The organism is Nocardioides oceani, assembly GCF_030412965.1.
Lineage (GTDB): Bacteria > Actinomycetota > Actinomycetes > Propionibacteriales > Nocardioidaceae > Nocardioides > Nocardioides oceani.
Genome location: NZ_JAUHJQ010000007.1, coordinates 168,928 through 212,929, shown reverse-complemented (window position 1 = coordinate 212,929; position 44,002 = coordinate 168,928). Strand labels below are relative to the sequence as shown.

Here is a 44,002-nt window from a genome sequence, read left to right as displayed (position 1 = left end):
TCTCCATCCCCGAGCTGCACGGCGCGATGCTGCACAAGATGCTGCTCGCCTTCGCCGCCCCGAAGCACCAAGCCGCCACCAAGGACGCAGCCGAAGAGCCCGAGGTCGAACGGCGCCCCTCGCCGGAACGGATGGGCGACGCCCTCTGCGAGCTGCTCGAGCGCCTCCCGGCCGACAAGCTGCCGCAGCTCGGCGGACTCAACGCCACCGTCGTGGTCACCATGGACCTCGACTCCCTCCTGGGCGGCCTCGCGCCCGGCGTGCTCGACGACGGTGGAGTCATCTCCGCCGCCACCGCCCGCCGGCTGGCGTGCGAAGCCGGACTCGTCCCCGCTGTGCTTGGCTCGAACTCCGAGCTGCTCGACCTCGGCCGACGGTCCCGACTGTTCTCCGGTGCGCAACGCCGCGGGCTCAACGTGACTCAGCCGACCTGCACCGCCGACGGGTGCGACTGGCCGGCCCACCTCTGCCACGCCCACCACGACCAGCCCTGGTCACACGGCGGCACGACCGACTTCGGCAACGCCCGCAACCTCTGCCCCCGCCACCACGCACGCATCCACGACCCCGCCTACGAGACCACCCACCTGCCCGGCGGCAAGGTCGCCTTCCACATGCGGACATAGACCGCTGGCCGGTTTCGAGACGCGCGCCAGCGCGCCCTCCTCAACCAGCTGGAGCCCGGTCTTCTCACAGACGTCCTTCGACCACCGCCACCACAGCGGTCGACCCCCGCCTGCCCGCAACCCGAACAGCAACCGCGACCAAGCACCTCGACCACAGCGGCGCGCAACCACGCCTTTCTCAAACCCTCCTTGCACCGCACCGCCCGACGGCCCGACGACCACCCCCGAGGACCTGCGCACCTCACCGGGTCGCGACGACGCTCGCCAAGGCTCCCTGCTCGACCAGCGAATCAGGCCCCTCGCACCTCACCGGGTCTCGACGACGCTCGCCAAGGCTCCCTGCTCGACCAGCGAATCAGGCCCTGCCCGCCTCACCGGGTCTCGACGACGCTCGCCAAGGCTCCCTGCTCGACCAGCAAGTCAGGCCCCCCGCACCTCACCGGGTCTCGACGACGCTCGCCAAGGCTCCCTGCTCGACCAGCAAGTCAGGCCCTGCCCGCCTCACCGGGTCTCGACGACGCTCGCCAAGGCTCCCTGCTCGACCAGCAAGTCAGGCCCTGCCCGCCTCACCGGGTCTCGACGACGCTCGCCAAGGCTCCCTGCTCGACCAGCAAGTCAGGCCCCCCGCACCTCACCGGGTCTCGACGACGCTCGCCAAGGCTCGCTGCTCGACCAGCAAGTCAGGCCCCTCGCACCCCACCGGGTCTCGACCACGCTCGCCAAGGCTCGCTGCTCGACCAGCAGAGGGTCGGCCGGTCGGCGGGCTAATTGCTCGGCCAGGAAGTGCCGGTCTCAGTCAGGGCGTGCCGACCGCCCGGCGCAGGGCGGCGCGGGCGGAGGCGCGGAAGCGGGCCGTGCCGGGTGCGGAGTCGGCGTGGTCGACGTCGGCGGCGTGGTACATCCCGGGCTCGACGTGGACGTCGCAGGCGACGCCGGCGGCGCGGAGGCGGGCGGCGTACTCAAGGTCCTCGTCGTGGAACAGGTCCAGGTCGCCGACGCCGATCCACGCGGGCGGCAGGTCGGCGAGGTCGACGCGGCGAGCGGGCACGGCGTACGCCGGGAGCCCGGTGCCGTCCTCGGCGGGCGGGCGGCCGAGGAAGGAGGTCCAGGCGAACCGGTTCGACGCCGGCGTCCACAGGAAGCGGCCGCGGCCGCCGTGCTCGGTGCACAGCACGGTGCGGTCGTCGAGCATCGGGTAGACGAGGAGCTGGAAGGCGACCGGCAGGCCCTCGTCGGTCGCGCGCTGCGCCAGCGACGCCGCCAGCAGCCCACCGGCGCTCGCCCCGCCGACGGCGATCCGCTCCGGGTCCACGCCGAGCTCCACGGCGTGCTCGTGCAGCCAGGCCAGCGCGGCGGCGCAGTCGTCGAGCGGGGCGGGGAAGGGGTGCTCGGGGGCGAGGCGGTACTCGACGCTCACGACGACGACGCCGACGTCGCGGGCCAGCTCGCTGCACAGCCGGTCGTCCTGGGCGGCGGTGCCCATGATCGTGCCTCCGCCGTGGATCCACACCAGCGCGCCGCTCGGCTCGGGCCGGCCGCTGGTGGGCACGTGCACCCGCACCGACCCGCCCTCGGGCAGCTCGTGCACGCCGACCGCGACGCCGTCGACCGGCTGGGTCGCGGCGCCGTACACGCGCCGGGCGACACGCAGGAGGGTGGGGTTCGCGATCGCGACGGGCGCCCACAGCATCGGCGTGCGCATGGTCCTCGGCACCTCGCGGACCGCCCGCGCACGGCCGAGGACGGCGCCGACGGCGGCAGCGCCGACGGTGATGGGGGCGAGCGGGAGCAGGCGAGGGCGCAGCGTCACCCGGACGACGCTAGCGGCCGAGTCAGGAGCGGGCGACGGCCAGGCGGCCCTTGAGCAGCGGCACCGCGGGGTGGGCCGTGCCGTCGAGGCGGGCCAGGCAGGTCTCGAGCACGTCGGCGTCGTACGGCGCCAGCTCGCTGTACCGCACGACCGCATCGGGCTGCGGGTCGGCGAGGAGCGCCTCGCGCAGCGCGACGGCGACGTACTCGGCCAGGTCGTGGAGCGCGGGGCTGTTCGTGCCGGGCAGCAGGTCGCCGCGGTAGGCGTCGACCGCGGCCGCCACCTCGCCGCGGCGCAGCAGCGCGAGGACGTGCTCGACGTCGGTGGCGACCGGCATGAGCAGCCGGTAGGGACGCGAGGAGAGCTGGCCACCGAGCGCCGCGCGCAGGTGGGAGACCTCCGCCTTGAGCGTGGAGAAGGTGACCGCCTGGTCGCCGTAGACCAGTGCGTGCAGCTGCTCGAGCGAGAGCCCCTCGGGGTGCATCGCCAGTAGGGCCAGGACCTCGGTCTGCCGGCGGTTGAGCAGCAGCCGCTGCCCGTCGAGACGGGTCTCGGCGGTGCCGAGCAGCGTCATCACGAGCCCGGGGTCGCGCGTCTCCTCCAGGGCGCCGTGCATGCGCGAGCGCGGCATCGCGGTCTCGATCAGCCGCGCCATCACCCGCGCGGTGGCCAGCCCGATCGGGTGCGTGCGCTCCCAGGTCGTGGAGAGGTCGATGACGCCGAGCTGCGCGCCGGTGACCGGGTCGTGCACCGGCGCCGCCCAGCAGACCCAGTTGTGCACGATCGGCGCGTAGTGCTCGGCGCTGAAGACCATCGACGGCGTCCCCAGCCGGTTGGCCAGGTCGAGCGCGTTGGTGCCGACGGAGCGGTCGTCCCACCGGCCGCCGGGCACGAAGTTCACCGACTCGGCCTTGCGGCGCATCACGCGCCCGCCGTACGTCCACAGGATGCGGGTGTCGGGGTCGGTGACGGCGACGACGAGGTCGCCGTCCTCGGCGGTACGCCGCAGCTCGGCCTCGACGCGCTCGACGGCGACCTGCAGCGGGGAGTCGCGCCAGCGGCCGGCGGTCTCGCCCTCGTCGGCCAGCGGCGCCTCGGTCACGTCCGTGCCGACCGCGGTGGAGCGGCTCCAGCTGCTCAGGATCTCCGGGCGCACGGCACCGGGGGCGTCGCCGTGCTCGACGAACGACGTCCAGGCACGGACCGCCTCGCGTCGGCGGTCCTCGAGCTCCCCCACCGTCATGCGCGGGACCGTAGCACCGAACAGGTGACCGGGGTCACACGCTCAGCTGAACTCTCAGGAACTCCACGGTCCGCCGCATCGAGTCACCGAAGCGCGGCCCGAAGGCGTGTCCCTCCCCCTCGTAGACCTCCAGCTCCGCGTCTGCTCCGGCCTCGCGCAGCAGCCGGTGCGTCTCCCGCGACCAGGCGATCGGGCAGGTGTCGTCGGCGGTCCCGTGCAGGACCAGCACCGGCTCGGTGACGCGGTCGAAGTACGTGCGGGACGACAGGTCGCGGTAGAAGCGCGGGTTCTCCCGTGGGGTCCCGAACCGGTCGTAGTAGGCCGCGAGCTCCTCGGGCCGGTTCGGCTCGGTGAACTGCCGGATGTTGTCGACGAACCGCGAGCTCACCGACGCGAAGACCACCGCCGCGTCGACCAGTCCCGGCTCGGCGACCAGCGCGTTGAGCGTGACGCCGCCGCCCATCGAGCGGCCGAGCATCGCGAGCCGGTCGCCGTCGACGTACGGCTCGCGCTCGAGCGCCCGCACCGCGCCGATCGCGTCGCGGGTGTAGGCCAGCCGGCTCTCGCGGTCGACGTCGCCGACCGGGTCGGAGCCGGCGTGGCCGCGGTAGTCGGTGTGCAGGACCACGAAGCCGGCCGCCGCCAGCCACTCCTGCTCGCGCGACAGCCCGCGGCCGAGGGTGTAGATCGCAGGGTCGATGTACCCGTGGTTGAGCACGACCGCCGGGAACGGTCCGCGGCCGCGCGGCACGAGCAGCTCACCGGAGACGGTCGCGCCGTCGACGGTGTACGTCACCGCCCAGCTGCGCCAGCGGTCGGTCGCCGCCAGGGTCGCGGTCCGCCGCAGCCGGCCGCCCTCGACGTCCTCGCGCATCAGCGCCGGCAGGGAGACCCGGTGCCGGACCGGCGGAAGCGCCTGCGGGTCGGCGCTCGTGCCGCCCGACGACGGTGCGCTCGACGACGGTGCGCTCGACGACGGCTCGGTCGGGGAGGGCACCGGCGTCGCGGGCGGGGTGGTCTCGGTCGGGCCACCCGCGGGGTCGTGCACCGGCTCGTCGCTGCACGCGGCGAGTGGCACCGACAGCGCGGCCACCGCGACGAGCGCGACGAGCCTCCTCACCGGTGGATCCGCCCCTCGGTGCGCGCGAGCGGCTCACCCGACCCGCCCCACCGCCCGGCGATGATCTCCGCGGCGATGCTGACCGCGGTCTCCTCGGGCGTCCGCGCGCCGAGGTCGAGGCCGATCGGGCTGCGCAGCCGGCCCAGCTCCGCCTCGGTCACCCCGGCCTCCCGCAGCCGCTCGAGCCGGTCGTCGTGGGTCCGCCGGGAGCCCATCGCCCCGATGTAGGCGACCTCCGGCAGCCGCAGCGCGACCTCGAGCAGCGGCACGTCGAACTTCGGGTCGTGGGTGAGCACCGTGACCACCGTCCGGCCGTCGACGCGGCCGGCCTGCTGCTCGGCCCGCAGGTACCGGTGCGGCCAGTCCACGACGACCTCGTCGGCGTCGGGGAACCGCGTCGCCGTCGCGAAGACCGGCCGCGCGTCGCACACCGTCACGTGGTAGCCGAGGAACGCCCCCACCCGCGCCACCGCCGCCGCGAAGTCGATCGCCCCGAAGACGAGCATCCGCGGCTTCGGCGCGAACGCCCACACGAAGACCCGCATCCCCTCGCCGCGCCGCTCGCCGTCCGGCCCGTACGTCAGCACCCCGCTGGTCCCCGCCGCGAGCAGCCCGAGAGCGTCGTCACGAACCGCGTCGTCGGCTCGCGCGGACCCCAGCGAGCCGCTCGCCGGCCCGTCCGGCCGCAGCAGCACGCGCCGGCCGAGCCGGCCGGCGTCGGGGTGCTCGATGACGGTCGCGACCGCCACGGGCCGGCCCGCCTCGAGGTCGGCGGCGACCTCGGCCAGCTCGGGGAACGTCGCCCGCGACACCTTCTCGACGTACACGTCGAGGATCCCGCCGCAGGTCAGCCCGACCGCGAAGGCGTCGTCGTCGGAGACGCCGTACCGCTCGAGCACCGGCTCGCCGGACCCGACGACCGACTGCGCCAGGTCGTAGACCGCGCCCTCGACGCAGCCGCCGGAGACCGAGCCGACCGCCGTGCCGTCCGGGCCGACCAGCATGGAGGCGCCCGGCGGGCGCGGGGCCGAGCGGAAGGTCGCGACGACCGTGCCGACCCCGACCTCCTCGCCGGCCTCCCACCACGCCATCAGCTCCGGCAGGACCTCACGCACGGGCGACCACCTCCACGACCTCGGCGTACGTCGCCAGCGAGTGCCCGGCGACGAAGTCGTCGACGTGCGGCAGCACCGCGACGACCCCTTGCTGCACCGGCTCGTAGCCGGCCTTCCCCCGGTGCGGGTTGACCCAGACCAGGCGGTGCGCGACGCGGGAGAGGCGCTCGGCCTGCTCGGCCAGCAGCGCGGTGTCGCCGCGCTCCCACCCGTCGCTGAAGACGACCACGACCGCGCCGCGGGCCATGCCGCGGCGGCCCCAGCGGATGAGGAACGACTGCAGGTTCTCCCCCAGCCGCGTGCCGCCCGACCAGTCCGGCACGGTCTCGCCGGCGGCGACGAGCGCCCGCTCGGGGTCGCGCACGCGCAGCGCACGGGTCAGGTGGGTGAGCCGGGTGCCCAGGGTGAAGGTCTCCACCGAGCCCGGCGCGGCCTGGGTGAACCGGTGCGCCAGCCGCAGCAGCGCGTCGGCGTACCCGCTCATCGAGCCGGACACGTCGACCAGCAGCACGACCCTCCGCGGCCGGGTCGCCCGCCGGCGGTGGACGACCTCGGCCGGCTCCCCCATCCGGCGCAGGCTCGCGCGCAGGGTGCGGGCGGCGTCGACGTCGCCGCGGTGCCACGACCGCTGCCGGGCGCTGCGCCGGTGCGGCGCACGCGGGCGCACGGTCGCGAACAGCGCGGTGAGCCGCGCCCGCTCGGCCGGCGAGAGCGCGGCCACGTCACGGTGACGCAGCACCTCGGTGTCGCTGGCCATCGCGCGGACCACGTCGGCGTCGTCCTCGGGACCCTCGCCGGCGCCCGCGGCGTCGCTCAGCGGGAGGGCGGCGTACGTCGTCGTGGTCGGCGCCGCGGGCCGCGGGCGCGGCAGGCCGGTGCGGTGGTCGAACCACGCCGCGAAGACCTGGTCGTGCCGCGCCAGGTCGTCCGGGCCGGCGCAGAGCGTGGCGCGGCCGGCGGCGCGGGTGCCGTCCTCGGCGGGGCCGAGCAGCGCGACGGCCGCGAGGTACTGCTGGGCGCGGTCCTGGGTGACCGCGACCCCGGCCGCCCGCAGCGCGCGGGTGAACCCGAGCAGCACCTCGTCGGCGTCGTGGACGGCCGCCGTCCCGGCCGTCCCGGTCCTCGCGGTCGTCACGGGGCGAGCACCCGGTCCAGCGCGGCGCGCACACGCTCGCCGTCCTCGCGGTACTTCACCAGCGCGCCCAGGCTCGCGGCCGCCGTCGCGAGGTCCAGCTCGGTGGCGCCGAGGTGGTGCAGCGCGCGGGCCCAGTCGAGGGTCTCCGCGACACCGGGCGGCTTGACCAGGCCGGTGTCGGCGCGCAGCCGCTGCACGAGCTCGACGACCTGCCGGGTCAGCGCCTCCGAGACCTCTGGCGCCCGCGACCGCACGATCGCCACCTCCCGCTCCAGCGCCGGGTGGTCGATCCAGTGGTAGAGGCAGCGCCGCTTGAGCGCGTCGTGCAGCTCGCGGGTGCGGTTGGAGGTCAGCACCACGACCGGCGGGGTCGCGGCGCGCACGGTGCCGAGCTCGGGGATCGTCACCTGGTACGTCGACAGCACCTCGAGCAGGAACGCCTCGAACTCGTCGTCGGCGCGGTCCACCTCGTCGACCAGGAGCACCGCCGGGCTCTGCTGCAGCGCCGCCAGGACCGGGCGCGCGAGCAGGAACCGCTCGTCGTACAGGCTCTTCTCGGCCTCCGCCACACCGCCGACCCCGGCGGCCGTCCCGCCGGCCGCCTCGAGCGCCCGCAGGTGCAGCACCTGGCGCGGGAAGTCCCAGTCGTAGAGCGCCTGCGTCGCGTCGATGCCCTCGTAGCACTGCAGCCGCACCAGCGGCAGCCCGAGCGCCTCGGCGACCGCCTCGGCCAGCGCGGTCTTGCCGGTGCCCGGCTCGCCCTCGAGCAGCAGGGGCCGGCCCATCCGGAGGGCCAGGAACGTGACGGTCGCGAGCTCGGGGTCGCAGAGGTAGCCGGTCGCGCCGAGCCGGCGGGCGACGTCACCGGGCTCCAGCGCGTCCGTCGTCCCGGCTGTCATGCCCCGAGGCTACGGCCCCGGTTGTTGGGCGCCGGTTGGTCCACCGCCGCCGCCCCAGGAGCCGATCCACGCGGCTGGTTCACTGGTGGACGTGGACGACATGGGTGCCCGGCTCGAGCGGTCGATCCTCGACCTGCTCGCGCAGCGCGACGAGGGGAAGACGATCTGCCCCTCCGACGCCGCCCGCGCGGTCGGGACCGCCGACGGGTGGCGCGACCTGATGGAGCCGGCGCGACAGGCGGCTCAGCGGCTCGTCGAGGCCGGCGAGGTCGAGGTGACCCAGCGCGGCGAGGTCGTCGACCTGCCCACCGCCCGCGGGCCGGTGCGGATCAGACGAGCCGCTCCGCGCTCTCGATGAACGTCCGGCCGACCGTCGCCGCACCGAACGACGTGACGTGGAGCCCGGTCGAGACCCGCTCGAGGAAGCCCCACTCCCAGATCGCGGTGCGGTCCAGCCCGGTGCGGTCGGCCAGCAGGTCGGCGTACCGGCCGAGCACCTGCGGCGCGTCGGGGCCGCGCAGCCGGCCCGTCCACTCCCGCAGGGTGACGCCGAGGTCGTAGGCCGGGTCGGCCCGGAAGCCGTCGGGGTCCACGAGCACGAAGCCGGCCGGGCCGCCGGTCCTGCCCTGCCGCAGGCGCAGCACGTTGGCCGGGTGCGGGTCGCCGTGCACCACCACGCAGCGGTCCGGGTCGTGCGCGGCGGCCCGCCGCCCGGCGCAGTCGAGCGCATGGGCGCGCACCCGCGGCGCCAGCGGCCGGCCGAGCCGGTCGTCGAGCTCGACCACGAGCCGCGCGAGCGTGCTGGCCTTGTCCTCACCGGGGAGCACCTCCGGGGCGGCGGCCAGCGGGACGTGCCAGGCCTCGCGGAGCGTGTCGGCGAGGACGGCCAGCGTGCGCTCGGGCTCCCACGCGAGCCGCTCCAGCGACGGGCCCAGCGCCTCGAGCAGCAGCGCGCGGCTGGCCGGGTCGTGGTCGTGGAGCAGGACGTACCCCCGGCCCGCGGCCGCGCCGAGCGTCCGCGGCTCGTCGGCCGGGTCGGGGTCGGGCACGGGCACCTTCACCACGCGCGGCTCACCGGCCGCGGTCGTCGCGCCGACGACGTACGACGCGCTGCCGCCGGGCAGCGGGCGGCCCCAGGTGAGCCCCCATCGCTCGGCCAACCCGTCCAGCACGCGCGGCAGGTCCGCGACCCACGCCGCGCCGGCATCGCCGAGCGAGGCGACCCGCGCGCGGGTCAGCGGCTGGAGGCGGATGCTCACCGGGCGTCGACGTCCTGGCCGGTCGCCAGGTCGCCGCACTCCACGAGCACCACCTCGTGGCTCGCGAGGTAGCCCTTGGCCCCGCGGTCGCCGCCGGTCTCGGCCAGCACCCCGGCCCAGTGGTCGCGCCCGAGCAGCACCGGGTGGCCGGGCACGCCGGCGTACGCCGCGCGGGCCAGCGACCCCGCTGCGGCGTGCCGGCCGACCCGCGCCACCACCTCCGGCACCAGGTCCGGCAGGTCGACCAGGGTCACCACCACCGCCTCCGCGGCCGGGTCGGCCGCGGCGAGCCCGGCCCGGAGCGAGGCCGACATGCCGTCCGCCCAGTCCTGCGCCACGACGTACGCCGTGCGAGGCGGCAGCAGGGCGAGCGCGTCGTCGGCGCGGGCGCCGAGGACGGCCGTCACCCGGTCGCAACCGCCCGCGCGCAGCACGTGCACGGCGCGGGCCAGCCAGTCGTCGACGAGCGCCTTGGGGGTGCCCATCCGGCGGCCCGCGCCGGCCGCGAGCACGATCCCGTGGAGCACGCTCAGCCGCCGAACGCCTCGGCGTAGAGCGTCTGCAGCTCGCCAGTCGCCGGGCCGCTGAAGCCGCAGACCGTCACCCGGCCGTCGGTGGCCGAGACGAGGTACTGCTCGCCGTCGCGGAAGTCGACCGCGCCCACGAGCAGCTGCATCTGCTCGGCCGGGGACTCGACCCGGACCTCGTCGGCCTCGGTGCCGGCGTACTGCTCGTCGACCGCCAGCACGACCGTGTCGTCGGCGACCTCCTCGACCGTGCCGAGGAAGGCCACCTCCTGCCCGGCCAGGACGTCGGCGGTCGGGACCATGCAACGAGCCTCCTGCGCGGCCGGCGCGGCCAGGGTGAGCACCGCGGGGGCGTCGGTCCCGCCCCCGCCGGCGGTCGGGGTCCGCTCGCCGTCACCGTCGCCGGTGGTCGTCACCGCGACGGCCACGCCGCCCAGGACGAGCACCGCCGCGGCCGCGGCGATCCAGGCGAACGGGGCGCGGCGGGGGGTGCGGCCGCTGGTCTCGGTCTCGGTCTCGGTCTCGTGGTCGGTGCTGCTCATCGTCGCCTCCAGGAGTCGGGCCACCCGGTCGGGGTCGGCGGGGGCGAGGGAGGCGGCCGGGTCCACGGCACGCAGCCGCTCGCGCAGCCGCGGGTCGTCGTCGAGCTGCCCGTCGAACGGCTCGCTCATGACCTGCTCCTCCCTCTCGACCCCTCATGTCCGGCAGGCGACCCGATCTTTCGCAGCTCCTCGCGGAGCCTCCCGCGGGCGCGGTGCAGCCGGATGCTGACCGCGTTGGGGGTCAGCCCGAGCACGGCCGCGATCTCCGAGGGGCCCAGCTGCTCCCAGGCCCACAGCCGCAGCAGCTCGGCGTCCTCGGCGCGCAGGGCGGCGAGCGCCTCGTCGAGGGGCACGTCGACCTCCGGCTCGTCGGCGGTGACCGCGGCGGGCGGGTCGAGGGCGGCCACCCTGCCGGCGACCCGACGCTGCCGGCGGGCGCTGCGCTCGGCGTTCGCGAGGGCGTGGCGTGCCACGGCGTACGCCCACGGCAGCGGCTCCTCGGGCACCTCCTCGAGCCGGCGCCAGCAGACGAGGAGGGTCTCGGAGAGGACGTCGTCGGCCGTGGCGGGGTCGGTACGTCGCGCCAGGTAGCGCCGCAGCGGCTCGACCAGCCCCGCCGCCAGCGCCTCGAACCGCGCCCTCCGGTCCTGCTCGTCGCCCGCCACGGTTCCACCCTCGCACGGCCCGAGGACGACAGCAGGGCCCCCGCCGGAACGGGGGCCCTGCTGGTGGTGCGGGGTGACGCGGGAGCTGGTGCTCCTGATCAGTCGATCAGAAGTCCATGCCGCCCATGCCGCCGGTCGGGTCGCCACCCATGGGGGCGGCCTTCTCCGGCTTGTCGGCGACGACGGCCTCGGTGGTGAGGAACAGGGCCGCGATGGACGCCGCGTTCTGCAGCGCCGACCGGGTGACCTTGGCCGGGTCGATGATGCCCTCGGCGATCATGTCGACGTACTCGCCGTTCGCGGCGTTGAGGCCCTGGCCGGCGGGCAGGTTGGCGACCTTCTCCGCCACGACGCCGCCCTCGAGGCCGGCGTTGATCGCGATCTGCTTGAGCGGGGCCGAGGTGGCGACGCGGACGATGTTGACGCCCGTGGCCTCGTCACCGGTCAGGTCGAGCTTGTCGAACGCCGTGGCCGAGGCCTGGACGAGCGCCACGCCACCGCCGGCGACGATGCCCTCCTCGACGGCCGCCTTCGCGTTGCGGACGGCGTCCTCGATGCGGTGCTTGCGCTCCTTGAGCTCGACCTCGGTGGCCGCGCCGACCTTGATCACCGCGACACCGCCGGCCAGCTTGGCCAGGCGCTCCTGCAGCTTCTCGCGGTCGTAGTCGGAGTCCGACTTCTCGATCTCGGCACGGATCTGGTTGACGCGACCGGCGATCTGGTCGGCGTCGCCCGAGCCCTCGACGATGGTGGTCTCGTCCTTGGTGATGACGACCTTGCGGGCCTGGCCGAGCAGCTCGATCCCGGTGGTGTCGAGCTTGAGGCCGACCTCCTCGGAGATGACCTGGCCGCCGGTGAGGATCGCGATGTCCTGCAGCATGGCCTTGCGGCGGTCGCCGAAGCCCGGGGCCTTGACGGCGACGGACTTGAAGGTGCCGCGGATCTTGTTGACGACCAGGGTCGACAGCGCCTCGCCGTCGACGTCCTCGGCGAGGATGACGAGCGGCTTGCCCGACTGCATGACCTTCTCGAGGATCGGCAGCAGGTCCTTGACGTTCGAGATCTTCTGGTTCGCGATGAGGATGTAGGGGTCCTCGAGGACCGTCTCCATCCGCTCGGGGTCGGTCACGAAGTACGCCGAGATGTAGCCCTTGTCGAAGCGCATGCCCTCGGTGAGCTCGAGGTCGATGCCGAAGGTGTTCGACTCCTCGACCGTGATCACGCCCTCCTTGCCGACCTTGTCCATCGCCTCGGCGATGGCGTCGCCGACGGTGGTGTCGCCACCGGCGGAGATGGTGGCCGTGGCCGCGATCTGCTCGCGGGTCTCGACCTCCTTGGCCATGCTGTGGAGCTGCTCGGACACGGCCTCGACGGCCGCCTCGATGCCGCGCTTGAGACCCATCGGGTTCGCGCCGGCCGCGACGTTGCGCAGACCCTCGCGGACCATCGCCTGGGCCAGGACGGTCGCCGTCGTCGTGCCGTCACCGGCGACGTCGTCGGTCTTCTTCGCGACCTCCTTGACCAGCTCGGCGCCGATCTTCTCGTAGGGGTCCTCGAGCTCGATCTCCTTGGCGATGCTCACACCGTCGTTGGTGATCGTGGGGGCGCCCCACTTCTTCTCGAGGACGACGTTGCGACCCTTGGGGCCGAGCGTGACCTTGACGGCGTCGGCGAGCGTGTTCATGCCACGCTCGAGGCCGCGCCGGGCCTCCTCGTTGAATGCAATCAGCTTGGGCATGTTCCTGCGGTTCCTCACGCTGGAAGTTGCGGACCCGGCTCGATGGGCTGCCCGCGACGGACGGTCCTGCGGACCCGGCGAACCCTTTCTCGCCGGCGCGAACGGACCTCAGCTGGCACCGATCCGGTTGTCACTCTCATGGCGAGAGTGCCAAGTCCATGTTTAGCACTCGCCCCAGGCGAGTGCAAGAAGAGTCAGGAGCCCCGGAGGACGGAGACGACGAGGTCCGCGAACGGCCCGGCCAGGTCCGGGGCGAGGTCGAGGTAGAGCCCCGGCTCGATCAGCTCCAGCTCGCCGACCGCCCAGCCGTCGTCGAGAAGCACCAGGTCGACCCGGGCGTACGCCGGCGGCGCGCCCAGTCGGCGGGCGGCCGCGGCCACGGCCGCCCGGGCGACCTCCGCGCGGGCCGGGTCGACGGCGACGGCGACCGAGCTGCCGCCGTACAGCTCGTGCACGCGGACCTCCCCGCCGGACGGCCGCTTGTCGACCTGCACGACCACCTCGCCGCCGAGCACCCACATCGACGACTCCCCGACGGTGCGCACCGACTCGACCAGCGGCTGCACCACCCACGGCCCGGCGACGAGCCCCTCGAGCCGCGGGTCGTCGGTGGACTCCGCCACGACCACCCCGACCCCTCCGGCACCGGTCCGGGGCTTCACGACCACGGTGCCCCACCGGTCCAGCGCGGCAGCCAGCCCGGCGACCAGCCCGCGGTCCTCGAGCAGCGCGGTCGGGACGACCGGCACGTCCTCGGCGAGCTCGAGCAGGTAGGCCTTGTCCGCGTTCCACCCGACCACCCGGGAGCCCGGCAGCAGCCGGGTGCCGGCCTCGACCGCGCACACCCAGCCGAGGAACTCGGCGTACCGCCGCTGGTAGTCCCACGTCGAGCGCACCACCACCAGGTCCGCCGCCGCCCAGTCGACCTCGGGGTCGTCCCAGACGGCCCACTGCGCGTCGACCCCGCGCTCCCCCAGCGCCGCGACGAGCAGGTCGCCACCGGCCTCGCCGTCGGGGAGCAGCCCGAACGTCGCGAGGAGGACGCGCGTCACCGGCCGGTGAGGCGCTTGAGCCGCGCCGGCACGGCGACGACCGCACGGCCGGCGCGCCAGGTGGTGCTCGCGCGCACCTCGGCCAGCTCGCGCTGGAGCCGGCGCGCTCGGCGCTCGGCCGCGGTCGCCCGCGCCTCGGCCTCGGCCGCGCGGCGCTCGGCCCGGCGGGCCCGTCGCTCGGCGCGCTCGAGGTCGGCGGCGACCGCCGCGTGCATCTGCTTGGTGGCCTTGGCCCCGAACCGCCGGGCCGCCTTCAGCTCGGTCTCGAGACGGCGCAGGCCGGCGTCGGCGGCGTTCTCGGCGGCGGGCTGCTGGTCCTGGCCGCTCACGACTTCCTCCAGAACACGCCGGCCCAGTCGATCGTCTCGATCGGGTCGGTGATGCCGCGTGCGTCACGGAAGTCGTGGATCGCCTGGGCGCAGGCCGGCACCGCGCCGTAGTCGTCGACGATGACGTACCCGCCCGGCGAGACCTTGTCGTAGAGCGCGTCGAGGGCGTCCATCGTCGAGGAGTACATGTCGCCGTCGAGGCGCAGCACCGCCAGCCGCTCGATCGGCGCCGTCGGGAGCGTGTCGCTGAACCAGCCCTTCAGGAAGCGGACCTGGCCGTCGAGGAGGTCGTAGCGGCGGAAGTTCTCCTTGACCTGGTCGACCGAGATCGCCAGCTCGTCGCGCGTGTGGTGCTGGTCGCCGGCGTCGGCCTCGAACCGGCCGTCGGGCGCGGGCAGGCCCTCGAAGGAGTCCGCGACCCACACCGACCGCTGGGTGTCGCCGTGCGCCTTGAGCACCGCGCGCATGTAGATGCAGGAGCCGCCGCGCCACGCGCCGGTCTCGATGAGGTCACCGGGTACGCCGTCGGCCAGGACGCTCTCGACGCAGGCCCGGACGTTGGCCAGCCGCTTCATCCCGATCATCGTCTCGGCGTCGGCGGGCCAGTCACGGCCCTCCTCGCGCCGGCCGGCGTCGAACTCGCCCGCCTCGACCATGCGGACGTCGCGGCCCTTCATCGCCCTGCGGACGAGGTCCCACAGGTAGGACTCGTAGGAGCGCGACGGCAGCTTCACCGTCACGTTGCGTCCCTCGAACCCGTAGCGGGTCAGCATCTTGGCCATCAGGTCGAGGTAGAGGTCGGCCGCCGGGTTGGTCACGGCGCCGACCCTAGGCGACGAACCGGTGCGGGGTCCGCGGCCCGCCCGGGTCGTGGGCGTGTCGGCTCAGCCGCCCGCGACCGCCGGGATGACCGAGACCTGGGTGCCGTCGGGCGTGGGCGTGGCCAGGTCGTCGAGGAAGCGGACGTCGTCGTTGCCGACGTACACGTTGACGAACCGGCGCAGCGCGCCGTTGTCGTCGAGGATCCGGCCCTTGATCCCGGCGTAGCTGGCGTCGAGGTCGTCGAGGACCTCGGCCAGCGTGCCGCCGGAGGCGGTCACCTCGGACTCGCCGCCGGTGTAGGTGCGCAGGATGGTGGGGATGCGGACGGAGACGCTCAACTCAGGGCTCCTGGGTTCTCGGGCGGGTCAGGCCAGGCCGGTGGCGGCGAAGGCGGCGTACGACGGGGCGATGGTCGCGGCGGGGCCGACCGCGCCGGAGACCGCGTCGAGGGTCTTGAGGCCGTGGCCGGTGTTGATGACCACGGTCTCGAGCTCGGGGTCGAGCTGGCCGGACTCGACGAGCTTCTTCAGCACGCCGACCGTGGTGCCGCCGGCGGTCTCGGTGAAGATGCCCTCGGTGCGGGCCAGCAGCACGATCGCCTCGCGGACCTCGTCGTCGGTGATGTCCTCGACCGCGCCGCCGGTCTGCCGGCACACGTCGAGGACGTAGATGCCGTCGGCGGGGTTGCCGATCGCGAGGCTCTTGGCGATGGTGTCGGGCTTGACCGGGCGGATCGCGTCGACGCCGGCCTTGTAGGCCACCGAGACCGGCGAGCAGCCGGCCGCCTGCGCGCCGTACACCTTGTAGGGCTTGTCCTCGACCAGGCCGAGCGTGATCAGCTCCTGGAAGGCCTTGTGCACCTTGGTCAGCTGCGAGCCGCTCGCGACGGGGATCACGATCTGGTCGGGCAGCCGCCAGCCGAGCTGCTCGGCGATTTCGTAGCCCAGCGTCTTGGAGCCCTCGGCGTAGAAGGGGCGGACGTTGACGTTGACGAACGCCCAGCCCTCCTCCTCGCCGGCGATCTCCGAGGCGAGCTTGTTGACGTCGTCGTAGTTGCCCTCGACGGCGACCAGGGAGTCGGTGAAGACCGCGGAGTTGACCTGCTTGGGCTGCTCGAGGTTGCTCGGGATGAACACGACGGTCTTGATGCCGGCGCGGGCGCCCGCCGCGGCGACCGCGTTGGCGAGGTTGCCGGTGCTCGGACAGGCGAAGACCTTGCTGTGGAACTCCCGCGCCGCGCTCAGCGCGCAGGCGACGACCCGGTCCTTGAAGGAGTTGGTCGGGTTGGTGGAGTCGTCCTTGACCCACAGCTTGGTCAGGCCCAGCTCGGCGGCGAGGTTCCTGGCCTCGAGCAGGCGGGTGAAGCCCGGCTCGGTGTTGGGGCTGGTCTCGATGTCGGTCGGGACCGGCAGCAGCGCCTTGTAGCGCCAGATGTTGCGCGGGCCGGCCTCGATCTCCTCGCGGGTGACCTGAGGGAAGTCGTAGGCGACCTCCAGCGGCCCGAAGCACTCGCTGCACGCGTAGTGCGGGCCCAGCTCGACCTCGTTGCCGCACTCGCGGCAGACGAGGGCCCGGGCGTTCCCGAACGCGCCCTCGCGGATCCGGGACTTCTCGACAACGGCAGCGCTCATGACCGACCTCCTTCTCATCTTCCCCGGGTCACGACGGTCGTGCCGGGCGGAATTGGCACCGTTACCGACGACCGACCCGGGAGTACCGGGGGCGGAGGCGCGTTGGCGGTTGCCGGGACTTCACAGGGCCGTTCCCTCTGTCCCTCTGGATGAGCTGTCGTGAAGACTACGTCGCCGCATCCCACTCCGTGAAACCGGGTCCCGCGATGTGGACTCCTCGCTCGCCCGGTGGACCGCCACGGGGCCGACTCGACCGGCCCCAGGTGACGACTCGGCGGAGACGGGTCAGCGGGCGGCGCGGGCGTCGGCGGCGAGGCGACGCAGCAGCTCGAGGACGCCCTCGGGGCCGTGGACGACGACGTCGGCGCGCTCGACGAGGGCGCTGACCTCGTCGGAGGCCGAGCAGACCAGCAGGGTCGGCAGGCCGTCCTTGCCGAGGGCGGCGACGGCGTCGAAGGCCTCGAGGTCGCCCAGGTCGTCACCGGCGAAGAGGAACGCACCGGCCCCGACCTCGGCCACGAGCGCGTCGACCGCCTTGCCCTTGTCCATGCCGGGCGCCCGGACCTCGATCACGTTGCGGCCGGGCTCGAGCACCAGGCCGTTGCGGCCGGCGAGGTCGCGCAGCACGGGCAGGAGGCGCTCGAAGGCACCCTCGGGGTCGGGCAGCCGGCGGGTGTGGACGGCGTGCGCCAGACCCTTGTGCTCGACCCAGGCGTCGGCCGCGCCGGCCCCGCGCAGCGCCCGCGGGAGGTCGCGGAGGAACGTCGCGAGCCCGTGGGGCGGCCGCGGGGAGACGATGCGGCGGCGGGTGGAGGACCAGCGCTCGTTGCCGTACTGGCCGAAGAGGTACAGCTCCTTGCCGGCGTCACCGATCGCGTTGCCGACCTCCTCGAGGCCCCCGAGGTCGAGGGCCTGCCGGGCCGGGCGGCCGGTGACGACCGCGACGGCGGCCACGACCTCGGCGAGGTCGACCAGCACCTCGGGTGCGTCCGGGTGGATGTGCGCCTGGGTGGGGTCGTCGACGATCGGCGAGAGGGTGCCGTCGAAGTCGAGGCCGACGACGGCCCGGTCCGCGGCGCGCACCAGCGCGGCGTACCGGCGCTCCCCCTCGGGCGAGGTGAACTCCATGTCCCCCAGGTTCCCAGACGCGGGCGACGCCCGCACGTGGCGCCGCTCACGGAGCAGCGCCGCAGGGGCGGCGCTGCGGGTCAGTCCAGCGGGCCGGTGAGGATGACGGTCAGCCGGTCGAGCCGCATGGGGTCGACGGCCGGCATCGTGCGGTCGACGCCCAGGTCGAGGGCGAGCAGCTTCGCGGCACGCTCGAGGCGCGGCGGGAAGTAGACGGTGGAGGCCGGGATGGTGCCCACCCAGTTGTCGGAGCCCACGACCTGCCAGCCTGCCTGGCCGGCCTGGTCGGAGACGGTGCCGGCGAGACCGGTGATGCCGGAGTTGTTGTAGACCTCGACGTACACCTCGGAGCGCTGCACCGGCGGCTTGGCCGGCTTCGGCTTCTTCGTCGGCTCGGCCGCGGTGGTGGTCGGCGCGGCCGTCGGCGTCTCCTTCGCCGAGATCGTCGTGATCTCCCGCTCGGTGGGCTCGCCGCCGCGCGTGGCGACGAAGGCGATGCCGGCCATCGCGACGGCGATGATGCTGAGCATCACCACCGGCGAGGGGAAGACGAAGCCGCGCTGGTCGCGGTGACGGGCGGTGCGCGGGGCGGCCACGGCGCTCAGACCTCGAAGCCGAGACGGCGGGCCGAGCGCTGGCGCTGGCGCTGCGAGCGGAGGCGACGCAGGCGGCGGACCAGCAGCGGGTCGGCCTCGAGCGCCTCGGGACGGTCGATGAGGGCGTTGAGGACCTGGTAGTAGCGGGTCGAGCTCATGTCGAACTTCTCGCGGACCGCGGTCTCCTTCGCGCCGGCGTACTTCCACCACTGGCGCTCGAACTCGAGGATCTCTCGGTCGCGGTCGCTCAGGGTCGGCGTGGCCCCGGCCTCGTGGCCGTCGAGGGCGTTCGCGGCGTCCATGCGCAGTCTCCCGGGAGCTGGTGTGGCGATAGGTGTCCGGACGCAACTGTAGGCGACGAACCACACCGGTGTCATTCGGCTCGCCAGGTCCGTCCAGGGGTGTTGTGGGAGTCTCTCCGGCGTGACCGAGCCCGCCACCGCACCCACCCGTTGGGGCATCCTCGCCACCGGCAAGATCGCCCACACCTTCGCCCGCGACCTCGCGCTCGTGCCGGACGCCGAGCTGGTCGCGGTCGGGTCCCGCCGCCCCGAGGCCGCCGAGGCGTTCGCCGGGGAGCACGGCGGTCGTCCGCACGGCTCCTACGAGGAGCTCGTCGCGGACCCCGAGGTCGAGGTGGTGTACGTCGCCAGCCCGCACGCCCTGCACCTCGAGCACGCGCGCCTGGCGTTCGAGGCCGGCAAGCACGTCCTGTGCGAGAAGCCGCTGACGCTGACCACCGCCGACGCCGAGGCGATGGTCCGGCTGGCGCGCGAGCACGACCGGTTCCTCATGGAGGCGATGTGGACCGCGTGCCACCCGCTGGTCCGGGCCGTGGCCGAGCAGGTCCGCTCGGGGCGGTTCGGCACGCCCCGCCACCTGCACGCCGAGCTCGGCTTCCGCGTCGACGCCGGGCCCGACGACCGGATGCTCGACCCGGCGCTCGGCGCGAGCGCCCTGCTGGACATGGGGATCTACCCGCTGACCTTCGCCCACCTCGTGCTCGGTGAGGCCGAGCAGCTGACCGGCACCGCAGCGCTCTCCGACCGCGGCATCGACCTCGACGTCGCCGTCAGCGGCCGCTACCCCGGCGGCGCGCTCGCCACCATGACCGCCTCGATGACGTCGTGGTCCTCGCGGGCCGCCGCGATCGCGACCGACCTCGGGCGGATCGACGTCCCCGACTTCCACCACCCGACCACCGCGACGTTCACGCCGTACGCCGACGGCAGCACCAACGACGAGGACGTGCGCCGCGAGCCGGTCGAGATCGTCGCGGACGACCCGGTCGTCGGGCGCGGCTACGGCAACGAGATCGCCGAGGTCGGCCGCTGCCTGCGGGCCGGCCTGCGCGAGAGCCCGTGGGTGCCCCACGAGCAGACGCTGACGCTCATGCGGCAGATGGACGCGGTGCGCGCGCAGGTCGGGGTGGCGTTCGGCTGAGGCCCACCTCGACGCCGCCGGCTCACCCGGCGGAGCGCAGGTAGCTGACGACGGCGGCCACGCGGCGGTGGGCGGCGCCGTCGTCGGGGGCGAGACCGAGCTTGGCGAAGATCCGCTGGGTGTGCTTCTCGACCGCGCCGAGCGTGACCACCATCGCCTCGGCGATCGCGCTGTTGGAGCGGCCCTCGGCCATCAGTGCGAGGACCTCGTGCTCGCGCGGGGTGAGCGCCGCGAGCGGGTCGCGGCGCGCGCCCATGAGCCGGCGCACCACCTGCGGGTCGAGGGCCGTGCCGCCGCGCGCGACGGTGTCGAGCGCGGCGGTGAAGTCGTCGAGGTCGGCGACCCGGTCCTTGAGCAGGTAGCCCACCCCGCCCTCGCCGGCGGCCAGCAGGTCGGTGGCGTAGGCGACCTCGACGTACTGCGAGAGCACCAGCAGCCGTGCGTCGGGCCAGGACCGCCGCACCTCGACCGCGGCCCGCAGCCCTTCGTCGGTGTGCGTGGGCGGCATCCGCACGTCGACGATCCCGACGTCGGGCCGGTGCTCGAGCGCGGCCGCGACGAACGACGGTCCGTCCGCGACGGAGGCCACCACCTCGTGCCCGGCCTCGGCGAGGAGCAGCTGCAGACCCTCGCGCAGGAGGAACGAGTCGTCCGCGACCACGATCCGCATCCCGGCGCTCACCGGCCCGTCGGGACGAGCGCCGAGACCACGGTGGGGCCGCCGACGGGCGACTCCAGGCCGAGCGTGCCGTCGACGGCGAGCAGCCGCTGGCCGAGCCCGGCGAGGCCGTGCCCCTTGGCCTCGTGCGCGCCGCCGGTGCCGTCGTCCTCGACCCGGACCAGGACCGCGTCGCCGACCTCGCGCACCTGCACCCGCGCCGAGGTCGCGCCGCTGTGCTTCGCGACGTTGGTCAGCGCCTCGCTGACCACGAAGTACGTCGTGGTCTCGACGTGCGGCGGCAGCCCCTCGGGGACGTCGATCTCGGCGGCCACGGGTACCGCGCTGCGGGCGGCGAGGTCCTCCAGCGCCACCTGCAGCCCGCGGTCGACCAGCAGCGGCGGGGCGATGCCGCGGGAGAGCGACCGCAGCTCCTCGACGGTCTCGCCGACCTGGGCCAGCGCCTCCTCGAGGGTCGCGGCGGCCCGGGTCGGGTCCGACTCGAGCTGGCGCCGGGCGCGCCCGAGGTCCATGCCGAGGCGGACCATCCGCTGCTGCGGGCCGTCGTGGATGTCGCGCTCGAGCCGCCGCAGGGACTCCGCCTCCGCGCGGCGGGCGGCGCTGCGACCGGTCTCCACGCGACGTACCTCCTGCTGGAGCTCGGCGCGGCTGCTCAGCAGGCCCCACGCCAGGCTGCTGTGCAGCCAGGCCACGAGGCGGACGACGAACGGCAGGGTCACCAGCGCGACCAGCCCGAGCGCGGCGTTGAGCAGGGACTCCGCGACCGCGCCGGACCCCAGGCCGAGCAGCTCGGCGAGCCCGCCGTCGTCCTCGCCGTCGGGCAGCCACACCTGCCAGAACCAGTACGTCGCGCCGGTGAGCACCGCCGCCCACCAGGCCACCGTGACCGCGAAGGCCACCGTGCCGGTCACCAAGCCGACCACGCACCAGACGAGGTCGAGCCACGACTGCGGGTCACGCAGCGGCGTCAGCGTGCGGCGCAGCAGGCCGTCGCCCTCGCGGGGGCAGAGGTACGACGGGCTCGGGGCCTCGCGGCCGAGCATCGAGCGCATCCGGAGCCGCTCGAACCGGGCGAACCCGCGGGCGACCATCGCGGCCAGGGCGAGCACCAGCACGCCGTACACCAGGACCAGCAGGCCCGCGCCGAGGCTCAGCAGCACGACCGTCAGCACGAACGCCGGGAGCGCGACGAGGAAGGCCGACAGGGCGTAGCCGCTGTCGAGCAGCGTGCGGCGCACCGCGCCGGCGGGGATCGGTCTGGGGCTCATCACGGCGGTCGAGGTCATGGCTCCACCCTGGTCGGGCGGAGGGGCGGGCACGATCCTGCCAGCACGACGACCGGGGTGGGGCCAGCCCGACACCCGCGGCTCCCCTTCGGCCCCGCCCGGGCGCCGCCGCGGGCCGGACGCTCCGTGTGCCGCCGGTGCGGGTTGGGCACTCCCCTAGGGTGAGCACCGTGTCTGCCGACCTCGTGATCGTGGCCAACCGACTGCCGGTCGACCGGGTGGAGCAGGCGGACGGGACGCCGGGCTGGCGGACCTCCCCGGGCGGTCTGGTGACCGCGATCGAGCCGGTGATGCGGGCCAACGACGGCACCTGGATCGGGTGGCCGGGCGGCACCGACGCCGACCTCGAGCCGTTCGAGGCCGACGGCATGAAGCTGGTGCCGATGTCGATGACGCCCGAGGAGATCGAGGGCCACTACGAGGGCTTCTCCAACGCCACCCTGTGGCCGCTGTACCACGACCTCGTCGCCAAGCCGGAGTTCCACCGCGAGTGGTGGGACTCCTACGTCGCGGTCAACCGCCGCTTCGCCGAGAAGGCCGCCGAGCTCGCGTCCGAGGGCGCGACGGTGTGGGTGCACGACTACCAGATGCAGCTGGTCCCGCAGATGCTCCGCGAGCTGCGGCCGGACCTGCGCATCGGCTTCTACCTGCACATCCCGTTCCCGCCGGCCGAGCTCTTCCAGCAGCTCCCGTGGCGCCGCCAGCTGCTCGAGGGGCTGCTGGGCGCGGACATGGTCGGCTTCCAGCTCCCCGGCGGCGCGCAGAACTTCGTGCGCCTGGTCCGCCAGCGCGTCGGCCACAAGACCCACCGCGACCTGGTCTACCTCCCCGACGGCCGCACCGTCCGCGCCGCGGCGTTCCCGATCTCGATCGACGCCGCCGGCTTCGAGGAGATGGCCCGCTCCGAGCCCGTCGCCGCGCGCGCCGCCGAGATCCGCGAGGCGCTCGGCAACCCGCGCAAGGTGTTCCTCGGCATCGACCGGCTCGACTACACCAAGGGCATCTACGCCCGGCTGCGCGCCTTCGCCGAGCTCATCGAGGACGGGCACTTCGACGTCGAGGACGCCGTGTTCGTCCAGGTCGCGGTGCCCTCGCGCGAGCAGGTCGAGCAGTACCGCATCCTCCGCGACGAGATCGACCGCCTCGTCGGCCGGATCAACGGCGACCTCGGCCGGATCGGCCGCCCGGCGATCAGCTACCTCCACTCCTCCTACCCGCGCGAGGAGATGGCCGCGCTCTACCGCTCGGCCGACGTCATGGTCGTCACCCCGTACCGCGACGGCATGAACCTCGTGGCCAAGGAGTACGTCGCCTGCCGCTTCGAGGACACCGGCGCGCTGGTCCTCTCGGAGTTCGCGGGCGCGGCCGACGAGCTGCGCCAGGCGTGGCTGGTCAACCCCTACGACATCAACGGCATGAAGTCGGCCCTGCTCGAGGCCTACCGCGCCGACGACCGGGAGACCCGCCGCCGGATGAAGGCGATGCGCAAGACCGTCACGCAGAACGACGTCGCCGCCTGGGCCGACGCGTTCATGGCCGACCTCGCCGAGGTGCCCGGCTCCCACGGCAAGGCCGTCCGGCCCGCGAAGCGGTCCTAGGGCGGTCCGGGGACTGGGCCCGGCCTGCAGGAGTCCCCGGTCAACCGGGGACCCCTGCACATATCGGGGCAGATCTCCCCTGAGAAGTGCAGGACTCCCCCGAGATGTGACCGGGCGGGCGGCCCCGCCGGCTCAGCCCGGCAGCAACCCGGCGGCGGCGAGCCCGTCGAGGAGCGGCCGCGGGTCGGGCCGCTCGTCGGTGCCCTGCAGCACGACGGTGTCGGCGCCGGCGTCGCGGACCTCGGCGACCCGGTCGGCGACGCGGGCCGCCAGGTCCGGCGCAGCGGGGTCGAGCTCGGTGTAGACGGTGACGACGGCCCGGCCGGGACGGCCCGAGGCCGACCGGCCCTCGTCGACCACCGCCCGCGCGCGGCGGACCGTGTCGGGGTCGCTGCCGGTGTGGTCGATGAGCACGCCGTCGGCCACCTCGCCGGCCAGCCGGATCGTCTTCGGGCCGCGGGCGCCGACGAGCAGCGGCGGCCGCTCGGCCGGGGGCTGGTCGAGCGCGACGCCGTCGAGGGCGACGTACCGCCCGGACACGTCGAGCCGCCGTCCGTCGAGCAGGTCGCGGACCGCCTCGGTGTGCTCGCGCAGCAGCGTCATCGGGGAGTCGACGCCCGCCCCGACCTGCGCCATCCAGTCGAGCACCCCGTGGCCGAGCACCGGCACGACCCGGCCGGGGAAGAGGCGCGCCAGCGTCGCGAGCTCCATCGCGACCACGGCGGGGTTGCGCAACGGCACCGGCAGCAGGCCGATGCCGACCCGCAGCCGCTCGGACCAGGCCAGCGCGGCGGCCGCCGCGGTCGGGCCGCCCTGGAGGAAGCAGTCCTCCCACAGCCACAGCTCGGGCACGCCCGCCTCGTCGGCGGCGCGCACCACCCCCGGGAGCTCCTCGGGCGGCAGCTGGGGACGGAAGACGATGCCGGTGCTCACGCCGGTCAGCGTGCCACGGCGGGGTGCGGGTCGTCGGGCAACCGGCCGAGCACCAGGTCCTCGACGGTGCTCGCCAGCTCCGGGCTCGGCAGCCCCCAGCCGGGCTCGTAGCCGTACGCCTCGCGCAGCGTCACCGCCGATCGGGTCCCGTCCACGAGGTCCACGTCGTCGGGACCGATGAGCGCCGGGTGGACGACGCCGACGGCCTCGGCGACCTTGAGCAGGTCGCGCCGCAACGACCTGACGTACGTCGCCGCGCGCACCGACTTCAGCTCCGGGTCCAGCCCGCGGGTCAGCCACGGGTCCTGTGTCGCGACGCCGGTCGGACAGGTGTCGGCGTGGCACTTCTGCGCCTGGATGCACCCGATGGCGAGCATCGCCTCGCGGCCGACGTGGATGCCGTCCAGACCGAGGGCGAGGGCGACCACCGCGTTCTCGGTGAGCCCGAGCTTGCCGCCGCCGAGGAAGGCGACCTCGTCCTGCATCCCCGCGCGCGCGAACCGCTTGTAGACCTCGGTGAACCCGATCCGGAACGGGTAGGCGACCGAGTCGGAGAACACCAGCGGCGCCGCGCCCGTGCCGCCCTCGCCGCCGTCGATGTTGACGAAGTCGACCCCGCGGTCGCGGGCGGTCATCAGCGTGACGAGCTCGTCCCAGAACGTCAGGTCGCCGACCGCGGACTTGATGCCGACCGGCAGGCCGGTCTCGGCGGCGAGCAGCTCGACGAAGTCGAGCATCGAGTCGGTGTCGGAGAACGCCGTGTGCCGGCTCGGCGAGGCGCAGTCCCTGCCCTCGGGGATGCCACGGATCTCGGCGATCTGGGGGCTCACCTTGGCGCCCGGCAGCATCCCCCCGAGCCCGGGCTTGGCGCCCTGCGAGAGCTTGATCTCCAGCGCGCGGACCGGCGCGGAGGCGACCAGGTCCTGGAGCCGGGCCAGGTCGAACCGGCCCTCGGCGTCGCGGCACCCGAAGTACGCCGTGCCGATCTGGAAGACCAGGTCCCCGCCGTTGCGGTGGTACGGCGAGAGCCCGCCCTCGCCGGTGTTCTGCAGGCAGCCGGCCATCTCCGCGCCGCGGTTGAGCGCCTCCACGGCGTTGCCGGAGAGCGACCCGAAGCTCATGCCCGAGATGTTGACGATCGAGCCGGGACGGAACGCCTTGGCGCGGTCCCGCGGCCCGCCCAGCACCTTGCCCATCGGCAGCCGGACGCCCTCCTCGGCGTGCGGCGCCGTCGCGGCGCCCGGGCCGGCGAAGGTCCGGTGCTTGACCACGGGGTAGCCGGTGCTGCGCTCGACGTCGTTGTCGGTGCCGAACCCGACGTAGGTGTTCTCGCCCTTGGAGGAGGCGTAGACCCAGCGGCGCTGGTCGCGCGAGAACGGGCGCTCCTCGTCGTTCGAGGTCACGATGTACTGCCGCAGCTCGGGACCGAACCGCTCCAGCGTGAAGCGCAGGTGCCCGACCACGGGGAAGTTGCGCAGGATGGCGTGCTTGCGCTGCGTGAGGTCGTGGGCGGCGACCGCCCCGAGGGCGGCGGCACCGGCGGCGGCGATCTTGGTCCAGCTCATGTCCTGTGCGGTACCCGCATCGCCCGGGTACGTTGCCGCCCATGGACCTCGTCCCCAAGCCCGACCAGGTCGTCTCGGCGGCCGGCAACGTGGCGCACAAGGTGCTCTACGGCGGGCTGGCGGACCTCCGCCCGATGCCGCGGACCCTCATCGACGAGGGGATGATGCGCGAGCTGTACCACTACCGGCCCCGCGCGACCGTCCGCGAGCAGGGCGACCCGGTGCTGCTGGTGACCCCGCTCGCGGCGCCCGCGATCTGCTTCGACCTGCGGCGCGGCTGCTCGCTGGTCGAGCACCTGCTCTCCACCGGCCGGCCGACGTACCTCGTGGAGTACGGACAGGTGTCCTTCCGCGACCGCTCGCTGGGCATGGAGCACTGGGTCGAGGACGTCGTGCCCGCCGCGATCCGGGAGGTCTCGCGGCACGCCGGCGGGCGGCCGGTCCACGTGGTCGGGTGGTCGCTGGGCGGGATCTTCACGCTGCTCGCCGCAGCCGTCGACGCCGGCCTGCCGATCGCGTCCCTGACGGCCGTCGGCACGCCGTTCGACGTCTCCCAGGTCCCGCTCGTGGCGCCGCTGCGGCCGCTGCTCAACCTCAACCCGACCGACGGGCGCGGGGCGATCACCCGGGCCTACCAGCTGATGGGCGGCGCGCCCACGCCGCTGGTGCGCTGGGCCTTCCAGCTCAGCTCCTTCCAGAAGATGGTCACCAAGCCGCTGGCGGTCGCCAGCCACCTCGACGACACCGACTTCCTCGCCCAGCTCGAGGCGGTCGACCGGTTCACCGCGAACATGACGGCCTATCCCGGCCGCACGTTCGGGCAGCTCTACCACCGGTTCGTGAAGGGCAACGTGCTCAAGACCGGCGAGGTCGTGCTCGGCGAGCGGACCATCCGGCTGGAGACGATCACCGCCCCGGTGCTGGTCTTCGCCGGTGCCACCGACGGGATCGCGCCGGTGGGCGCGGTGCGCGCGCTGCTGCCGCACCTGTCCTCCTCCGAGGAGGTCCGCTTCGAGATCGTCCCGGGCGGCCACCTCGGCATGCTCACCGGCCGGCGGGCCCGCGGCACCACCTGGGAGGTGCTCGACGAGTGGCTCGAGCAGTGGTCGGACCGTCCCGCCGCCGCGAAGCCGGCCCGGAAGACCGCGCGGAAGGGCACGGCGAAGAAGGCCGCCAAGAAGACCGCCGCCAAGAAGACCGCCGCCGACAAGGACGCGATCGGCGCGAACCCGACGCGTCGCTACGGCTCCGGCGGCTCCCGGTCGTTGGCGCGCTGAGGTGGCCACGCAGGAGACCGCACGGGCGACCGCACCCGGGGCACCCGGGGCACCCGGGGCGCTGCCCCGCGGCGTGCGCATCGGCTACGGCTCCGGATCGGTCGCGACCGGCGCGTTCGGCACGGTGCCGGGGCTCATGCTGCTGCCGTTCCTCACCGACTCCCTCGGGATCGCGGCCGTGCTGGCCGGCGTCATCGTCTTCCTGCCCAAGGCCTGGGACGTCGTGCTCAACCCGATCGCGGGCCGGGTCAGCGACCGGAGCACCGACCCCCGCGGGCCGCGGCGCCCGTTCCTCCTGCGCGCCGGCCTGGTGCTGGCGGCGAGCTTCGCGCTGATCTTCGCCGCGCCCTCGATGGCCACCGGCCTCGAGGCGGCGTGGGTGCTCGTGTGCTTCCTCGGCTGCGCCTCGGCGTACGCGTTCTTCCAGGTCCCCTACGTCGCGATGCCCGCCGAGATGACGTCGTCCTACGACGAGCGCACCCGCCTGATGACCTGGCGGGTCGCGATCCTCGCGCTCACGATCCTGCTGGCGGGCGGCACCGCACCGCTGATCCGCGACGCGGTCGGCGGCCGCGACGGCTACCGCGTCATGGGCGTGGTGATGGCGCTGGTCATCCTCGTCGGGGTGGTCGCCTCCTACCTCGGCACCCGCCGCGCCCCGGTCGGCACCGTCCACCCCGGCGCCGGCTCGCTGCGCGACCAGCTGCGGATCGTCGCCACGGCGCGGGACTTCCGCCTGCTGCTCACCACCTTCGTCGTCCAGGCGCTGGCGACCGGCGCGATGCTCGCGGGCGTCGACTACCTCGCCGAGGACGTCCTCGACAGCACCGGCGCCGCGACCGTGCTGTTCCTCTGCTTCGTCGGCCCCGCGCTGCTCCTGACCCCGGCCTGGTCCGCGCTGGGCCAGCGGGTCGGCAAGAAGCGCGGGTACGTCGCCGCCTCGGTGCTCCTCGCCGCCGGCGCCGCGCTCGCCGCACTCGCCGACGTCGCGCCGCCCGCCGTGGTCTTCGCCGCGGTCGGCCTGGCCGGGGTGGGGTACGCCGGCTGCCAGGTCTTCCCGATGGCGATGCTCCCCGACGCGGCCGCCGTCGACGCCCGCCGGACCGGCAGCGGCCGCGCCGGGGTCTACACCGGCGTGTGGACCGCCGGCGAGACGCTCGGCCTCGCGCTCGGCCCGGCGGTCTTCGCGCTGGTGCTCGCGCTCGGTGACTACCGGTCCTCCACCGACGGCGCCGCCACGCAGCCCGACTCCGCGGTCACCGCGATCGTCCTCGGGTTCTCGCTGCTGCCCGCCCTGCTCGTGCTGGTGAGCCTGGCGTGGCTCGCCCGCCACACCCTCGACGCCGCGGAGGTCGACGCATGACCGCCACCCACGACCCCGACGTGCTGGGCCAGCTGCGCTCGCTGCAGCAGGCCGACCTGCCCGTGCACGGCGGGCGCACGTTGGCCTACGTCTACGACTCCGGGCTCGCGGAGGTCGACCGGGTCGGTCGCGAGGCGGTGGCGGCGTACGCCGGCTCCAACGGGCTCGACCCGACCGCCTTCCCCAGCCTGCTGCGCATGGAGAACGACCTGGTCGGCTTCGCCGCCCGGCTGCTGGACGCGCCGGACACCGTCCGCGGCTCGGTCACCTCCGGCGGCACCGAGTCGGTGCTGCTCGCGGTGCAGACCGCGCGCGACGCCCACCCGCAGGTCGAGCGGCCGAGCATGGTCCTCCCCGCGACGGCCCACGCGGCGTTCCACAAGGCGGCTCACTACTTCGGCGTGGAGGCGCGCCTGATCCCGGTGGGTGCGGACTTCCGCGCCGACGTCGCCGCGACCGAGGCCGCGATCGACGACAGCACGGTGCTGGTGGTCGCCAGCGCGCCGTCGTACGCGCACGGCGTCGTCGACCCCGTCACCGAGCTGGCCGCGCTCGCGAGCGCACGCGGGATCCGCTGCCACGTCGACGCCTGCATCGGCGGCTGGGTGCTGCCGTACGCCGCGCGCCTGGGCCGCGCCGTGCCGCCCTGGACCTTCGCCGTCGACGGCGTGACCTCGATCAGCGTCGACCTACACAAGTACGCCTACGCCCCCAAGGGCACCTCCCTCCTGCTGCACCGGACCCCGGCGCTGCGTCGTCCCCAGCTGTTCGCCTCCGCCGCCTGGCCGGGCTACACGATGCTCAACCCGACGATGCAGTCCACCCGCTCGGGCGGCCCCACCGCGGGCGCCTGGGCGGTCGTGCGGACCCTCGGCGACGACGGCTACGAGCGCCTGACCGCCGACGTCCTCGAGGCCGTGGACCGGATCGTGGCAGGGGTCGCCGACATCGCCGCGCTGCGGCTGGTCGTCACCCCGGACTCCACGCTCGTCGCGCTCGTCACCGACGCCAGCTGCGACGCGTTCACCGTCTGCGACGAGATGACCACCCGCGGGTGGTACGTCCAGCCGCAGATGTCCTACGGCGACCAGCCGCCGACGATCCACCTGTCGGTGAGCGCGGCGACGCTGAGCGGCGTCGACGACTTCCTCGTCGCGCTGCGCGCCTCCGTCGCCGCCGCCGTGGCGGCCGGCCCGGTGGCTGTCGACGCGGGCGTCGCGGACTACATCCGCTCCCTCGACCCCGCCGCCCTGACCGACGCCGACTTCGACGGGCTGCTCGCGGCCTCCGGCCTCGTCGGCGAAGGGGCCGACGGCTCGCTCGCGCTCCCCGAGCGGATGGCGGAGGTCAACGCGATGCTCGACCTGGCCTCCCCCGCCATGCGCGAGGCGCTGCTCGTCACCTTCCTCGACCGGCTCAGCCGGCCGACGCACTGACCGCCCGCCCGACCGCCCGACCGCCCGACCGCCCACCCCGGCCGCTCGGCAGGACCCCTCTTCAGCGGCACTGTTGTCGCTGCACACGCGGCGGGAGCCGTGTGGAGCGTCCACAAGGCCGCTTGACAATCGATCAAGGCCGGGCGGGTCAGCGACGGGGAGCCGACTCCGCGAAGGTGAGCACCGCGTCGAGGTCGTAGGTGCCGGCGTCGGTGCCGAGCCCCCGGGCGACCTGGGCGGCGGCGGCGCAGCCGAGCTCCGCGGCACCGCGCAGGTCCCGGCCGAGCGCGAGCCCGCGCAGGTAGCCGGCCGAGAACGCGTCGCCGCACCCGGTCGTGTCGACCACGTCGACGGCGTACGCCGGCACCTCGAGGGTCTCCTCGGCAGTGGCGACCAGCGCCCCGCGGGCGCCCTGGGTGACCGCGACCGCGCCGACGCCGTGCTCGAGCAGCGCCCGCGCGCCGTCGGCCAGCGACGTGGCGCCGGTGAAGCCGAGGACCTGCTCGTCGTTGGGGAGCAGGTGGTCGGTGTGCGGCAGGGCGTCGGCGATCCAGGCCAGCATGTCGGGGTCGCCGGGGGCGAGCAGGTCCAGCGACGTGGTCGCCCCGAGCGAGCGGGCGTGGGCGAGCAGCCGCCCGGCCGCCTCGCCGCCGAGGAACTCCGGACCGCCCAGGTGGAGGTGGGTGATCCCCGCCAGCGCGTCCAGGTCGAGGTCGTCGTCGAGGGTGAAGGCCCCGTTGGCGCCGATGCAGTGCCAGGCGGGCCGGTCGCCGTTCGGCCGGACCGGGATGACCGAGGCGGAGGTCTGGGCGTCGGCCTTGCGCACCAGGCCGGTCACGTCCACGCCCTCGCGCTCGAGCAGCGCGAGCAGGGTCGTGGCGACGGGGTCCTCGCCGACCGCGCCAAAGGAGGAGACCTGGGCGCCGAGGCGGCTGAGCACCACGCCGGTGCCGCCCGCGGTGCCGGCCGGCGAGAGCGCGATCCGCTCGACCAGCTGGCCGTCGGAGCGCTCGGGGATCGACTCGACGCCGATGACGTGGGTGTCGAGGACGTGCACCCCGACGGTCGCGACCTTCATGACTGCTCCTCCTGCGGCTCGATCGCCTGGGTGGTGCCGTAGCGGCGGCGGACGGCCGCCTCGACGACCGCGGCCTGCTGCTCCTCGGTCAGCGCGCGGGGCGTGCCGAGCGCGGACGCGCGGTGGTGCAGCGCGGCCAGCCACTCCAGCAGCTCGGCGCGCTCGACCGCCTCGTCGAGCGTCGACCCGACCGCCACCGAGCCGTGGTTGGCCATCAGCGCGGCCTGGCGGCCCTCGAGGGCGGCGCCCACGGCCGCCGCGAGCTCGGGGGTGCCGAAGGTGGCGTACGGCGCGACGCGGACCGGCCCGCCGAGCAGCAGCTGCTGGTAGTGGAGCACCGGCAGCTCGTCGAGGACGCAGGCGACCGCGGTCGACCACGGCGCGTGCGTGTGGACGACGGCGGCCGGGCCCGCGGGCGGGTCGCCGGCGGCGTACACCCCCAGGTGGAGGTCGAGCTCGGACGTCGGCCGGAGCCGGCCCTCGAGGACGGCGCCGCCGGGGTCGACGACCGTGACGTCGTCAGGCGTGCAGGCGCCCAGCACGACCCCGCTCGCCGTGACCGCGACCCGGTCGCCCTCGCGCAGCGAGACGTTGCCGGCGGTGCCCACCAGCAGCCCGGCCTCCGCCAGCCGGCGGGCCGCGCCCGCGACCGCCTCGCGCAGCGGGTCGTCCGCGCCCCTCACGAGGCCGCCCGGCTCTCGAGGTACGCCGTCACCATCCGGATCCCCTCCTCGACCGTCTCGGCGTCGCCGTGCAGGTCGTGCTCGAAGGCCAGCTGGAAGACCCGGTCCCCGACCTCGACGGCGAGCTGCGCCATCCGCGGGGTGAGCCCGCCGGCCAGACCGGTCGCCCGCGCCTGGGCGTGCAGCACCTCGGCGACCTTGGCGTTGTGCTCGCGCCCGAAGCGGTGCACCGCGACGTTGGTCCGGCCGCGCAGGTAGAGCACGACGAAGGCGGCGCGTCGGTGGTAGACCGCGACGAACGCCTCCATCACCGTCCGCACCAGCGCGCTGAGGGTGACCTCGTCGCCCGACTCCAGCAGGGCGGCCACGTCGCGGGCGACCTGCTCGTCCATCTCCCCCATGTCGCGGGCGGCGAGGGCGACCAGGACGTCGTCCTTGTCCGCGAAGTACTGGTAGAGCGAGGCCACCGGGACGCCCGCCGCGTCGGCGATGTCCCGGGTCGTCAGCGCCTCGACGCCGCGCTCGACGACCAGGCCCGCGGCGGCGTCGAGGATCCCCTCGACGCGACGGCGGCTGCGCTCCTGGGTGGGCACCCGGCGCGAGGTGGTGGTCACAAGAGGCTCGGCAGGCACGAGACGCGAGTGTAGGGTACGGACCTGAATCTGACACACCTTCAGGTATCGGAGCGCCCATGCCGACGTACGACGCCCTCCCCGACGCCGCTCCCTGGCTCTCGCGCCGCGCGCTCCTGGGCGCCTCGGCGTCCGCGGCCGCCGGCGCCGGCCTCGCCGCCGCCCTGCCCACGGGCGCGCTCGCGGACGTCGCCGACCCGGCCGCCCGGGTCACCGGCCTGCAAGGGTCGCTGCCGCGGCAGGTGGACGTGGTCGTGGTCGGCGGCGGCATCTCCGGCCTGGTGGCGGCGCGCAAGGTCGCGGCCGGCGGCGCCTCGGTGCTGCTCGTCGAGGCGCGCGACCGGGTCGGCGGGCGGGTGCTGAACCACCGCCTCGAGGCGGGCGGCGTCATCGAGGCAGGTGGCGCGTTCGTCGGGCCGACCCAGGACCACATCCTGCGGCTGGCCGACGAGCTCGGCGTCCCGACGTTCCGGGAGTACAACACCGGCAGCAGCGTCTACATCTCCTCGCTGACCGGCCGCACGACCTACACCGGGACCGTCCCGCCCGACCCCACGATCCTCGCCGACGCGGCGATCCTGCTCTCCCTCATCGACCGGTACGCCGCCGAGCTCGACGTCGAGGCGCCCTGGGACCACCCGCGCGCCCGGGAGTGGGACGGCACGAGCCTCGGAGAGTTCATCCGCCGCAGCTCGGTCAACGCCGCCGGCGTCACCAACCTGATCAAGTCCTGGACCCAGCCCGGCTTCGGCGCCGACCCCGACGAGCTCTCGTTCCTCTTCACCCTCTGGTACGTCGCGTGCTCGGGCAACGAGAAGAACGTCGGCACCTTCTCCCGCAACTCCGACACCGCGAACGGCGCCCAGGAGCGGCGGTTCGTCGGCGGCTCGCAGCTCGTGCCGCTGCGGCTGGCCAAGCGCCTCGGCGACGTCGTCGCTCTGAAGGCCCCGGTGCGCCGCATCGAGCAGCGGGAGGACCGGGTGCTCGTCCACACCGGCCGCGGCACGGTCCGCGCCCGGCGGGTCGTCGTCGCGGCGCCGCCGCCGCTGGTGCTCGACATCGACTGGTTCCCGCGGCTGCCGGTGCGCCGCACGCAGCTGCTGCGCAGCATGGACATGGGCCGGCTGATGAAGTGCGACGCGGTCTACGAGAAGCCGTTCTGGCGCGACGCCGGCCTCAACGGCTTCGGCATCAACGACGCGGGCGCGGCCCGGGCGGTCTTCGACAACAGCCCGCCCGACGGCAGCCCCGGCGTGCTCCTCGCCTTCGTCGGCGGCTCCACCTGGCGGGAGTACGGCGTGCTGCCGCGGGCGCGACGCCGCAAGGCGGTCCTCGAGGGCTTCGCCGCGATGTTCGGCGAGCAGGCGCTGCGTCCGATCGAGTACACCGAGCAGGACTGGACCAAGGAGCAGTGGACCCGCGGCGGCCCGACCGCGTTCCACGCGCCGGGCACGCTCGTCGACCAGGGACCCGCGATCCGGCGGCCGTTCGGCCGGGTGCACTGGGCGGGCACCGAGACGGCGACGTACTGGAGCGGCTACATGGACGGCGCTGTCCGCGCCGGCAAGCGCGCCGCCGTCGAGGTGCTGGAGAAGCTGTGAGACGGCTCGCCGCGCTCCTCGCCGCCCTCGTCCTCGCCCTGCCGCTGGCGGCCGCCCCCTCGGCCGCGGCGCCCGCGGCCGCCGGCCCGGCGACGTGGCGCACGACGGTGTTCGCCCTCGTGCCCGCGCCGGGCTACCCGGCGTACGTGCACGTCCACACCAACGGACGGGTGTACGCCGGCACGTACGTCAACAGCTCGGCCACCGGCGTGCCCTCGCGCGTCTTCGAGTGGTCGGCCGCCGGCCAGCTCCTGCGGTCCTGGCCGGTCCCGGGCCAGGTGACCGACGGCAGCCACGGCGTGCAGGTGGCGAACCAGACCCGCGACGGCCGGCTGGTGGTGCTCGAGACCTCGACCCGGCGGGTGCTCACCCTCGACGTCCGCACCGGTCGGTGGCGTCGCGTGGCGACGTTCCCCGAGGGCGCCGTGCCGAACTACGCGACGTGGGGTCCGCGGGGCGAGCTGTACGTCAGCGACTACGCACAGCCGATCGTGTGGCGCGTGCCGCCGCGCGGCGGCACGCCTCGCGCGTGGTTCACCGCGCCCGCGCTCGAGGGCGCCGAGTTCGGCACGACCGGGCTGGTCTACCGCCCCGGCCGCGGCGACCTGGTGCTGGCCCAGCAGTGGGTCCTCGACGGCTCGCAGCTGCCGACGACCGGCGCGGTGCTGTCGCTGGGCGTGCGCCCCGACGGTCGGCCGGGCGAGCTGCGGGCCCTGTGGCGCTCGGGGCCGATGGAGCTGCCCGACGGCTTCGGCATCGGCCGCTCGGGCCACCTCTACGTCTCCCTGCTGGGCACCAACCAGCTCGTCGAGCTCGGGGCCGGCGGCGCCGAGGTCGATCGCTTCCCCGACGCGCCGCTGCTGGGGCAGAACGGCTCGGCGATCCCGTTCGACACCCCCTGCAGCGCGACCTTCCTCGGCACCTCGGTGCTGGTGGCGAACCAGTCGGTCATCACCGGCACGACCGCGAACCAGGCGATCCTGCGGGTCGAGGTCGGCGAGCGCGGCAAGCGACCGTTCGTGCCGGAGCGGGCGCGACTGGGTCGCTGACTCAGTCGATCCGCTTCGCGCCGGCAGCGGGCCGCGGCACGGCGTCGCGCGGCTCGGTGACGTGGTGCCCGGCCTCGCAGACCAGCGCCGCGTGGAGCACCTCGCCGCACTCGCGGTGGGCGACCTCGACCGGAGGTCCCTCGGGGTCGGCGAGGTAGCGGTCGCCCCAGTCGGCCACGGCGACGAGCACCGGGTAGAGGTCGAAGCCCTTCTGCGTCAGGCGGTACTCGTGCCGCTCGCGCTCGCCCTCCGCGCGGTAGGGCACCTTGCGCAGGACGTCCTGCTCGACCAGCAGCGCGAGCCGGTTGCTCAGCACCTGCCGCGGGATGCCGCTGTGGCGACGGATGTCGTCGAACCGGCGCACCCCGTTGAACACCTCGCGCAGCACCACGAACGTCCATCGCTCCCCCAGGACGGCCATCGCGCGGCCGACCGTGCAGTTGGCCGTCGACCACTGCAACGCGCTCGGCGAGGTCTCCATGCCTGCAGCGTAGGCGAGGCTGGGTCTTGTTGACAGACCCAGATCGCACCCGCGAGGCTGGGTCCATGACCGAGACCCAGGACCGCTCGACGCCCGCTCCCGTGCTCGACCGCGCCGCGATGACCGGCTACGAGCTGCTCATGGCGATGCGCGACGGGCTCCTCCCGGCGGCGCCGATCGCCGAGACGCTGGGGATGGTCGACTTCGACGGCGAGCCCGGGTCGATCAGCGTCGAGCTCGACCCCGAGGTCCGCCACTACAACCCGCTCGGCACCGTGCACGGCGGCGTCATCTCGACCCTCCTCGACACCGCCGCCGGCTGCTCGGTGCACTCCACGCTGGCCGCCGGCGAGGGCTACACCTCCCTCGACCTCACCGTGAAGTTCCTCCGCCCTGCGACCGTCGAGTCCGGCCGGCTGCGCGCGGTCGGCCGGGTGGTGCACCGCGGGCGGCGTACGGCGCTCGCAGAGGCGCAGCTCTTCGACTCCCGCGAGCGCCTGGTCGCCCACGCGACCTCCAGCTGCATGGTCTTCGCCTGAGGCCGGACCCGGCGCGGGTACCGTCCCCGGCGTGAGCGCGCTCGCCAGACTCGTGGACCAGGGCCTCGTCGCCGCGGACTGGGCGGTGGCGCTCGCCCCCGTCGACGAGCGGATCGCCGAGATGGGGCGGTTCCTCCGGGCGGAGATGGCCGCCGGTCGCGACTACCTGCCCGCCGGCGAGCACGTGCTGCGGGCCTTCTGCCGCCCGATGGCCGACGTGCGGGTGCTCGTCGTCGGCCAAGACCCCTACCCGACGCCCGGCCACCCGATCGGACTGAGCTTCGCCGTCGACGCGCACGTGCGGCCGATCCCCCGCTCGCTGGCCAACATCTACACCGAGCTGCGCAGCGACCTCGGCATCGAGACGCCGCCGCACGGAGACCTCACCGCGTGGGCCGACGCCGGCGTCATGCTGCTCAACCGCGTCCTCACCGTGCAGCCGGGCGCCTCCGCCTCGCACCGCGGGCGCGGCTGGGAGGAGGTCACCGCCTGCGCGATCGAGGCGCTCGTCGCCCGCGGCGGACCGCTCGCGGCCATCTTGTGGGGCCGCGACGCACAAGGTCTCAAGCCGATGCTCGGCCCGACGCCGTACGTCGAGTCCGCGCACCCCTCGCCGCTGTCGGCGAGCCGCGGGTTCTTCGGCTCCCGCCCGTTCAGCCGGGTCAACGACCTGCTTGCCCGGCAGGGCTCGGCAGGGGTGGACTGGAGGCTCCCCGCGGAATAAGGTTGAATCCTCAACCATTGGAGTGGACATGACGACCGACCGGATGCCGGCGCTCTACCTCGGTCACGGGGCGCCCCCGCTCCTCGACGACCCGACCTGGTCCGGCCAGCTGGCGGCCTGGGCCGCGGACCTCCCCCGCCCTCGGGCCGTCCTCATCGTCAGCGCGCACTGGGAGTCCGCGCCGGTGTCGCTCTCGGCGAGCGGCGCACCGCTGGTCTACGACTTCGGCGGGTTCGACCCGAAGTACTACCGGATGACCTACGAGACTCCCGACGCCACCGCGCTGGCCCGCCGCGTGGCGGCGATGATGCCGGCCGGCGAGCCCGTCCACCAGCACGCCTCCCGCGGCCTCGACCACGGTGCCTGGGTGCCGCTGCGGATCATGTACCCCGAGGCCGACATCCCCGTCCTGCAGATGTCGCTGCCCACCCACGACCCGGAGCGGCTGCTCGCGCTCGGCAGGCGGCTCCAGCCGCTGCGCGACGAGGGCGTGCTGATCATCGGCTCGGGCTTCCTCACCCACGGGCTGCCGTTCCTGACCTCGTGGCGCATCGACGCCGAGGCCCCCGGCTGGTCCTCGGAGTTCGACGCGTGGGCCGGCGAGGCGCTCGCCCGAGGCGACGTGGACACCCTCGCGGCGTACCGCGACCGCGCGCCCGGCATGCCGTACGCCCACCCCACCGTCGAGCACTACACGCCGCTCTTCGTCACCCTCGGCGCAGCCACCGACCCCGCCGCCCCCGGCACCCAGGTCGTCGACGGGTTCTGGATGGGGCTGTCGAAGCGGTCGCTCCAGGTGGCCTGAGGCGGTGCTCGACATCCCAAGTAAACGTGGGATGTCGACGCCTCGCGGCCATTGCGATGGCAGGGAAGCGTGAGGATCCCATGTTAACTTGGGATCTTCACCGGCCCCGTCCGCCCCTTCCGACCGGGGATCAGCGGATCCGCGTGCGCCGCATCATCTTCAGCCCGGTGAGCATCCCCTTGACGTACTCGTCGTAGTCCTGGCCGGGGCGGGCGCCCATGACCTGCTTCTTGAGGACCGCGAGGTTCTGCACGTCGGTGTACTTCAGGAGGCCCTGGTCGCCGTGGCGGGCGCCGACGCCGGACTGCTTGACGCCGCCGGACGGCGTGCCCTTGGAGGCGTACGCCGTGGCGAGGGAGTCGTTGACGTTGACGTTGCCGGCGTGGATGCGACGGGCGACGCCGACGGCACGGTCGACGTCGGCGCCCCACACCGAGGCATTGAGGCCGTAGTCGGTGTCGTTGGCGAGCGCGACCGCCTGGTCCACGCTGCGGTAGGGGTGCAGCGCGACGACCGGCCCGAAGGTCTCCATGCAGCCGGTGAGCATGTCGCCGGTGACGCCCTCGAGGACGGTCGGCTCGAAGAACGCCGGCCCGATGTCCGGCCGCGGGTTGCCGCCGGTGACGACGGTGGCCCCCTTGGCGACGGCGTCCTGCACGTGGCTGTGCACCCGCTGCATGTGGTCGACCGAGATCAGCGAGCCCAGCTCCGGCCCGAAGTCGTACGCCGCGCCCACGCGCAGGCTCTCGGCCGCGGCGACGAAGCGCGCCTTCAGCTCGTCGTACCGGCTCTCGGGCAGGTAGATCCGCTCGATGTGCATGCAGATCTGGCCGGTGTTGCCGAAGACGCCGAACAGCGCGCCGGTCACCCACTCCTCGGCGTCGACGTCGTCGAGGACGATCATCGGGTTCTTGCCGCCGAGCTCGAGGCAGCAGCCGATCAGGTTGCGCCCGGCCCGCTCGCCGATGACCCGGCCGGTGGCGGTCGAGCCGGTGAACATCACGTAGTTGGCGTTGTCGATGAGGGTCGGGCCGACGTCGGGCCCCTCGCCGCACACGACCTGGAACAGGCCCTTCGGCAGCCCGGCCCGCTCGAGCAGGCTGATGCCGTAGAGCGGCGAGAGAGCGGTCTTGTTGTCGGGCTTCAGCACGATCGCGTTGCCGGCCATGAGCGCGGGGATGGCGTCGGAGAGGCCGGTCGCGAACGGGAAGTTCCAGGGCGCGATGATCCCGACGACGCCCTTGGGCTGGCGGATCTCGGTGGAGCTGGAGACGAGCGGCACCGGCCCACCGCGCTTGACCGGCGCCAGCAGCTTCGGCGCCCGCTTGAGGTAGTGGCTGATCACCATCACCGGGTCGCAGGTCTCCTCGATGGCCATCCGGCGGTTCTTGCCGCTCTCGGCCTGGATGAGGTCCGCGGTGGTCTGGGCGTTGTCGACCAGCAGCGAGTGCGCCTTCTTGAAGACCTTGAGCCGCCTGCGCAGCGGCCAGGACGCCCACTCCTGCTGGGCCGAGCGGGCGGCCGCGAAGGCGCGCTCGATGTCGGCCGGGGTCGACTGCGGCAGCTGCACGAGCGTCTCGCCGGTGTAGACCTCGGCCAGGTCCCACGTCTGCCCGCCGGAGCCGGGGACCCGGGCGACCAGGTCGCACAGGAAGGCGTCGGTCAGCGTGGCGGGGCGACGCGGGCGCGTCGTCGTACCCGTGCCGGCGACGGTGGCCGGGCGGTCGGCGGTGGCGGTCATGTCAGCCCCTCCCGAGGACGAGGTCGGCGCCGCGCTCGCCGATCATGATCGCGGGCGCGTTGGTGTTGCCGCCGGTGATCGACGGCATGATCGAGGCGTCGGCGACGCGCAGCCCCTCGACGCCGCGGACCTTGAGGTCCGGGCCGACGACGGCGAGCTCGTCCACGCCCATCCGGCAGGTGCCGACGCCGTGGTAGACCGAGGTGGCCCGGTTGAGGATCGCCTGCCGCAGCTCGGAGCCCTGCAGGTTGCGGCCCGGGTGGATCTCGTCCTTGACCGCACCGCCGAACGCCGCCGCGCCCATGATCTCGCGGACCATCTCCGAGCCCTCGGCGAGCAGGTCGAGGTCGGCGGACTCCGCGAGGTACTGCGGGTCGATCAGCGGCGCCGCGGTCGGGTCGGCGGAGGCGAGCCGGAGGGTGCCGCGGCTGCGCGGGTAGATCAGCGTGGTGAGCACGGTCAGCGCCGGCAGCGGGGAGACCTCGTGGCGGATCGGCTCGTCCTGGTTCGGCGAGACGTAGGACCACGGCAGCAGGTGCAGCTGGAGGTCCGGGACGTCCGTGGCCTGCGAGGTCTTGAGGAACGCGAGCACCTCGAAGACCGAGTTCGCGAGGAACGTCGAGCCCGGGCGCAGGACCTCCTTGGCGACGCCCTTGGCGAAGAAGAAGGCGTTGCCGCGCATCTTCGAGGAGGTGGCGTGGAAGGTCATCGCGTGGAACATGTGGTCGTGCAGGTTGTCGCCGACCGGCAGGTCCGCGAGGACCGGGATCCCGTGGTCCTTGAGGTGCTGGGCGTGCCCGATGCCGGAGAGCATGAGGATCTGCGGGGAGCCGACGAAGCCGGCGGCGAGGATGACCTCCTTGCCCGCCCGGACGGTGCGCTGGCTGCCGTCCTTGTCGCGGACCTGCACGCCGGTGGCCCGGCCGTTCTCGATGACGACCTTGGTGACCAGCACCTGGGTCTGCACGTCGAGCGTCGGCGGCGCGAGGTGGTGGATGTAGCCGCGCGAGGCGCTGTAGCGCAGGCCGTCCGCGGCGTTCTGCTGCATCCGGCCGACGCCCTCCTGCGACTCGCCGTTGTAGTCGTCGAGAACCTTGCAGCCGATCGTGTCGGCGGTCGCCTGGAGGAACTGCAGCGATCCCTCCTGCGGGGTCTTGTTGCGGGTGACCCGGATCGGGCCGCCGACGCCGCGGAAGGCGTTCTCGCCGCCCTCGTAGTCCTCCATGCGCTTGTACGCCGCGTTGACCGAGTCGGCGTCCCAGCCGACGCAGCCCTCGGCCGCCCAGGAGTCGTAGTTGGCCCGGTTGCCGCGGACGTAGACCATGCCGTTGACCGAGCTCGAGCCGCCGAGCACCTTGCCGCGCGGGACCGGCATCTTGCGGTCGAGGATGTGCTTCTGCGGCACCGAGTAGTAGCCCCAGTCGTTGAGCCGCTTGATCTTCGGCTCCGCGTGCATCGGGCCGATCATCCCGGGCTTCTTGGTCAGGAACTGGTTGTCGCTCTTGCCCGCCTCGAGCACGATCACGCTCGCACCGGACTCGGCGAGCCGACCGGCGATCGCCGCGCCGGAGCTGCCGGAGCCCACCACGACGTAGTCGGCTTCGTTCTTCAGGGCTGTCTTGGCCATGTCGTCCCCTGGTCGTTCGTCTCGCGCTGGCGGCGGTGCGGCCCGATGAGCTCACATACTCTCGGAATGTGTCGCCGCCCACAGTAGGGCATGACTGTAACTTGTTCTAGTTTGCTGGACCACCGATCGGACGGGAGGATCGGAGGCGTGAAGATCCTCTCGATCCAGTCGTCGGTGGCCTACGGCCACGTGGGCAACTCCGCCGCGGTCTTCCCGCTGCAGCGACTGGGCCACGAGGTGTGGCCGGTGCTCACGGTCCACTTCTCCAACCACACCGGGTACGGCGCGTGGCGCGGCCCACTCCTCGCGCCGGCCGACGTGGCCGACGTGATCGCGGGCATCGAGGACCGCGGGGTCCTCGGCGAGGCCGACGCGGTGCTGTCGGGCTACCAGGGCGACCCGGCCGTCGGCGCGGTCGTGCTCGACGCCGTGGCGAAGGTCAAGGCGGCCAACCCGGACGCGGTCTACTGCTTCGACCCCGTGATGGGCGACGTCGGCCGCGGCATGTTCGTGAAGCCGGGCATCCCGGAGTACATGCGCGACACCGTCGTCCCGCTCGCCGACGTCCTGACGCCGAACCACTTCGAGCTCGACTTCCTCGCCGGCCGGACGACCACCACGCTCGACGAGGTGCTCGACGCGGTCGACGCGGTGCGCGACCGCGGGCCGCGGGACGTGCTGGTCACCAGCGTGCTGCACGGCGACGTACCGGAGGGCTCCCTCGACGTCCTCGCCGTCTCCGACGCCGGCGCCTGGGTGGTCACCACGCCGCTGCTGCCGATCACGCCGAACGGTTGCGGCGACGTCACTGCCGCGCTCTACCTCGCGCACCTGCGCTCGACCGGCTCGCCGGCCGAGGCGCTCTCCCGCACGACGTCGTCGGTGTTCGCGGTGCTCGAGGCGACGATCGCCGCGGGCACCCGCGAGATCCAGCTGGTCGCCGCGCAGGACGCGATCGCATCCCCGCCGGCGTCCTTCGAGGTCCGTCAGGTCCGCTGAGGGACCTCGGGCTCGGGGGTCGCTGGCTCGAGCCTCGGACTCAGCCGCCGACCATCATCAGCGCGGCCAGGAAGGCCAGCGCCGGGATCAGCCACAGCATCGCCAGCGCGACCATGGTGTCGCGGCTCTCGGCGGCCGCGGCGGTGCTCGGTGCAGACGTGTTCGCTGCCATCGTGGAATCACTCCCCGGATCGATTGAGGAGCCGATACCCGCCGTTTCCGCGCACCATGCCGCGCCGACCGCGATCCGGCGCAGATCACATCCCTGTGGGTGAGGCCCCGCCCGCCCCCGCCTCGTGATGCTCAGCGTGCGCCCGGGCGGACACCGGGCATCACGCGGCGCGGCGACGCGGAGCCGGTGACGCGGAGCCGGTGACAGGAGTCGAACCCGCGACATCCTCTTTACAAGAGAGGCGCTCTACCAACTGAGCTACACCGGCGCGGCCGGCGACGCGAGGTCGCGGCGGCCGGGCACATGCTAGTCGGCGGGCCCGGCGACGGGCTCAGCCCATGCCGCCGTCGAAGGCGAGGACGGCGCCGGTGATCATCCGCGCGGCGGGCGAGGCGAGGTAGACGATCGACTCGCCGATCTCGGCCGGGGAGATGGCCGGGCCGGGGAGCATCATGATCAGCCGGTCGGCGACCCGGGGGTCCATGTCGGCCGGCATGATCCCGGCGACGTGCGACACGATCGGGGTGTCGACCGTGCCGGGGCACACCGCGTTGACGCGGATCCCCTCCGGCGACAGCTCGAGCGCGAGCGACGTGGTGAGCTGCGTGAGGCCGCCCTTCGCGGCGGCGTACGCCACGGCGTACGGCTGCGGGATCCGGCCAGCGACCGAGCTGACGTTGACGATGTTGCCGCCGCAGGCGCGCAGGTGCGGCAGCGCGGCCTGGATCATCATGAACGGGCCCTTGAGGTCGACCGCGTGGACCCGGTCCCACTCGGCGTCGGTGATCTGGTCGAAGTGGCCGAACTGCACGACGCCCGCCACGTTGGCGAGGACGTCGATGCGGCCGTGCTGGGCGCACTCGGCGACCGCGGCGTCGACGGACTCGCGCGAGGCGACGTTGCACTCGACGTACGTGACGCCGTCGGGCGCGCCGGGCTGCACGTCGAGGCCGAAGACGGTCGCCCCCTGGTCGCGGAAGAGCTCGGCGGTGGCCCGGCCGATGCCGGAGGCGGCGCCGGTGACGACGACGACGCGGGGCTCGTCGGAGGCGGGGGCGGAGGAGGCGGGGGAGGTCATGCGCGGACCGTACTGGAACACGTTCTAGTTCGGCCAGGGTCGAGCCGCACTGAGTTGGCCTCCTCCGCGCCGGCGGGCGATCCTTGTCGGGTGAGCCTGCTGCGCGAACCGCACCACGACGGGTCCCCGCTCTACCTGGAGCACGAGGCGCCGACCCTCGGCTGGACGGTCAAGGTGCGCGTCCGGACCGCCGCCGACGACCCGGTCGACCAGGTCTGGCTGCGCACGACGTACGACGCCGAGCCGGTCTACCACGCGTGCGGGCCGGTCGAGCGCGACGAGCACACGGTCTGGTGGGAGGGCGAGCTGCCCGTGCACAACCCCGTCGCGCACTACCGGTTCCTGCTCGGCACCGACAGCGGCACCCCGGCCGAGGACCAGCGGTGGCTGACCGCCGCCGGCGTGCACCGCCACGACGTGCCGGACACCTTCGACTTCCGCGTCTCGACCTACCCCTCCGCGCCGGACTGGGGACGCGACGGCGTCGTCTACCAGATCTTCCCCGACCGGTTCGCGCGGTCGGCCGCCGCCGACGAGCGCCCCACCCCGGCCTGGGCCGTGCCCGCCGCGTGGGACGACGAGGTGGTCTTCGAGGGCTCCGACCCGCGCACGCCGACCCAGTTCTTCGGCGGCGACCTCGACGGCGTCGTCGACCACCTCGACCACCTCCAGGACGTCGGCGTCTCGGTCGTCTACACGACGCCGGTCTTCCCCGGCGAGAGCAACCACCGCTACAACGCCTCGACGTTCGACGGCGTCGACCCGCTGCTCGGCGGCGACGCGGCGTACGCCCGGCTCTCGGCCGCCGTCCACGAGCGCGGCTGGCGGCTGCTCGGCGACCTCACCACCAACCACACCGGCGACACCCACGAGTGGTTCCGTGAGGCGTCGGCGGACCCGGCCTCGCCGACGCGCGGCTGGTACTACTTCAACCACGACGGCTCCTACGAGTGCTGGATGGGCCACGGCACCCTGC

Annotated in this window: 45 protein-coding genes, 1 tRNA gene and 1 riboswitch (1 of these 47 cut by a window edge); of the genes, 14 read left to right on the top strand and 32 right to left on the bottom strand. The window is 74.1% G+C overall.

Features of this window, described 5'->3' with window-relative positions:
* Positions 1-626, top strand: a 626-nt coding sequence (locus QWY28_RS16920) for an HNH endonuclease signature motif containing protein (protein ID WP_300953740.1), incomplete at its 5' end; no start/stop codon positions are given.
* A gap of 796 nt (positions 627-1,422) precedes the next feature.
* Here the strand turns inward: QWY28_RS16920 and QWY28_RS16915 are convergent.
* The 6 genes from QWY28_RS16915 to QWY28_RS16890 are packed head-to-tail and all read right to left on the bottom strand — an operon-like array spanning position 1,423 to position 7,948.
* Positions 1,423-2,436: an alpha/beta hydrolase gene (locus QWY28_RS16915; protein WP_300953739.1), complete on the bottom strand. Its 1,014-nt coding sequence runs from the start codon at positions 2,434-2,436 to the stop codon at positions 1,423-1,425.
* A gap of 22 nt (positions 2,437-2,458) precedes the next feature.
* The gene (locus tag QWY28_RS16910) at positions 2,459-3,679 is read right to left on the bottom strand and encodes a sigma-54-dependent transcriptional regulator family protein (RefSeq protein ID WP_300953738.1); all 1,221 of its coding nucleotides are present in this window, start codon (positions 3,677-3,679) and stop codon (positions 2,459-2,461) included.
* 34 nt (positions 3,680-3,713) lie between these two features.
* Positions 3,714-4,799 carry an alpha/beta hydrolase family protein gene (locus QWY28_RS16905; protein ID WP_300953737.1) on the bottom strand — a complete coding sequence of 362 codons (1,086 nt, stop codon included), beginning with the start codon at positions 4,797-4,799 and terminating at the stop codon, positions 3,714-3,716.
* The gene (locus tag QWY28_RS16900) at positions 4,796-5,914 is read right to left on the bottom strand and encodes an XdhC family protein (RefSeq protein WP_300953736.1); all 1,119 of its coding nucleotides are present in this window, start codon (positions 5,912-5,914) and stop codon (positions 4,796-4,798) included. Before QWY28_RS16900 ends, QWY28_RS16905 begins: the two co-directional genes overlap by 4 nt.
* Entirely contained in the window at positions 5,907-7,049 is a 1,143-nt protein-coding gene (locus QWY28_RS16895; RefSeq protein WP_300953735.1) for a vWA domain-containing protein, read from the bottom strand. Before QWY28_RS16895 ends, QWY28_RS16900 begins: the two co-directional genes overlap by 8 nt.
* Positions 7,046-7,948: an AAA family ATPase gene (locus QWY28_RS16890; RefSeq protein WP_300953734.1), complete on the bottom strand. Its 903-nt coding sequence runs from the start codon at positions 7,946-7,948 to the stop codon at positions 7,046-7,048. Before QWY28_RS16890 ends, QWY28_RS16895 begins: the two co-directional genes overlap by 4 nt.
* A gap of 100 nt (positions 7,949-8,048) precedes the next feature.
* Here QWY28_RS16890 and QWY28_RS16885 point away from each other — a divergent pair, with 100 nt between their 5' ends.
* Positions 8,049-8,306 (top strand): DUF3253 domain-containing protein, encoded by a 258-nt coding sequence (locus tag QWY28_RS16885; protein WP_300953746.1) that lies wholly within the window; start codon positions 8,049-8,051, stop codon positions 8,304-8,306.
* On the opposite strand, the gene QWY28_RS16880 is transcribed toward QWY28_RS16885, so the two are convergent.
* The 13 genes from QWY28_RS16880 to QWY28_RS16820 form a co-directional block, all read right to left on the bottom strand.
* Positions 8,278-9,207, bottom strand: coding sequence for an aminoglycoside phosphotransferase family protein (locus QWY28_RS16880; RefSeq protein ID WP_300953733.1), 930 nt, complete (start codon positions 9,205-9,207; stop codon positions 8,278-8,280). The two genes, QWY28_RS16885 and QWY28_RS16880, sit on opposite strands and share 29 nt — an antisense overlap.
* Complete coding sequence (locus tag QWY28_RS16875) at positions 9,204-9,734, bottom strand: nucleotidyltransferase family protein (RefSeq protein WP_300953732.1); 531 nt, start codon at positions 9,732-9,734, stop codon at positions 9,204-9,206. Before QWY28_RS16875 ends, QWY28_RS16880 begins: the two co-directional genes overlap by 4 nt.
* A gap of 2 nt (positions 9,735-9,736) precedes the next feature.
* Entirely contained in the window at positions 9,737-10,405 is a 669-nt protein-coding gene (locus QWY28_RS16870; protein WP_300953730.1) for a hypothetical protein, read from the bottom strand.
* A complete protein-coding gene (locus QWY28_RS16865; RefSeq protein ID WP_300953729.1) occupies positions 10,402-10,941 on the bottom strand; it encodes an RNA polymerase sigma factor in 540 nt (179 codons plus the stop codon). Before QWY28_RS16865 ends, QWY28_RS16870 begins: the two co-directional genes overlap by 4 nt.
* Before the next feature lie 106 nt (positions 10,942-11,047).
* Complete coding sequence (groL, locus tag QWY28_RS16860) at positions 11,048-12,679, bottom strand: chaperonin GroEL (protein ID WP_300953728.1); 1,632 nt, start codon at positions 12,677-12,679, stop codon at positions 11,048-11,050.
* Between the two features lie 194 nt (positions 12,680-12,873).
* Positions 12,874-13,731, bottom strand: a complete 858-nt coding sequence (locus QWY28_RS16855) for an ATP-grasp domain-containing protein (protein WP_300953727.1) — start codon at positions 13,729-13,731, stop codon at positions 12,874-12,876.
* Positions 13,728-14,060, bottom strand: coding sequence for a hypothetical protein (locus QWY28_RS16850; RefSeq protein WP_300953726.1), 333 nt, complete (start codon positions 14,058-14,060; stop codon positions 13,728-13,730). The genes QWY28_RS16855 and QWY28_RS16850 overlap by 4 nt, the downstream gene beginning before the upstream one ends.
* Positions 14,057-14,878: a TylF/MycF family methyltransferase gene (locus QWY28_RS16845; protein WP_300953725.1), complete on the bottom strand. Its 822-nt coding sequence runs from the start codon at positions 14,876-14,878 to the stop codon at positions 14,057-14,059. Before QWY28_RS16845 ends, QWY28_RS16850 begins: the two co-directional genes overlap by 4 nt.
* A gap of 66 nt (positions 14,879-14,944) precedes the next feature.
* Positions 14,945-15,220 carry a MoaD/ThiS family protein gene (locus tag QWY28_RS16840; RefSeq protein WP_300953724.1) on the bottom strand — a complete coding sequence of 92 codons (276 nt, stop codon included), beginning with the start codon at positions 15,218-15,220 and terminating at the stop codon, positions 14,945-14,947.
* A gap of 27 nt (positions 15,221-15,247) precedes the next feature.
* Positions 15,248-16,513: a threonine synthase gene (gene thrC, locus QWY28_RS16835; RefSeq protein WP_300953723.1), complete on the bottom strand. Its 1,266-nt coding sequence runs from the start codon at positions 16,511-16,513 to the stop codon at positions 15,248-15,250.
* Positions 16,514-16,524: 11 nt separating this feature from the next.
* Positions 16,525-16,669, bottom strand: a riboswitch (SAM riboswitch).
* A 129-nt stretch (positions 16,670-16,798) separates the two neighbouring features.
* Entirely contained in the window at positions 16,799-17,641 is an 843-nt protein-coding gene (gene otsB, locus QWY28_RS16830) for a trehalose-phosphatase (protein ID WP_300953722.1), read from the bottom strand.
* Positions 17,642-17,721: 80 nt separating this feature from the next.
* Positions 17,722-18,237 carry a LytR C-terminal domain-containing protein gene (locus QWY28_RS16825; RefSeq protein WP_300953721.1) on the bottom strand — a complete coding sequence of 172 codons (516 nt, stop codon included), beginning with the start codon at positions 18,235-18,237 and terminating at the stop codon, positions 17,722-17,724.
* Positions 18,238-18,242: 5 nt separating this feature from the next.
* The gene (locus tag QWY28_RS16820) at positions 18,243-18,539 is read right to left on the bottom strand and encodes a DUF3263 domain-containing protein (protein ID WP_166192651.1); all 297 of its coding nucleotides are present in this window, start codon (positions 18,537-18,539) and stop codon (positions 18,243-18,245) included.
* Positions 18,540-18,660: 121 nt separating this feature from the next.
* Here QWY28_RS16820 and QWY28_RS16815 point away from each other — a divergent pair, with 121 nt between their 5' ends.
* Complete coding sequence (locus QWY28_RS16815) at positions 18,661-19,680, top strand: Gfo/Idh/MocA family protein (protein ID WP_300953720.1); 1,020 nt, start codon at positions 18,661-18,663, stop codon at positions 19,678-19,680.
* Positions 19,681-19,702: 22 nt separating this feature from the next.
* Here QWY28_RS16815 and QWY28_RS16810 read toward each other — a convergent pair whose 3' ends face one another.
* Positions 19,703-20,362: a response regulator gene (locus tag QWY28_RS16810; protein ID WP_439117264.1), complete on the bottom strand. Its 660-nt coding sequence runs from the start codon at positions 20,360-20,362 to the stop codon at positions 19,703-19,705.
* Positions 20,359-21,645, bottom strand: coding sequence for a sensor histidine kinase (locus QWY28_RS16805; protein WP_300953719.1), 1,287 nt, complete (start codon positions 21,643-21,645; stop codon positions 20,359-20,361). The genes QWY28_RS16810 and QWY28_RS16805 overlap by 4 nt, the downstream gene beginning before the upstream one ends.
* Positions 21,646-21,806: 161 nt before the next feature.
* Between QWY28_RS16805 and QWY28_RS16800 the strand changes: the two genes are divergently transcribed.
* A complete protein-coding gene (locus tag QWY28_RS16800; RefSeq protein ID WP_300953718.1) occupies positions 21,807-23,243 on the top strand; it encodes an alpha,alpha-trehalose-phosphate synthase (UDP-forming) in 1,437 nt (478 codons plus the stop codon).
* A gap of 132 nt (positions 23,244-23,375) precedes the next feature.
* Here QWY28_RS16800 and QWY28_RS16795 read toward each other — a convergent pair whose 3' ends face one another.
* Together QWY28_RS16795 and QWY28_RS16790 are read right to left on the bottom strand one after the other, a co-directional pair.
* Positions 23,376-24,176 (bottom strand): LLM class flavin-dependent oxidoreductase, encoded by an 801-nt coding sequence (locus tag QWY28_RS16795; RefSeq protein ID WP_300953717.1) that lies wholly within the window; start codon positions 24,174-24,176, stop codon positions 23,376-23,378.
* Positions 24,177-24,181: 5 nt separating this feature from the next.
* Positions 24,182-25,741 carry an FMN-binding glutamate synthase family protein gene (locus QWY28_RS16790; protein WP_300953716.1) on the bottom strand — a complete coding sequence of 520 codons (1,560 nt, stop codon included), beginning with the start codon at positions 25,739-25,741 and terminating at the stop codon, positions 24,182-24,184.
* Positions 25,742-25,782: 41 nt separating this feature from the next.
* Between QWY28_RS16790 and QWY28_RS16785 the strand changes: the two genes are divergently transcribed.
* From QWY28_RS16785 to QWY28_RS16775, 3 genes are read left to right on the top strand one after another with little or no spacing between them, the layout of a single operon-like run.
* Positions 25,783-27,018, top strand: a complete 1,236-nt coding sequence (locus QWY28_RS16785; protein ID WP_300953715.1) for an alpha/beta fold hydrolase — start codon at positions 25,783-25,785, stop codon at positions 27,016-27,018.
* 1 nt (position 27,019) lies between these two features.
* Positions 27,020-28,381 carry an MFS transporter gene (locus QWY28_RS16780; protein WP_300953714.1) on the top strand — a complete coding sequence of 454 codons (1,362 nt, stop codon included), beginning with the start codon at positions 27,020-27,022 and terminating at the stop codon, positions 28,379-28,381.
* Positions 28,378-29,817 carry a pyridoxal phosphate-dependent decarboxylase family protein gene (locus QWY28_RS16775; RefSeq protein ID WP_300953713.1) on the top strand — a complete coding sequence of 480 codons (1,440 nt, stop codon included), beginning with the start codon at positions 28,378-28,380 and terminating at the stop codon, positions 29,815-29,817. Before QWY28_RS16780 ends, QWY28_RS16775 begins: the two co-directional genes overlap by 4 nt.
* A 148-nt stretch (positions 29,818-29,965) precedes the next feature.
* Here QWY28_RS16775 and QWY28_RS16770 read toward each other — a convergent pair whose 3' ends face one another.
* The 3 genes from QWY28_RS16770 to QWY28_RS16760 are packed head-to-tail and all read right to left on the bottom strand — an operon-like array spanning position 29,966 to position 32,210.
* The gene (locus QWY28_RS16770; RefSeq protein ID WP_300953712.1) at positions 29,966-30,895 is read right to left on the bottom strand and encodes a carbohydrate kinase family protein; all 930 of its coding nucleotides are present in this window, start codon (positions 30,893-30,895) and stop codon (positions 29,966-29,968) included.
* A complete protein-coding gene (locus QWY28_RS16765; RefSeq protein WP_300953711.1) occupies positions 30,892-31,578 on the bottom strand; it encodes a class II aldolase/adducin family protein in 687 nt (228 codons plus the stop codon). The genes QWY28_RS16770 and QWY28_RS16765 overlap by 4 nt, the downstream gene beginning before the upstream one ends.
* A complete protein-coding gene (locus QWY28_RS16760) occupies positions 31,575-32,210 on the bottom strand; it encodes a TetR/AcrR family transcriptional regulator (RefSeq protein WP_300953710.1) in 636 nt (211 codons plus the stop codon). The genes QWY28_RS16765 and QWY28_RS16760 overlap by 4 nt, the downstream gene beginning before the upstream one ends.
* A 59-nt stretch (positions 32,211-32,269) precedes the next feature.
* Between QWY28_RS16760 and QWY28_RS16755 the strand changes: the two genes are divergently transcribed.
* The gene (locus QWY28_RS16755) at positions 32,270-33,811 is read left to right on the top strand and encodes a flavin monoamine oxidase family protein (RefSeq protein WP_300953709.1); all 1,542 of its coding nucleotides are present in this window, start codon (positions 32,270-32,272) and stop codon (positions 33,809-33,811) included.
* Positions 33,808-34,860 carry an SMP-30/gluconolactonase/LRE family protein gene (locus QWY28_RS16750; protein ID WP_300953708.1) on the top strand — a complete coding sequence of 351 codons (1,053 nt, stop codon included), beginning with the start codon at positions 33,808-33,810 and terminating at the stop codon, positions 34,858-34,860. The genes QWY28_RS16755 and QWY28_RS16750 overlap by 4 nt, the downstream gene beginning before the upstream one ends.
* A 1-nt stretch (position 34,861) precedes the next feature.
* Here the strand turns inward: QWY28_RS16750 and QWY28_RS16745 are convergent, their stop codons facing one another.
* Entirely contained in the window at positions 34,862-35,341 is a 480-nt protein-coding gene (locus QWY28_RS16745) for a winged helix-turn-helix transcriptional regulator (RefSeq protein WP_300953707.1), read from the bottom strand.
* A gap of 65 nt (positions 35,342-35,406) precedes the next feature.
* Here QWY28_RS16745 and QWY28_RS16740 point away from each other — a divergent pair, with 65 nt between their 5' ends.
* Genes QWY28_RS16740 through QWY28_RS16730 form a run of 3 tightly spaced genes read left to right on the top strand, consistent with a single transcriptional unit; the run spans position 35,407 to position 37,409 of the window.
* Positions 35,407-35,880, top strand: coding sequence for a PaaI family thioesterase (locus QWY28_RS16740; protein WP_300953706.1), 474 nt, complete (start codon positions 35,407-35,409; stop codon positions 35,878-35,880).
* 31 nt (positions 35,881-35,911) lie between these two features.
* A complete protein-coding gene (locus tag QWY28_RS16735; RefSeq protein WP_300953705.1) occupies positions 35,912-36,604 on the top strand; it encodes a uracil-DNA glycosylase in 693 nt (230 codons plus the stop codon).
* 28 nt (positions 36,605-36,632) lie between these two features.
* Entirely contained in the window at positions 36,633-37,409 is a 777-nt protein-coding gene (locus tag QWY28_RS16730) for a dioxygenase family protein (RefSeq protein WP_300953704.1), read from the top strand.
* A gap of 130 nt (positions 37,410-37,539) precedes the next feature.
* On the opposite strand, the gene QWY28_RS16725 is transcribed toward QWY28_RS16730, so the two are convergent.
* Complete coding sequence (locus QWY28_RS16725; protein WP_300953703.1) at positions 37,540-39,150, bottom strand: succinic semialdehyde dehydrogenase; 1,611 nt, start codon at positions 39,148-39,150, stop codon at positions 37,540-37,542.
* 1 nt (position 39,151) lies between these two features.
* On the bottom strand, positions 39,152-40,777 hold the full coding sequence (locus tag QWY28_RS16720; protein WP_300953702.1) for a GMC family oxidoreductase: 1,626 nt from the start codon (positions 40,775-40,777) through the stop codon (positions 39,152-39,154).
* A gap of 147 nt (positions 40,778-40,924) precedes the next feature.
* Between QWY28_RS16720 and pdxY the strand changes: the two genes are divergently transcribed.
* The gene (pdxY, locus tag QWY28_RS16715; RefSeq protein ID WP_300953701.1) at positions 40,925-41,776 is read left to right on the top strand and encodes a pyridoxal kinase PdxY; all 852 of its coding nucleotides are present in this window, start codon (positions 40,925-40,927) and stop codon (positions 41,774-41,776) included.
* Between the two features lie 40 nt (positions 41,777-41,816).
* Here the strand turns inward: pdxY and QWY28_RS16710 are convergent, their stop codons facing one another.
* From QWY28_RS16710 to QWY28_RS16700, 3 genes are all read right to left on the bottom strand, one after another.
* Positions 41,817-41,948 (bottom strand): hypothetical protein, encoded by a 132-nt coding sequence (locus QWY28_RS16710; RefSeq protein ID WP_300953700.1) that lies wholly within the window; start codon positions 41,946-41,948, stop codon positions 41,817-41,819.
* A gap of 195 nt (positions 41,949-42,143) precedes the next feature.
* Positions 42,144-42,216 (bottom strand) — tRNA-Thr (locus QWY28_RS16705).
* A 63-nt stretch (positions 42,217-42,279) separates the two neighbouring features.
* A complete protein-coding gene (locus QWY28_RS16700; protein ID WP_300953699.1) occupies positions 42,280-43,026 on the bottom strand; it encodes an SDR family NAD(P)-dependent oxidoreductase in 747 nt (248 codons plus the stop codon).
* Between the two features lie 90 nt (positions 43,027-43,116).
* Between QWY28_RS16700 and QWY28_RS16695 the strand changes: the two genes are divergently transcribed.
* On the top strand, positions 43,117-44,002 hold the beginning of the coding sequence (locus QWY28_RS16695) for a glycoside hydrolase family 13 protein (protein ID WP_300953698.1). It continues 965 nt past the right edge of the window; only the first 886 of its 1,851 coding nucleotides appear in the window; the start codon lies at positions 43,117-43,119; its stop codon lies beyond the right edge, outside the window.

Excerpts from the sequence above, each read along its gene's own strand:
- QWY28_RS16885 (WP_300953746.1), top strand. The coding sequence starts at position 8,049 with ATGGGTGCCCGGCTCGAGCGGTCGATCCTCGACCTGCTCGCGCAGCGC.
- otsB (WP_300953722.1), bottom strand. The coding sequence starts at position 17,641 with ATGGAGTTCACCTCGCCCGAGGGGGAGCGCCGGTACGCCGCGCTGGTG.
- QWY28_RS16805 (WP_300953719.1), bottom strand. The coding sequence starts at position 21,645 with ATGACCTCGACCGCCGTGATGAGCCCCAGACCGATCCCCGCCGGCGCG.
- QWY28_RS16785 (WP_300953715.1), top strand. The coding sequence starts at position 25,783 with ATGGACCTCGTCCCCAAGCCCGACCAGGTCGTCTCGGCGGCCGGCAAC.
- QWY28_RS16870 (WP_300953730.1), bottom strand. The coding sequence starts at position 10,405 with ATGAGCGAGCCGTTCGACGGGCAGCTCGACGACGACCCGCGGCTGCGC.
- QWY28_RS16770 (WP_300953712.1), bottom strand. The coding sequence starts at position 30,895 with ATGAAGGTCGCGACCGTCGGGGTGCACGTCCTCGACACCCACGTCATC.
- QWY28_RS16745 (WP_300953707.1), bottom strand. The coding sequence starts at position 35,341 with ATGGAGACCTCGCCGAGCGCGTTGCAGTGGTCGACGGCCAACTGCACG.
- QWY28_RS16710 (WP_300953700.1), bottom strand. The coding sequence starts at position 41,948 with ATGGCAGCGAACACGTCTGCACCGAGCACCGCCGCGGCCGCCGAGAGC.
- groL (WP_300953728.1), bottom strand. The coding sequence starts at position 12,679 with ATGCCCAAGCTGATTGCATTCAACGAGGAGGCCCGGCGCGGCCTCGAG.
- QWY28_RS16775 (WP_300953713.1), top strand. The coding sequence starts at position 28,378 with ATGACCGCCACCCACGACCCCGACGTGCTGGGCCAGCTGCGCTCGCTG.
- QWY28_RS16910 (WP_300953738.1), bottom strand. The coding sequence starts at position 3,679 with ATGACGGTGGGGGAGCTCGAGGACCGCCGACGCGAGGCGGTCCGTGCC.
- QWY28_RS16820 (WP_166192651.1), bottom strand. The coding sequence starts at position 18,539 with ATGGACGCCGCGAACGCCCTCGACGGCCACGAGGCCGGGGCCACGCCG.
- QWY28_RS16700 (WP_300953699.1), bottom strand. The coding sequence starts at position 43,026 with ATGACCTCCCCCGCCTCCTCCGCCCCCGCCTCCGACGAGCCCCGCGTC.
- QWY28_RS16755 (WP_300953709.1), top strand. The coding sequence starts at position 32,270 with ATGCCGACGTACGACGCCCTCCCCGACGCCGCTCCCTGGCTCTCGCGC.
- QWY28_RS16730 (WP_300953704.1), top strand. The coding sequence starts at position 36,633 with ATGACGACCGACCGGATGCCGGCGCTCTACCTCGGTCACGGGGCGCCC.
- QWY28_RS16740 (WP_300953706.1), top strand. The coding sequence starts at position 35,407 with ATGACCGAGACCCAGGACCGCTCGACGCCCGCTCCCGTGCTCGACCGC.
- thrC (WP_300953723.1), bottom strand. The coding sequence starts at position 16,513 with ATGAGCGCTGCCGTTGTCGAGAAGTCCCGGATCCGCGAGGGCGCGTTC.
- QWY28_RS16890 (WP_300953734.1), bottom strand. The coding sequence starts at position 7,948 with ATGACAGCCGGGACGACGGACGCGCTGGAGCCCGGTGACGTCGCCCGC.
- QWY28_RS16725 (WP_300953703.1), bottom strand. The coding sequence starts at position 39,150 with ATGACCGCCACCGCCGACCGCCCGGCCACCGTCGCCGGCACGGGTACG.
- QWY28_RS16720 (WP_300953702.1), bottom strand. The coding sequence starts at position 40,777 with ATGGCCAAGACAGCCCTGAAGAACGAAGCCGACTACGTCGTGGTGGGC.
- QWY28_RS16790 (WP_300953716.1), bottom strand. The coding sequence starts at position 25,741 with ATGAGCTGGACCAAGATCGCCGCCGCCGGTGCCGCCGCCCTCGGGGCG.